At 72.7% G+C, this 55186-nt stretch carries 54 protein-coding genes, 1 tRNA gene and 3 pseudogenes (1 of these 58 cut by a window edge); 25 read left to right on the top strand and 33 right to left on the bottom strand.

Annotated elements, in window-relative coordinates; translation table 11 throughout:
* Positions 1–966, bottom strand: partial view of a substrate-binding domain-containing protein gene (locus ACFVHB_RS08060; RefSeq protein WP_380316859.1) — the 5' portion only. 354 nt of this gene lie to the left of the window's left edge; 966 of the gene's 1320 nt are visible here — the first part of the coding sequence; its start codon is at positions 964–966; its stop codon lies off the left edge, out of view.
* 374 nt (positions 967–1340) lie between these two features.
* On the opposite strand from ACFVHB_RS08060, the gene ACFVHB_RS08055 reads away from it, so the two are divergent.
* The 4 genes from ACFVHB_RS08055 to ACFVHB_RS08040 all read left to right on the top strand — a co-directional run bounded on the left by ACFVHB_RS08055 (position 1341) and on the right by ACFVHB_RS08040 (position 7643).
* Entirely contained in the window at positions 1341–2102 is a 762-nt protein-coding gene (locus ACFVHB_RS08055) for a CoA transferase subunit A (RefSeq protein ID WP_380316856.1), read from the top strand.
* 140 nt (positions 2103–2242) lie between these two features.
* Positions 2243–2881 (top strand): 3-oxoacid CoA-transferase subunit B, encoded by a 639-nt coding sequence (locus tag ACFVHB_RS08050; protein ID WP_380316924.1) that lies wholly within the window; start codon positions 2243–2245, stop codon positions 2879–2881.
* A gap of 599 nt (positions 2882–3480) precedes the next feature.
* A complete protein-coding gene (locus tag ACFVHB_RS08045) occupies positions 3481–5658 on the top strand; it encodes a glycosyltransferase family 2 protein (RefSeq protein ID WP_380316853.1) in 2178 nt (725 codons plus the stop codon).
* Positions 5659–5711: 53 nt separating this feature from the next.
* Complete coding sequence (locus ACFVHB_RS08040) at positions 5712–7643, top strand: galactose oxidase-like domain-containing protein (protein WP_380316850.1); 1932 nt, start codon at positions 5712–5714, stop codon at positions 7641–7643.
* Between the two features lie 201 nt (positions 7644–7844).
* On the opposite strand, the gene ACFVHB_RS08035 is transcribed toward ACFVHB_RS08040, so the two are convergent.
* From ACFVHB_RS08035 to ACFVHB_RS08020, 4 genes are all read right to left on the bottom strand, one after another.
* Positions 7845–8702: a glycoside hydrolase family 6 protein gene (locus ACFVHB_RS08035; RefSeq protein WP_380316847.1), complete on the bottom strand. Its 858-nt coding sequence runs from the start codon at positions 8700–8702 to the stop codon at positions 7845–7847.
* A gap of 382 nt (positions 8703–9084) precedes the next feature.
* Entirely contained in the window at positions 9085–9762 is a 678-nt protein-coding gene (locus ACFVHB_RS08030; protein WP_380316921.1) for a uracil-DNA glycosylase, read from the bottom strand.
* 216 nt (positions 9763–9978) lie between these two features.
* Positions 9979–11331: a low temperature requirement protein A gene (locus ACFVHB_RS08025; protein WP_380316844.1), complete on the bottom strand. Its 1353-nt coding sequence runs from the start codon at positions 11329–11331 to the stop codon at positions 9979–9981.
* Positions 11332–11419: 88 nt separating this feature from the next.
* Entirely contained in the window at positions 11420–12199 is a 780-nt protein-coding gene (locus ACFVHB_RS08020) for an HAD-IIA family hydrolase (RefSeq protein ID WP_380316841.1), read from the bottom strand.
* A gap of 513 nt (positions 12200–12712) precedes the next feature.
* Between ACFVHB_RS08020 and ACFVHB_RS08015 the strand changes: the two genes are divergently transcribed.
* From ACFVHB_RS08015 to ACFVHB_RS08005, 3 genes are all read left to right on the top strand, one after another.
* Positions 12713–13813: a lytic polysaccharide monooxygenase gene (locus tag ACFVHB_RS08015; RefSeq protein ID WP_380316838.1), complete on the top strand. Its 1101-nt coding sequence runs from the start codon at positions 12713–12715 to the stop codon at positions 13811–13813.
* Positions 13814–13970: 157 nt separating this feature from the next.
* Complete coding sequence (locus ACFVHB_RS08010; RefSeq protein WP_380316835.1) at positions 13971–15077, top strand: Gfo/Idh/MocA family oxidoreductase; 1107 nt, start codon at positions 13971–13973, stop codon at positions 15075–15077.
* A gap of 72 nt (positions 15078–15149) precedes the next feature.
* On the top strand, positions 15150–15773 hold the full coding sequence (locus ACFVHB_RS08005; protein WP_380316832.1) for a hypothetical protein: 624 nt from the start codon (positions 15150–15152) through the stop codon (positions 15771–15773).
* Here ACFVHB_RS08005 and ACFVHB_RS08000 read toward each other — a convergent pair.
* Both ACFVHB_RS08000 and ACFVHB_RS07995 read right to left on the bottom strand, forming a co-directional pair.
* A complete protein-coding gene (locus ACFVHB_RS08000) occupies positions 15760–16188 on the bottom strand; it encodes a type II toxin-antitoxin system VapC family toxin (RefSeq protein ID WP_380316829.1) in 429 nt (142 codons plus the stop codon). The genes ACFVHB_RS08005 and ACFVHB_RS08000 overlap by 14 nt on opposite strands.
* Entirely contained in the window at positions 16181–16465 is a 285-nt protein-coding gene (locus ACFVHB_RS07995) for a type II toxin-antitoxin system Phd/YefM family antitoxin (RefSeq protein WP_380316826.1), read from the bottom strand. The genes ACFVHB_RS08000 and ACFVHB_RS07995 overlap by 8 nt, the downstream gene beginning before the upstream one ends.
* Before the next feature lie 216 nt (positions 16466–16681).
* Here ACFVHB_RS07995 and ACFVHB_RS07990 point away from each other — a divergent pair, with 216 nt between their 5' ends.
* Together ACFVHB_RS07990 and ACFVHB_RS07985 are read left to right on the top strand one after the other, a co-directional pair.
* Positions 16682–16975, top strand: a complete 294-nt coding sequence (locus ACFVHB_RS07990; protein WP_380316823.1) for a DUF6412 domain-containing protein — start codon at positions 16682–16684, stop codon at positions 16973–16975.
* A gap of 92 nt (positions 16976–17067) precedes the next feature.
* The gene (locus ACFVHB_RS07985) at positions 17068–17760 is read left to right on the top strand and encodes a YidC/Oxa1 family membrane protein insertase (protein ID WP_380316820.1); all 693 of its coding nucleotides are present in this window, start codon (positions 17068–17070) and stop codon (positions 17758–17760) included.
* Positions 17761–17836: 76 nt separating this feature from the next.
* Here ACFVHB_RS07985 and ACFVHB_RS07980 read toward each other — a convergent pair whose 3' ends face one another.
* On the bottom strand, positions 17837–18268 hold the full coding sequence (locus tag ACFVHB_RS07980) for a GNAT family N-acetyltransferase (protein WP_380316817.1): 432 nt from the start codon (positions 18266–18268) through the stop codon (positions 17837–17839).
* 96 nt (positions 18269–18364) lie between these two features.
* On the opposite strand from ACFVHB_RS07980, the gene ACFVHB_RS07975 reads away from it, so the two are divergent.
* Positions 18365–19132, top strand: a complete 768-nt coding sequence (locus ACFVHB_RS07975; RefSeq protein WP_380316813.1) for a CDP-alcohol phosphatidyltransferase family protein — start codon at positions 18365–18367, stop codon at positions 19130–19132.
* Positions 19133–19202: 70 nt separating this feature from the next.
* On the opposite strand, the gene ACFVHB_RS07970 is transcribed toward ACFVHB_RS07975, so the two are convergent.
* A complete protein-coding gene (locus tag ACFVHB_RS07970; protein WP_380316810.1) occupies positions 19203–19760 on the bottom strand; it encodes a hypothetical protein in 558 nt (185 codons plus the stop codon).
* Positions 19761–19944: 184 nt separating this feature from the next.
* Between ACFVHB_RS07970 and ACFVHB_RS07965 the strand changes: the two are divergent.
* Positions 19945–20724: pseudogene (locus ACFVHB_RS07965) on the top strand (serine/threonine-protein kinase); the annotation flags it as partial.
* 117 nt (positions 20725–20841) lie between these two features.
* Positions 20842–20940, top strand: a pseudogene (locus ACFVHB_RS07960) (cellulose-binding protein); the annotation flags it as partial.
* 594 nt (positions 20941–21534) lie between these two features.
* Here the strand turns inward: ACFVHB_RS07960 and ACFVHB_RS07955 are convergent.
* Together ACFVHB_RS07955 and ACFVHB_RS07950 are read right to left on the bottom strand one after the other, a co-directional pair.
* Positions 21535–21657, bottom strand: coding sequence for a hypothetical protein (locus ACFVHB_RS07955; protein WP_380316807.1), 123 nt, complete (start codon positions 21655–21657; stop codon positions 21535–21537).
* Positions 21654–22022: an ATP-binding protein gene (locus ACFVHB_RS07950; protein ID WP_380316805.1), complete on the bottom strand. Its 369-nt coding sequence runs from the start codon at positions 22020–22022 to the stop codon at positions 21654–21656. Before ACFVHB_RS07950 ends, ACFVHB_RS07955 begins: the two co-directional genes overlap by 4 nt.
* Positions 22023–22263: 241 nt before the next feature.
* Between ACFVHB_RS07950 and ACFVHB_RS07945 the strand changes: the two genes are divergently transcribed.
* From ACFVHB_RS07945 to ACFVHB_RS07935, 3 genes are all read left to right on the top strand, one after another.
* Entirely contained in the window at positions 22264–23121 is an 858-nt protein-coding gene (locus ACFVHB_RS07945) for a helix-turn-helix domain-containing protein (protein ID WP_380316802.1), read from the top strand.
* Positions 23122–23132: 11 nt separating this feature from the next.
* On the top strand, positions 23133–23318 hold the full coding sequence (locus ACFVHB_RS07940) for a DUF397 domain-containing protein (RefSeq protein ID WP_380316799.1): 186 nt from the start codon (positions 23133–23135) through the stop codon (positions 23316–23318).
* Between the two features lie 76 nt (positions 23319–23394).
* The gene (locus ACFVHB_RS07935) at positions 23395–23580 is read left to right on the top strand and encodes a DUF397 domain-containing protein (RefSeq protein WP_380316796.1); all 186 of its coding nucleotides are present in this window, start codon (positions 23395–23397) and stop codon (positions 23578–23580) included.
* A 67-nt stretch (positions 23581–23647) separates the two neighbouring features.
* Here ACFVHB_RS07935 and ACFVHB_RS07930 read toward each other — a convergent pair whose 3' ends face one another.
* Positions 23648–25144 carry an MFS transporter gene (locus ACFVHB_RS07930; protein WP_380316793.1) on the bottom strand — a complete coding sequence of 499 codons (1497 nt, stop codon included), beginning with the start codon at positions 25142–25144 and terminating at the stop codon, positions 23648–23650.
* 163 nt (positions 25145–25307) lie between these two features.
* Here ACFVHB_RS07930 and ACFVHB_RS07925 point away from each other — a divergent pair, with 163 nt between their 5' ends.
* Positions 25308–26039 (top strand): TetR/AcrR family transcriptional regulator, encoded by a 732-nt coding sequence (locus ACFVHB_RS07925; RefSeq protein WP_380316790.1) that lies wholly within the window; start codon positions 25308–25310, stop codon positions 26037–26039.
* A 362-nt stretch (positions 26040–26401) separates the two neighbouring features.
* Here the strand turns inward: ACFVHB_RS07925 and ACFVHB_RS07920 are convergent.
* The 7 genes and pseudogenes from ACFVHB_RS07920 to ACFVHB_RS07890 form a co-directional block, all read right to left on the bottom strand.
* Positions 26402–26890 (bottom strand): annotated as a pseudogene (locus tag ACFVHB_RS07920) (hypothetical protein); the annotation flags it as partial.
* Between the two features lie 150 nt (positions 26891–27040).
* The gene (locus ACFVHB_RS07915) at positions 27041–28060 is read right to left on the bottom strand and encodes an adenosine deaminase (RefSeq protein WP_380316918.1); all 1020 of its coding nucleotides are present in this window, start codon (positions 28058–28060) and stop codon (positions 27041–27043) included.
* 187 nt (positions 28061–28247) lie between these two features.
* Entirely contained in the window at positions 28248–29543 is a 1296-nt protein-coding gene (locus ACFVHB_RS07910) for a DUF445 domain-containing protein (protein WP_380316788.1), read from the bottom strand.
* Between the two features lie 79 nt (positions 29544–29622).
* Entirely contained in the window at positions 29623–30834 is a 1212-nt protein-coding gene (locus ACFVHB_RS07905; protein ID WP_380316785.1) for a glycosyltransferase family 2 protein, read from the bottom strand.
* 194 nt (positions 30835–31028) lie between these two features.
* Positions 31029–31988: an ATP-binding cassette domain-containing protein gene (locus tag ACFVHB_RS07900; RefSeq protein ID WP_380316782.1), complete on the bottom strand. Its 960-nt coding sequence runs from the start codon at positions 31986–31988 to the stop codon at positions 31029–31031.
* A gap of 30 nt (positions 31989–32018) precedes the next feature.
* Positions 32019–32783 carry an ABC transporter permease gene (locus ACFVHB_RS07895; RefSeq protein WP_380316915.1) on the bottom strand — a complete coding sequence of 255 codons (765 nt, stop codon included), beginning with the start codon at positions 32781–32783 and terminating at the stop codon, positions 32019–32021.
* Positions 32784–32853: 70 nt separating this feature from the next.
* Positions 32854–33738, bottom strand: a complete 885-nt coding sequence (locus tag ACFVHB_RS07890) for an ABC transporter permease (RefSeq protein ID WP_380316779.1) — start codon at positions 33736–33738, stop codon at positions 32854–32856.
* 227 nt (positions 33739–33965) lie between these two features.
* Here ACFVHB_RS07890 and ACFVHB_RS07885 point away from each other — a divergent pair, with 227 nt between their 5' ends.
* Positions 33966–36308 (top strand): transglycosylase domain-containing protein, encoded by a 2343-nt coding sequence (locus tag ACFVHB_RS07885; RefSeq protein ID WP_380316776.1) that lies wholly within the window; start codon positions 33966–33968, stop codon positions 36306–36308.
* Positions 36309–36335: 27 nt separating this feature from the next.
* Here the strand turns inward: ACFVHB_RS07885 and ACFVHB_RS07880 are convergent, their stop codons facing one another.
* The 3 genes from ACFVHB_RS07880 to ACFVHB_RS07870 all read right to left on the bottom strand — a co-directional run bounded on the left by ACFVHB_RS07880 (position 36336) and on the right by ACFVHB_RS07870 (position 38558).
* Positions 36336–37511, bottom strand: coding sequence for a winged helix DNA-binding domain-containing protein (locus ACFVHB_RS07880; protein ID WP_380316773.1), 1176 nt, complete (start codon positions 37509–37511; stop codon positions 36336–36338).
* Between the two features lie 136 nt (positions 37512–37647).
* Positions 37648–37950, bottom strand: a complete 303-nt coding sequence (locus ACFVHB_RS07875) for a GroES family chaperonin (protein ID WP_375934398.1) — start codon at positions 37948–37950, stop codon at positions 37648–37650.
* A gap of 266 nt (positions 37951–38216) precedes the next feature.
* Positions 38217–38558 carry a DUF3618 domain-containing protein gene (locus ACFVHB_RS07870; protein WP_380316770.1) on the bottom strand — a complete coding sequence of 114 codons (342 nt, stop codon included), beginning with the start codon at positions 38556–38558 and terminating at the stop codon, positions 38217–38219.
* Between the two features lie 145 nt (positions 38559–38703).
* Here ACFVHB_RS07870 and bcp point away from each other — a divergent pair, with 145 nt between their 5' ends.
* Positions 38704–39180, top strand: a complete 477-nt coding sequence (bcp, locus tag ACFVHB_RS07865) for a thioredoxin-dependent thiol peroxidase (RefSeq protein ID WP_380316767.1) — start codon at positions 38704–38706, stop codon at positions 39178–39180.
* Between the two features lie 184 nt (positions 39181–39364).
* Positions 39365–40075: a hypothetical protein gene (locus tag ACFVHB_RS07860; protein WP_380316764.1), complete on the top strand. Its 711-nt coding sequence runs from the start codon at positions 39365–39367 to the stop codon at positions 40073–40075.
* Between the two features lie 85 nt (positions 40076–40160).
* Here ACFVHB_RS07860 and ACFVHB_RS07855 read toward each other — a convergent pair whose 3' ends face one another.
* Positions 40161–42635: a chitinase C-terminal domain-containing protein gene (locus ACFVHB_RS07855; protein ID WP_380316761.1), complete on the bottom strand. Its 2475-nt coding sequence runs from the start codon at positions 42633–42635 to the stop codon at positions 40161–40163.
* 240 nt (positions 42636–42875) lie between these two features.
* Here ACFVHB_RS07855 and ACFVHB_RS07850 point away from each other — a divergent pair, with 240 nt between their 5' ends.
* Complete coding sequence (locus tag ACFVHB_RS07850) at positions 42876–43598, top strand: HNH endonuclease signature motif containing protein (RefSeq protein ID WP_380316758.1); 723 nt, start codon at positions 42876–42878, stop codon at positions 43596–43598.
* 7 nt (positions 43599–43605) lie between these two features.
* Positions 43606–43692, top strand: a tRNA-Leu gene (locus ACFVHB_RS07845).
* Between the two features lie 66 nt (positions 43693–43758).
* On the opposite strand, the gene rdgB is transcribed toward ACFVHB_RS07845, so the two are convergent.
* The 4 genes from rdgB to ACFVHB_RS07825 form a co-directional block, all read right to left on the bottom strand.
* Complete coding sequence (rdgB, locus tag ACFVHB_RS07840; RefSeq protein WP_380316755.1) at positions 43759–44364, bottom strand: RdgB/HAM1 family non-canonical purine NTP pyrophosphatase; 606 nt, start codon at positions 44362–44364, stop codon at positions 43759–43761.
* A gap of 20 nt (positions 44365–44384) precedes the next feature.
* Complete coding sequence (locus ACFVHB_RS07835) at positions 44385–44789, bottom strand: hypothetical protein (protein WP_380316752.1); 405 nt, start codon at positions 44787–44789, stop codon at positions 44385–44387.
* Positions 44790–44936: 147 nt separating this feature from the next.
* The gene (gene rph / locus ACFVHB_RS07830) at positions 44937–45662 is read right to left on the bottom strand and encodes a ribonuclease PH (protein WP_360182800.1); all 726 of its coding nucleotides are present in this window, start codon (positions 45660–45662) and stop codon (positions 44937–44939) included.
* A gap of 104 nt (positions 45663–45766) precedes the next feature.
* On the bottom strand, positions 45767–46150 hold the full coding sequence (locus ACFVHB_RS07825; RefSeq protein WP_380316748.1) for a glucose PTS transporter subunit EIIB: 384 nt from the start codon (positions 46148–46150) through the stop codon (positions 45767–45769).
* A 254-nt stretch (positions 46151–46404) separates the two neighbouring features.
* Here ACFVHB_RS07825 and ACFVHB_RS07820 point away from each other — a divergent pair, with 254 nt between their 5' ends.
* Together ACFVHB_RS07820 and ACFVHB_RS07815 are read left to right on the top strand one after the other, a co-directional pair.
* On the top strand, positions 46405–47694 hold the full coding sequence (locus ACFVHB_RS07820) for a PTS transporter subunit EIIC (protein WP_380316745.1): 1290 nt from the start codon (positions 46405–46407) through the stop codon (positions 47692–47694).
* Positions 47695–48197: 503 nt separating this feature from the next.
* Positions 48198–49475: a PTS transporter subunit EIIC gene (locus ACFVHB_RS07815; protein ID WP_380316742.1), complete on the top strand. Its 1278-nt coding sequence runs from the start codon at positions 48198–48200 to the stop codon at positions 49473–49475.
* Positions 49476–49613: 138 nt separating this feature from the next.
* Here the strand turns inward: ACFVHB_RS07815 and ACFVHB_RS07810 are convergent, their stop codons facing one another.
* Positions 49614–50609, bottom strand: a complete 996-nt coding sequence (locus tag ACFVHB_RS07810; RefSeq protein WP_380316739.1) for a LuxR C-terminal-related transcriptional regulator — start codon at positions 50607–50609, stop codon at positions 49614–49616.
* A gap of 141 nt (positions 50610–50750) precedes the next feature.
* Between ACFVHB_RS07810 and ACFVHB_RS07805 the strand changes: the two genes are divergently transcribed.
* A complete protein-coding gene (locus tag ACFVHB_RS07805) occupies positions 50751–51665 on the top strand; it encodes a branched-chain amino acid transaminase (protein ID WP_380316736.1) in 915 nt (304 codons plus the stop codon).
* A 5-nt stretch (positions 51666–51670) separates the two neighbouring features.
* Here ACFVHB_RS07805 and ACFVHB_RS07800 read toward each other — a convergent pair whose 3' ends face one another.
* Together ACFVHB_RS07800 and ACFVHB_RS07795 are read right to left on the bottom strand one after the other, a co-directional pair.
* Entirely contained in the window at positions 51671–52417 is a 747-nt protein-coding gene (locus tag ACFVHB_RS07800) for an MBL fold metallo-hydrolase (RefSeq protein WP_380316733.1), read from the bottom strand.
* A 186-nt stretch (positions 52418–52603) separates the two neighbouring features.
* Positions 52604–52795 (bottom strand): MerR family transcriptional regulator, encoded by a 192-nt coding sequence (locus ACFVHB_RS07795; protein ID WP_380316730.1) that lies wholly within the window; start codon positions 52793–52795, stop codon positions 52604–52606.
* Positions 52796–52977: 182 nt separating this feature from the next.
* Here ACFVHB_RS07795 and ACFVHB_RS07790 point away from each other — a divergent pair, with 182 nt between their 5' ends.
* Complete coding sequence (locus ACFVHB_RS07790; protein WP_380316728.1) at positions 52978–53433, top strand: type II toxin-antitoxin system PemK/MazF family toxin; 456 nt, start codon at positions 52978–52980, stop codon at positions 53431–53433.
* A 14-nt stretch (positions 53434–53447) separates the two neighbouring features.
* Here the strand turns inward: ACFVHB_RS07790 and ACFVHB_RS07785 are convergent, their stop codons facing one another.
* From ACFVHB_RS07785 to ACFVHB_RS07775, 3 genes are all read right to left on the bottom strand, one after another.
* Complete coding sequence (locus ACFVHB_RS07785; RefSeq protein ID WP_380316725.1) at positions 53448–54416, bottom strand: PLP-dependent cysteine synthase family protein; 969 nt, start codon at positions 54414–54416, stop codon at positions 53448–53450.
* A gap of 88 nt (positions 54417–54504) precedes the next feature.
* Positions 54505–54783 carry a MoaD/ThiS family protein gene (locus tag ACFVHB_RS07780; protein WP_360182781.1) on the bottom strand — a complete coding sequence of 93 codons (279 nt, stop codon included), beginning with the start codon at positions 54781–54783 and terminating at the stop codon, positions 54505–54507.
* A 101-nt stretch (positions 54784–54884) separates the two neighbouring features.
* Positions 54885–55004 (bottom strand): putative leader peptide, encoded by a 120-nt coding sequence (locus tag ACFVHB_RS07775; protein ID WP_326846449.1) that lies wholly within the window; start codon positions 55002–55004, stop codon positions 54885–54887.
* Between the last annotated feature and the right edge of the window lie 182 nt (positions 55005–55186).

Genomic DNA, 55186 nt, shown 5'->3' with positions numbered 1-55186 from the left:
GAAGTAGTGGTTCAGGAAGGAGATCTTCTCGCCCGCCGGGCCGAAGAGCGGGTAGGAGGCGGCGAGGTCGAGGCCGGTGACGACCTTGGTCTCGGCGAACACGTCCTGCTGGTTCAGCGCCGTCCACAGGGCCGACGAGGTGTCGCCGGCCCAGGCGACGAACAGCAGGTCGGGCTTGGCGGTCCTGGCCTGGGTGGCGAACGGGGTCAGGTCGGTGGCGCTCGGCGGGGCGAGCACCGCGTCCACCGTCGCGCCCTGGGCCCCGAGTACGGCCTTGACGGCGGCCACGTTGGCCTGCCCGAAGGCGTTGTCCTGAGCGAGCACGGTGACCTTCTTGCCCTTGGCGTCACCGATGAACGAGGCCGCCGTCCTGATGTCCTGGTAGGACTGGCGGCCGGAACGGAAGGTGTACTTGTTCAACCCGGTGACCTTGTCGGCGGCGGCCGGGCCGCTGATGAAGAGCACCTTGTTCTGGGCGGCGATCGGTCCGACCTGGAGGGCGACGCCCGAAGCGGTGGAGCCGGCCAGGATCTTGTGCCCCTTGCCGACCAGATCCTTGGCGGCCGACACCGCCTTGGCCGGGTCACCCGCGTCGTCCTGCTCCTCGAACTCGATCTTGTGCCCGTCGACCGCGCCGGTGCCCTTGGTCGCGTAGTTCAGGCCGGCCTTGAAGCCCTCCAGGTACTGCTTGCCGTAGGCGGCCAGCGGCCCCGTTTTGGAGTACACCAGGCCGACCTTGACCGGGCTCTTGGAGCCGCCACCGTCCGCGGCGGTGGTGCCCGCGGTCCCCGCCTTGGCACAGCCGGCCGCGAGCAGGGCGCAGGCCGCGATGGCGGCGAGCCTGCGGGCCGGACCGGCAGCCGACGTGCGGGCCGCAGCGACGGCGCCTGCGGCTGCGGCGGCGGCCGTGCCTGCGCCGGCGGGTGCTCCGGAGGCGGTCCTGGTGAGGGCTGTCGAGCTGCGCATGGTGACCGACTCCTGGGGGTGCTGCGGGGGTGGATGCCGGAACCGTAGGTGTGCCGTGAGGGCGGCGACATGTGCCCGGGGAACGCATCAGCCCGCCCTGATGTGGTTGTGGCCGCCATACCGCCGGGCCCACCGCCCCTCACCGGTCGCCCGGTGTGGCAGGTCGCCATGCGTCCGTGCCCCTGCGTGGCGGCGGCCGCTATGGCACGGGGGCCCGCACGCGATGACGGTGGTGGGGCGCGAGCGTCCGGCCCCACAACTCACCCGCGTCCCCGCGCCCACTCCCGTCCCACCCGTTCCCGCCCCACCCGTTCCCGTCCCATCCCCGTTTCCGCCCACCGACTCCCGCCCACTCCCCCTCACGAGGTGACCCCTTGGACAAGGTCCTGGACTCCGCCGCCGAAGCGGTCGGGGACATTCCCGACGGAGCGGTGCTGGCCGTCGGCGGCTTCGGCCTCTGCGGCATTCCGAGCACCCTGATCGGCGCACTGGCCGCGACGGACACCGGCGGCCTGCGCGTGGTGTCCAACAACTGCGGGGTGGACGACTGGGGGCTCGGCCTCCTCCTGCGGGCCGGGCGGATCGCCCGGATGACGTCGTCCTACGTCGGCGAGAACAAGGAGTTCGCCCGGCAGTACCTCTCCGGCGAGCTGGAGGTGGAGCTGACGCCACAGGGCACGCTCGCCGAGCGGCTGCGGGCCGGGGGTGCAGGCATCCCGGCGTTCTTCACCCCCGCCGGGGTCGGCACCCAGGTCGAGGAGGGCGGGCTGCCGTGGCGGTACGGGGCGGACGGTTCGGTGGCGGTGGCCTCGCCGCCGAAGGAGGTCCGGGAGTTCGGCGGCCGCCGCTACCTGCTGGAGGAGGCCATCACGGCCGACTTCGCGCTGGTTCGCGCCGAGGTGGCGGACCGGCACGGCAACTGCGTGTTCCACGCCGCCGCCCGCAACTTCAACCCGCTCTGCGCGGCGGCGGGCCGGATCACCCTGGTCGAGGCGGACCGGATCGTCGAGCCCGGCGAGCTCGGCCCGGACGCCGTCCACCTCCCCGGCGTCTACGTCGACCGGGTGGTCGCCGCCGATCCCGCCGACCGCCGCATCGAGCGCCGGACCGTTCGCACCGCACCCCAGGAGGCCTGACCGCCATGCCCGCCGAGACGTCCGCGACAGCGCCCACCCGGAAGCCCCAGGAGACGCCCGCCTCGCGCACCGCCCCCGCACCCCGTACCGCCCCCGCAGCCACACCCCCTACCGCCCCCGCACCCGCTCCCGCGCCCCACATCCCGCTCGACCCCCGGAACGCGCTCGCCGCGCGGGCGGCCCGCGAGCTGCGGGACGGGCAGTACGTCAACCTGGGCATCGGTCTGCCGACCCTGATCCCCGATCACCTCCCGTCCGGCGTCCACGTGGTGCTGCACTCGGAGAACGGCGTCCTGGGCATCGGCCCGTACCCGGTAGAGGGAAGCGAGCACCCCGATCTGATCAACGCGGGCAAGGAGACCGTGACGGTCACCGCCGGGGCCGCGTACTTCGACTCCGCGTACTCCTTCGGCATGATCCGGGCCGGCCGGATCGACGTCTCGGTGCTGGGCGCCATGCAGGTCTCGGCCGCCGGGGACCTCGCCAACTGGATGATCCCGGGCAAGATGGTCAAGGGCATGGGCGGGGCCATGGACCTGGTGCACGGCGCGCGGCGGCTGATCGTCGTGATGGAGCACACGGCGAAGGACGGTTCACCGAAGATCGTCGACGAGCTCTCGCTGCCCGCGACCGGCCGGCGGGTGGTTGACCGCATCGTCACCGAGCTGGCGGTCATCGACGTCACGCCAGACGGGCTGCGCCTGGTGGAGACGGCGCCCGGGGTGGGGTTCGACGACGTCCAGGCGGCGACCGGGCCGGCCCTCCTGCGAACGGACTGACACCGCCAAGCGGGGAACCAAGAGCCGGGGAGCCGGGGAACCTGGGAACCTGGAAACCGGACCCTCCTACGGGCGGACCGAGCGCCGAGGACAGGAGCGACGACGCGAAGGCCGGATCACCGCGGGGCGGTCCGGCCTTCGCGCGTTTATTCGATCCATCCCGGAATGCCCGCCGCGCGAATCCCCCTCAATAGCATCAGCGGCGACCCGAATGGCCGGGAACCGTCATATCTTCATGCTTGCGCAATGATCATTTCCCAGATCGGTTGCGATCACGCCAAGGCTCCGGGAGAGTTGAGGACGCCAAGGATCCCGCACCCCCGGAGGGGAGTCCGGAGAACGAGTCGGGATCCCGCATTCGAGGTAGCCGCGCAGCCACACAACACAATCGATCGTATACGTTTTAATGATTGACAGCCCGGAAACTGCCTGGAAACGGCGCAGTTCACCGGGCGGTGTTCTGCTTCGAAAGCAAGGCTCTGGGGGGAGCGGCCGGTCCCTGCGCGCAGCGCGCGGCGCGGGACTTCGGATCGCACACCCCCGGTCGGAGCACGCACGAACGGGTAGGCCCGCAGGCCTGGCCACGGGGGGAGCCACACATGAGCAAGCTGTTCTCGCGCCAAACGGATCCGGAGGGCCGTGCGGATTCGGAGGGCCATGCGGATTCGGAGGGCCGAACGGACCTGGAGGGTCAAACGGGCCCGGAGGGCCGAACGGACCCGGATTGGAAGGCCCGGACAGACCCGGAGTACCGAACGAATCCGGAACCAGCGGACGACCTGCGTTCCATACCGGTCCCCGAAGCCCCTTACGACTACGTCCACTTCAGCCGTCTGGCCGGACCGGCCACCACACCCGAAGCCCCCGGACCCGCCACCGCCCCCTACCGCGTCCAGTTCCGCAGCCTGCTGCGGCGCGAGCCGCACCGGATCCGGGCGGCGCTGCTCCTGCTGGCCGCCCCGCTGGTGGAGGCGGTGCTGCTGGTCTGGCTGCTGCTGCCCGACCACTGGCCGGTCCGGCCGGGCGAGACGCACTCCTGGCTGCTGCTCGGCGACAAGGTGATGATCGGGATCATCGCGGTGGTCGAGGTGTTCCGGCTGGTCAACGTCGTCTCCAACACCCACGCGACCCTGGTCGCGCGTGACCCCGTCCCGGTCACGCCGGAGTCGGGCACCCGGGTCGCGTTCCTCACCACCTGCGTGCCGGGCAAGGAGCCGCCGGGGATGGTGCGCGCCACCCTCACCGCCGCGATGGCCGTCCGGCACGACGGACCGTACGACGTCTGGCTGCTGGACGAGGGAAACGACCCCGCCATGCGCGAGCTCTGCGCCGAGCTGGGCGCACGGCACTTCAGCCGGTGCGGGGTGGAGCAGTGGAACCAGCACAAGGGCCGGTTTCGCGCCAGGACCAAGCACGGCAACTACAACAGCTGGCTGCAGGCCCACGGCGGTGACTACGACTTCTGGGTGTCGGTGGACACCGACCACGTCCCGCTGCCGGAGTTCTGCGAGCGGATGCTCGGCTACTTCCGCGATCCGGACGTGGCGTTCGTGGTCGGACCGCAGGTGTACGGGAACTACCGGAGTTCGGGTTCGTCGGTCACCAAGTTCTCGGAGAGCCAGCAGTTCCTCTTCCACGCGCTGATCCAGCGGGCCGGTAACCGCTACGGCGCACCGATGTTCGTCGGCACCAACAACGCCGTCCGCATCGGCGCGCTGCAGTCGATCGGCGGGCTGTACGACTCGATCACCGAGGACATGGCGACCGGCCTGGAGTTCCACCGCCGCCGCAATCCGGCCACGGGCGCGCGCTGGAAATCCGTCTACACGCCGGACGTGCTGGCGGTGGGTGAGGGCCCGTCGTCCTGGACGGACTTCTTCTCCCAGCAGCTGCGCTGGAGCCGGGGCACCTACGAGACCCTCCTCCGGCAGTACTGGCGGGCGGCCTGGCGGCTGTCGCCGGGGCGGCTGCTGAACTACACGCTGATGGTCTGCTTCTACCCGATGGCGGCGCTGACCTGGCTGCTCGGCGGGGTGTCCAGCGTGCTCTACCTGGGGTTCGGGGCGTCGGGCGTCCACGTGTCGTCCGAGATCTGGATGATGCTGTACAGCGACGCGGCCGCGCTCCAGGTGCTGCTCTACACCTGGAACCGGAAGCACAACGTGAGCCCGCACGAGCCGGCCGGGTCGTCCGGGGTGGCGGGCATGGTGATGTCGGCGCTCTGCGGGCCGATCTACGCAGCATCGTTTCTGCAAGCGGTGCTTCGCCGTCGCAGCCGCTTCGTGGTGACGCCGAAGGGTGACTCGGCCAGCCCTGACCGGCTCGCGACCTTTCGGATCCACCTGTTCTGGGCGCTGCTGTTCGGCGGGGCGGTGACGGCCTCCTTCTTCACCGGCCACGACCACGTCGCCATGCGCACCTGGGCCTGCCTGGCACTCCTCCTCAGTCTGCTGCCGGTGTTCGTGCTGGCGGCCGATGCCGTCCGGCGGCGCAGGGCCCGGCCGACGTCCACCCTCTCGGTCACCGGCACCACCACGGCCACCCGCGTCCCACCCCAGGGCCGCTCCGGCTCCGTCCCACCCCAGGGCCGCTCCGCCGCCGTCCCGCCACAAGGCCATTCCGCCGCCGCCAGACCCGCCGCGACATCGGCCGCGTGCCCAGCGGCCGCCACGCAACCCGCCGCCACGCAACCCGCCATCACGGCACCTGTCATCACGGCACCTGTCGTCACGGCACCCGTCACCATGGCGCCGGCCGCCGCGCCCACCACGCGCTGAACCGCACCCACCACGCGCTGAACCGCACCCGTCTCACGAGGGGACCAAGCACCGTGAAGATCCGCAACGCCGGCCGCACCAGGCGCTTCGCCCTCGGCAGCACGGTCGCGCTGACCGTGGCCGGGATGAACGCGCCAGCCGTGCTCGGCTTCGCCAACGAGCAGTACCACCAGTACGTGATCAACCGCCCCGAGTACAAGGCCGAGTACGGCCACTGGCAGACCGTCGTCCTGCCCGCCGAGTTCCGGATCAACGCCATCCACGCCAGCCTGCTCCGCACCGGCAAGATCCTGATCATCGCCGGCTCCGGCAACAACCAGCGCAACTTCGACGCGGGCACCTTCAAGAGCCTGCTCTGGGACCCGGCCAAGAACACCTACAAGCTGGTCCCGACCCCGGCGGACATGTTCTGCGGGGGCCACACCGCCCTGCCGGACGGCCGGTTGCTGGTCGCCGGCGGCACCCAGCGCTACGAGGCGCTGGACGGTGCCGTGAAGAAGGCGGCGGGCAGCATGCGGGTGCGCAACGAGAACCCCGACGCGGCCCGGACCTTCCCCAAGGGGACCGTGTTCACGGCGCCGAACGGCCGCGAGTACGCGTCCACGGCCGACGTGACCGTCCCGGCCGCGGTGAAGACCGGCGCCGGGGACCGGACCGTGGTCAAGGCCAGCGAGCAGCACGTGTTCGTCGAGGCGGTGGCCCAGGGCGCCGAGTACGTCAACAACTCCCCCACCCAGTACGCGATCAAGGGCCTGAGCGGTGCCGAGGCCCGGAACCTCTACGGGATGGCCGACCGCCTGACCCTGGAGAAGCAGGACTTCCAGGGGATCCGCGCCGCCTTCGAGTTCAACCCGGACACCGAGATGTACGAGCAGGTCACCGACATGGCGTACGCCCGCTGGTACCCCACGCTGACCGGGCTGGGGGACGGGCGGGTGGTCACCGTCTCCGGTCTGGACGACACCGGGCAGATCCTCACCGGCAACGACAACGAGATCTACGACCCGGCGAGCAAGACCTGGTCCAAGGCGCCGGACCGCTACTTCCCCACCTACCCGTCGATCTTCCTGACCGCCTCCGGCAAGCTCTTCTACTCCGGTTCCAACGCCGGCTACGGCCCTGCCGACAAGGGCCGCGAGCCGGGGATCTGGGACCTCGGGGACAACAGCTTCCAACCCGTCCCGGGCCTGCGCGATCCCGCCCTCACCGAGACCTCGTCCTCCGTGCTGCTGCCGCCCGCGCAGACCCAGAAGGTGATGATCCTGGGCGGCGGGGGCGTCGGCGAGTCGCCGCTCTCCACCGCCCGCACCGACATCGCCGACCTCTCGGCCGCGAAGCCCGCCTTCACACCGGGGCCGGACCTGCCGGCCGGTGGCACCCGCTACCTCAACGGCGTGATCCTGCCGGACGACACCGTGTTCACCACCGGCGGCTCCAGCAACTACCGGGGCAAGCACCGGAGCGACCTGCTGAAGGCGCAGTTCTACCACCCGGACACCAACACCTTCAGCACGGCGGCCGAGCCGACCGTCGGCCGGAACTACCACTCCGAGGCGTTACTGCTGCCCGACGGCCGGGTGGTGGTGCTCGGCTCCGACCCGCTCTTCGCCGACAAGGCCGACACCGTACCCGGCACGTTCGAGCAGCGGATCGAGATCTACACGCCGCCGTACCTGTTCCACGGCGAGCGCCCGCAGCTGACCGACGCACCCACCGCTGCCCGGCTCGGCGCGACCATCACGGTGAACTCGCCCGAACCGAAGGGTGTCGTCACCGCCAAGCTGGTCCGGCCGAGTTCGGTCACCCACGCGACCGACGTCGAGCAGCGCTCGGTGGCCCTGGACGTCGGCGCGCGTTCGGACGGCGGCGTGGCGCTCACCCTGCCGGGCAACCCCAACCTGCTGCCGCCGGGCTGGTACATGCTGTTCGTGACGGACGGCGCCGGCACCCCCTCCGTCGCGCGCTGGATCAAGGTCACCCCCTGACCGGCCCGACGACGTACCCGCCCGACGACCTGACCGGCCACACCGGCCGACCCACCGGCCCCTCTCACCAGCCCGGCCGGCCCACCGACCCGCCGACCCACCGGCCCGCCGGCCCGGCCGACCCACCGACCCGACCCGGCCCACCGGCCCGACCCACTCGCCGAGCCGCCGAGCCGCCGAGCCGCCGACCCCACGCGTCCCCTACGCGCCGCCGCGCGCGAGCCCCAGGGCGTACGGCAGCCAGAACTCGCCCGCCCGGGGCTCGCCGCGGCCGCACTCGCCGTCGGACTCGCCGGGGTTCTTGATCCAGAGGTAGGCGTCGACGCCGGGCCGGCCGGTCTCGGCGGTGGGCGGCTCGCCCAGTGCGCGGCCGGCCGGGTTGCACCAGGCGTCGCCGCCGAGCGGGCCGTTGCCGTTGCGGCTGGTGTCGATCACGAAGTGCTTCCCGCCCAGCGCGGCGGAGAGCTCCGCGCCGTACGCCGCGTTCCGGTCGGTGCCGTAGAAGTTGGAGACGTTGACCGCGAAGCCGTCCGCCACGGCGATGCCGGACTTGCGCAGGGCGTCGGCCAGCGCCGAAGGGTCCTGCGCCCAGCCGGGGTTGCCCGCGTCCAGGTAGACGCGCACCTGCGGGCGCTTCTTCAACTCCTGGACGGCGAAGGCCAGCAGGCCGTACCGCTCGGCGGCGGCCGCGCCCTTCACGCCGCAGCCGTCCAGGGTGTGCGCGACGGCGTCCGGCTCCAGCACCACCCACGCCTTGCGGTCACCCAGCGCCTCCGCCAGGCCGGTGATCCAGGAGCGGTAGGCCGCGGCGTCCTGCGCGCCGCCGGCCGAGTACAGGCCGCAGTCGCGGTGCGGGATGTTGTACGCGACGAAGACCGGCGTGCGGTCCACGGCCGAGGCCCGGCGGCTCACCTGGTCGACGATGCCCTTGGCCGCCTGGTCGCCGAGCCACTGCGAGGAGGGCTGGGCGGCGATCTTCAGCAGGGTGTCGGCCTCGGCGGTGCGGCCCTGTGCGCGCAGGGTGACGAGCTGCCGGGCGGCGGCGGTCTGGTCGGACACGTAGAAGGTCTGCCCGGGCAGCTGGGCGAGCCCGCCCCCGGCAGCACCCCCCGCCGCGCCCGCGGACGCCCCCGAACCGCCCGTACCTCCCGAACCGCCCACGTCGGCACTCACCCCCGCCGTGCCGCCGCCGCCCGAACTGCCGGACGTGCTCCCCCCGTCGCACCCCGCCATGACTGCCGTCAGCCCCAGCACCGCCGCCCCCACGGCCAGCCGGAAACCCGCTCCTCGTGCCACCCGGCGCACCTGCCGCCCCTCCCCAGACCCGGTCCGGCGACCCGGTCGGCCCCCAGCTTCGCACACCGGGTACCGGCCGGCAGCCGAGGCCGGTGAACAGCGGGCGGCGGCGAGCGGACGGGGCGTCAGCTCGCCGCCGGGCCGGTCAGCCCTGCTTGAGGTCCGGCACCCGCCAGTCGATCGGGTCGACGCCGAAGCCGTCCAGCGCCGCGTTGATCTGCGAGAACGGGCGGCTGCCGAAGAACAGCTTGGCGGAGAGCGGCGACGGGTGGGCCCCCTGGACCACCACGTGCTTGGTGGTGTCGATCAGCGGCAGCTTCTTCTTCGCGTAGTTGCCCCAGAGCACGAAGACCACCGGCTCCTCGCGCGCGCTGACCGCCTTGATCACCGCGTCGGTGAACTTCTCCCAGCCCTTGGCCTTGTGCGAGTTCGCCTCGTGCGCCCGGACCGTGAGCACCGCGTTGAGCAGCAGCACGCCCTGCTCGGCCCAGTGCATCAGGTAGCCGTTGTCCGGGGCCGGGATGCCGAGGTCGGCGTCCAGCTCCTTGAAGATGTTGCGCAGCGACGGCGGCGTCTTGGTGCCCGGCAGCACGGAGAAGCTCATGCCGTGGGCCTGGCCGTCGTCGTGGTACGGGTCCTGGCCGAGGACGAGCACCCGGACCTTCTCGTACGGGGTGGCCTCCAGCGCGGAGAACTCCTGCCCGCTCGGCGGGAAGACCTGGTGCTGCGCGCGCTCGGCCGCGACGAAGGCCGACAGCTCGGCGAAGTACGGCTTCTCCGTCTCCGCGCCCAGCACCGCGCGCCAGGACTCCGGCAGCTCCAGCCCGGCGCCCGCGCCGACCTCGCCCGCGCCGGCCTCGTCCGCGCCCGTCTCGCCCGCGCCGGCCTCGTCCACGCCCGCCTCGACCGTGTCCGTCACGACATCAACCTCCCACCGGACGGCCGCTCCCGCCGCACCGCCCCGACCCACGGGCGTACCGCGACCCTTGCGCCGCACGCCCTCTTTCCACCCCGAACGCTACACAGGCCCACCGACACTTCACTCCGCCGAGGACCCGGAAGCCGCCGGAGCACTCTCCGGAACGCCCGCCCGGTCCGTCGCGACCGCCCGACCCGTCGCGGCGGCCCCGTCCGCCGTAGCCCCGGCAACGGCCCCGTCCGCGGCAACGACCCCGTCCGCGGCAACCGCCCCACCCGCGGCGGCCCCGGCAGCCCCGACAGCCCCGGCAGCCCCGGAGGCCCCGACGCGGGCCGCGGCCGCGGCCGCGGCCCGCCCCACCCGCACGTGCTCGACCGCGTTCAACGCCACCAGCAGCACCGCCAGCACCCCCAGCACCACGATCGCCGGCAGCGCCACCATCGCCGGGGCGAGCCCCAGCACCACCACCGCCGCCGCGATCCGGGTCGTCGAGACCGCGCGGAACATCATCCACCGGGTGTAGCCGAAGGTCAGCAGGTACAGCCCGCAGCCCCCGTACAGCAGCGCCACCGAGCCCGCGCCGAGCGCCTGCCGCGGATCGGCCACCGTCTCGCCGAAGCCGACCGCCACCGCGATCACCCCGGCCACCAGCGCCAGGTGCCCGTACTGGAAGACCCGGCGGATCACGTCCCGGCGCGAGTCCGCGACGGTCACGGCGTGCCGCATGGCGTCCGCCGCGTGGACGAAGTACTGCCACCAGAGACCGCAGGAGATGGTGAACGCCGCCGCCACGGCGGCCAGTTCCGCCGCGTCGAGCCGGGCCCCGGCGGCCGTGGCCCCGATCCCGACGATCGACTCGCCGAGCGCCACCAGCAGGAACAGCGCGAACCGCTCCGGCATGTGCGCCGGGTGGTACGCGACCCTGGCCAGCCGGTTGCGGAACAGCACCGGCCCGGACAGGTCGCAGAGCGCCGCGAGCGCCCAGCACACCAGCCGCGGCCCGTCCGGCAGCAGCCCGCCCACCACCAGCAGCGGTCCGCTGACCAGCACACCCACGCCGTACGGGCCGCGCCACACGCCCGGGATGCGGATCAGCAGCACCAGCAGCACCACCCGCGCCAACCAGTACCCGGCGCCGAGCAGCACGCCGCGGCCCTCGTACGCGCCGGGCACGGCCAGCGCCATGAAGAGGCCGGCCAGGCCGACGGCGAGGATGCCGAGCCGGTCCCGCGGGGTGTCCACGTCCCGGATGTTGGCCTGCACCGTGGTGCCCACCCAGCACCAGTAGACCGGCACGAACACCACCAGGGCCCGGGCGACGCCCGCCCAGTCGTGGTGGTGGTGCAGCAGGCCGGAGACCTGCGTGATGGCGAAGACGAAGACCAGGTCGAAGTAGAGCTCCGCCCAGGTGACCCGCTTCTCCTCCACGCCCTCGTCCGCGGCTCCGCTCATGTCGTCCACAGGACCGCTCATCCCGTCCGCCCCCTTCTGCGATGAGCACGAAGAAGGGCCCTGCCCCGGCCGTCGACCGGGGACAGGGCCCGCAACAGCAGGGCCGAGGCTAGACCAGCTCGACGAGGTCCGCGACGGACTTGACCACCCGGCCCGGCCGGTAGGGGAAACGCTCCACGTCGGCGGCGGCGGTGAGGCCGGTGAGCACCAGGATGGTCTCCATGCCGGCCTCCATGCCCGCCACGATGTCGGTGTCCATCCGGTCGCCGATCATGACGGCGGTCTCCGAATGGGCGCCCGCCGTGTTCAGCGCCTCCCGCATCATCAGCGGGTTCGGCTTGCCGACGAAGTAGGGGTCGACGCCGGTCGCCTTGGTGATCAGCGCCGCGACCGAACCGGTGGCCGGCAGCACGCCCTCGGTGGACGGACCGGTCTCGTCCGGGTTGGTGCAGATGAACCGGGCACCCTGGTTGATCAGGCGGATCGCCTTGGTGAGCGCCTCGAAGCTGTACGTCCGGGTCTCACCGAGGACGACGTAGTCCGGGTTGTTGTCGGTCAGCACGTAGCCGGCCTGGTACAGCGCGGTGGTGAGGCCCGCCTCGCCGATCACGTACGCGGTGCCGTTCGGGCGCTGGCCCTTGAGGAACTTGGCGGTGGCCAGGGCCGAGGTCCAGATGCACTCCTCCGGCACCTCCAGCCCCATGCCGGCCAGCCGGGCGCTGAGGTCGCGCGGGGTGTAGATGGAGTTGTTGGTCAGCACCAGGAACGGCTTGCCGGACTCCCGCAGCCGGCGCAGGAACTCCTCCGCGCCGGGGATCGGCGTGCCCTCGTGGATGAGGACGCCGTCCATGTCGGTCAGCCAGGACTCGAAGGACTTGCGGTCTGCCACGTGCGTGTCTCCCGAAGTGTTGCCACGTGCCGCCCGGGCAGTGCCCTGCCCGCGCAGCGTCGTGCGATGGTCGTACGAAATCTGCGGCGCACCGCCGTCACCGCTGCGCCTCCCACCGGCCGGCCCCCCTTCGGGACACCGGACCGCCGGGGGTACCACTGGCTGCCCCAACGGCTCACAGCCTAGTCCGCGCACCGGGCCCGGCGACAGCGATGTCCCGCCCTGCGGGACGCGGCCCCCGGCCGCCGTCCGACCCCGCGCCCCACCGCCGTCCGACCGCTGCCCTGCCGCTGCCCGGCGGCGGTCCGTCCGCCGTCCGACCGTGCCCGGCCACCACCCGACCGCCGCCCGGCCGTCACCGGCCACCGTCCGGCCCCTCACCCGGCCGCCTCCGCCTCAACGGCTCCTTAAGCCGCCCCTAACCGCACTGATGACCCCTCAGCACCGCCGCCCCGGCGGTCTAGCGTGAGCGGCACACCACCCTCACCACGCTCCTCGGAGGAGTCCCCCACCATGCCCGTGCGCCGCCGACGTCTCCCCGCCGCCGCCCTCACCCTCACCCTCGCCACCCTCGCCGTCGGACTCGCCGCCACCCCGGCCGCCGCGCACGGTTCGATGCAGAACCCGCTCAGCCGGGTCGAGGGCTGCTACCTGGAGGGCGCCGAGCACCCGAAGTCGGCGGCCTGCCAGGCGGCCGTGGCGGCCGGCGGCACCGCGGCGCTGTACGACTGGATGAGCCTGCGGATCGGCGACGCCGCCGGCCGCCACCGCGAGCTGATCCCGGACGGGAAGCTCTGCAGCGCGGGCTCCGACACCTACCGGGGCCTGGACCTGCCGCGCGCCGACTGGCCCGCCACCAACCTCACCGCGGGCGCCGACTTCACCTTCCGCTACCGCGCCACCGCCCCGCACAAGGGCACCTTCCAGCTCTTCATCACCAACCCGAGCTACTCCCCCACCAGGCCGCTGACCTGGGCGAACCTGGAACCACAGCCCTTCCTGACGGTCACCGACCCGCAGCTGTCGGACGGCTCGTACGTGCTGCCGGGCAAGGTGCCGGCCGGGAAGACCGGGCGCCAGCTGATCTATGCCATCTGGCAGCGCTCGGACAGCCCGGAGGCGTTCTACTCCTGCTCGGACGTGGTCTTCGACGGCACCGGCAACGCGCCGACCTCCGCGCCCGCCGTCCCCTCCCCGAGCCGGTCGGCGACACCGGGCGCACCGGCGCCCGTACCCACGCCGCCCGCGCCGACCGGGCAGACCTCGCCGACCGGGCAGACCGGTCACCCCGGCGGCCACGACCACACCGACGCGGCCACCGCGCCCCCGACCGCCACCGCTCCGACGGCAGCGGCACCCGCGACAGCCGCTCCCGCAGCCCCCATCGCCGTCACCACCCCCACCACCCCCGCCGAGGCCGGCCCCCCGGCGGCCACCGCCCCCGCCCCCGCCACGACGTCGCCGGCCACCGCCCCCGACCGGCTCGCCCAGACCGGCTCCGACCGCTCCCTCGGCATCCTCGCCTCGGTCGGCTCCGCCTTCCTGCTCGCCGGCGCGACCATCGCCGTGCTCCACCGCCAACGCCGCCGCACCGGCGGCACCCACGCCCGCTGACGTCCCCCGCCCCGGGGAACCCGGGCCCGCCACCGACCACCGGCCACCGGCCACCGGCGGTCCGGCGGTCCGGCCGTCCGGCCGTCCGGCGGTCCGGCGGTCCGGGCCGCCCTCCGAAACCGGGGCCAACCGGGCACCGCGTGATTGAGTAGGGCGCATGAGCCCCTCCTCGCGCCCCCTCGCCCAGCACGGCGGCCCCTTCCGCGTCGGCCTGATCGGCTACGGCCTGGCCGGCTCCGCCTTCCACGCCCCGCTGATCGCCACCACCCCCGGACTCCGGCTGGACGCGGTGGTCACCGCCAACCCCGACCGCCGCGCCCAGCTGCACCGGGAACACCCCGGCGCCCGCGCCGTCGAGACCCCCGAGCAGCTGCTCGCCGATCCCGACGCGCTCGACCTGGTCGTCATCGCCTCCCCCAACCGCACCCACGTCCCGCTCGCCCGGGCCGCGTTGGACACCGGGCTGGCCACCGTGGTCGACAAGCCGCTGGCCGCCACGGCCGCCGACGCGCTGGAGCTCTGCCGGCTGGCCGAGGCCCGGGGCGTCCTGCTCTCCGTCTTCCAGAACCGCCGCTGGGACGGCGACTTCCTCACCGCCGCCCGCCTGGTCCGCGAGGGCGCGCTCGGCCGGGTGCACCGCTTCGAGTCCCGGTTCGAGCGGTTCCGGCCCAAGCCCAAGGCCGGCTGGCGCGAACTGGCGGACCCGGCCGAGGTCGGCGGGACGCTGTACGACCTCGGCAGCCACCTGGTCGACCAGGCCCTCGCCCTGTTCGGGCCGGTCGAGACGGTGTACGCGGAGATCGACGTCCGCCGGGACGGCGCGGTGGTCGACGACGACGCCTTCCTCGCCCTCACCCACGCCTCCGGCACCCGCTCCCACCTGTGGACCAGCGCCATCACCCCGCTGGCCGGCCCCAGGCTGCGGCTGCTCGGCGACACCGCCGGCTACCTGAAGTTCGGCATGGACCCGCAGGAGGCGGACCTCCGGGCCGGCCACCGTCCCGACGGCACCGGCCGTGACGACTCCCTCCCGTGGGGCGCCGAGCTGCCCGACCTGTACGGCACCCTGGGCACCGACGAGTCCGCCACCACGATCCCCACCGACCCGGGCGACTACCCCGCCTACTACGCGGGCATCGCCGCCGCCCTGGCCACCCCTGGCACCCCGCCCCCGGTCGACCCGCACGACGCCGTCGCCACCCTCACCGTCCTGGAGGCCGCCCGCACCTCCGCCGCCACGGGGACGACCGTCCGGCTCGGCTGAACCGTCCGGCTCGGCTGAACCGCCCGCCCGCAACGCCTGCCGCTCCCTCAAGTCAGCTCTCACGATGCCCAGATGGACACATCGCGGGGGAAGCGGATCACGGCCGACGAGCGGCGTGAGCGCGAGCAGGCGTGGTCGGCCGAGCAGAAGAAGCGCGAGAAGGCATGGACGGCCGAGCAGAAGAAGCGCGAGAAGGCATGGACGGCGGAGTTCGAGAAGCGCCGGCAGGCCCGGGAGACCGAGGACCGCGAGCGTGAACTCCGCACGTCCATCGCCGCGGAGCGGGAGACCTGGGCGAGCGGCAGCCGGGCCGGGCGGACCGGCTTCATCGACGTCGCCGGGCCCGACGGGACCGTACGGATCGCCGTGGTGTGGCTCGGCAGGTTCGGGGCCACCGCCAGGCCCCTGAACGACTACTCCCCCCTGCGGCACGTCGTTCCGGACGGCGAGGGGATCCTCCTGCTCATCCCCGTCGCCCTGCTCGTGGGCCTGAACTTCGGGCTCCGCTGGCTGGCCCTCGCCCTGCTCGGCCGCCCGCGCTGGGCCGTCGCCGCGAAGGCGGGGCCCGACCGGGGCGGACGCGGGGGCAACACCGTCCTGCTGCGCACCCGGGACCGCTCCGAGGCCCTGAAGTACGCCGCTGCCCTGGCCGACCGGGTGGAGCAGGACGGCACGGCCGCCCTCAGATCCCGATGACCTCCACCGCCGAGCCCAGCCCGCGGAAGTCCGCGACGTTGCGCGTGTACAGCGGCAGGCCGTGCGCGGAGGCGACCGCGGCGATCATGAGGTCGATCCGGCGCGGTCGCGGCAGGCGCCCGGCGGCGATGGTGAGCGTCACCAGCGTCCCGTACCTCGCCGCCGCGGCCGCGTCGAACGGCAGCGGGTCGAAGTCGGCCATCGCCGCCCCCAGCACCTCCAGCCGCGCCGCCCGGCTGACCGGGTCCCGCGCCATCGAGACGCCCTGCTGCAGCTCGGCGAAGGTGATCGCGGTCAGCTCGGGCACCGCCGGCAGGTCGGCCGGGTCGAGCAGCGCCAGGTCGATGTAGACGCACGTGTCCAGCACCCCGGACGGCCGCCGCCGGGGCCGGGCCGCCCTGCGCCGCTCAGCCACGCCGCCGCTCGAACGGGTCGTCGTCGGCGTCCCCCACCAGCTCCTCGGGGCCGAAGTACTCCTCGGCCTCCTTGCGCATCTGCTGGTGGTCGACCCGCGGCAGCTTCACGTGCCGGGCCACCAGCTCCTCCGCCGTGAGCCGCCGCCGCGCCGCCACCGGCCGCAGCTCCGCGACCTCGACCCCGTTCCTGGTGATGTGGAAGGTCTCCCCCGCCTCCACCGCGTCCATCACCGCGGCGGAGTTGTTCCGGAACTCCCGCTGGGTAATCGTCTTCATGCCTTCCACGGTAGCCCCGCGTAGCACCCTTGGCTACGCCCCGGACCAGGCCGCTTCCCCAAGGCCCGGAAGGATCGTGCGTCGGCGGTCGATCACCGGATCCGGCCGGCGGCGCACGTCACCCGGCACACCCGCCGCACCGGAACCCCGGAGGCCGTACGATCGTCGTCAACGTCTGAGAACCGGTGGCCGGAGCGAGCGGGAGAGGAGCACGCCGTGGGAATCGTCGCGATGCTGCTCGGGCTGCTCCGGGTGCTGACCGGGGAGGTGCTCGCCGAGGGCGGGACGCTGACCTCGGTGGCGGCCGCCGCGGCCGTGGTGCTGCTGGCCGGAGCGGTGGCGGGGACGCTGGTCGTCGCCCGACTGCTCGGGGCCAGGGCACCGGCGACCGTGCGGAACGGGATGCTGCGCCGCCGCGCGTTCCGGACCGCCTTCCTTCCGCAGCGTGATCCCGACGCCAGGGGCAGGCGACGCCCCCGGGCTCCGGGCGCGGCCCCGACGGCCGCCTAGCCCCACCCCCCTTCACAGGGCCGTGCACGCGGCCGTCCTCCGTAGCTCACTCATGTCCTGAGACACCGAGACCCCGGAGGGCTCGCTCCACCATGTCCGTCTTCGCACTCCTCGACCCGGCCGTCGGCCTGGCCCACGACGTCGTCGCCGCTCTCGCCCAGGTGCTGCCCACGGCGCTGGCGATCGTCCTGTTCACCGTCTGCGTCCGGCTCGCCCTGCACCCGCTGGCCCGGGCCGCGGCGCGCGGGGAGAAGGCGCGGGCCCGGCTCGCGCCGAAGGTCGCCGAACTGAACCGCAAGCACAAGGGCCGGCCGGAGAAGCTGCAGGCCGCGCTCGCGGAGCTGTACCGGGAGGAGAAGGCCTCGCCGTTCGCCGGCTGCCTGCCGATGCTGGTGCAGATCCCGTTCTTCTCGGTGATGTACCGGCTGTTCACCACGCCGAACGACCTGCTCGGCCACACCCTGTTCGGCGTCCCGCTCGGCCTGCACGTGGGCAGCGCGCAGGGCGCGGCGCAGTGGGTGGTGTTCGGAGTGCTGTACGCGGGGCTGGCCGCGGTGGCGTACGTCGGCTTCCGGCGGGCCCGCCGGGCACAGGCCGCCTCCCCGCAGGCGGCGCAGCCGGGACTGTCGTTCCTGCCGTACCTGTCGTTCGGCACGGTGCTGTTCGCCGCGCTGGTCCCGCTGGCCGCCGGGATCTACCTGCTCACCACGACCGCCTGGTCCGCCGCCGAGCGCGCCTGGCTGCACCGCGGCGGCGCGCCGGTGCCGGGGTTGGCCCTGGTCTGAGCCGGTGCGGCACGGAGGCGGAGCGGCAGGCCGGGCGGCTCGGCGTCCACGGGCGGTCCGGCCCAGCGCGGTCAGGCTACCGGCGGTCCGGCCCAGCGCGGTCGAAGTCCCACGCGTACACGGCCTGGGCGGGCTCCGGGTCGCCTCCCGCACTGCGGTAGGTGGCCCGCGCGGCCGTGTTCTCCTCCTCGGTGACCGTCCACAGGGCGTGGCAGCCGCGCTCGCGGGCCAGGTCCGCGAGCGCGGTCGTCAGCGCCCGGCCGAGGCCACGGCCGCGGAACGGCTCGGCCACGCCCAGCTCGTACAGGAACAGCTCGGTCCCCTTGTCCGGGTGCGTCATCTCGACGCCGGTGACCATCCCCGCCGGCACGCCGTCGACGTAGCCGATCAGCAGGTGGTGCCGGTCGTCGGCCAGGAAACGGGCGGTGGCGTCCGGCCGGGGCGGGCTGTCGAAGAGGTCCCCGGCGGCCATGACCTCCGCAGCCCGGGTGACGCGGCGAATCTCCATGCCCGAATCCAAGACCCGGCCCGGAGGGTGGTCAAGGCAGGTCGTAGCCTGTGCTGATCGTTTCGGAGTCCGGCAGGACGGGTGGAGGGATTCGTGATGGTCGCTGCTCCGGCGTTGGCCGAGTTGCGGGAGGTCTGCCAGCCGCAGGCCAAGCTGCGGAGCCGCAACGGCGAGCACTGGGCGGGCCGCTTGTACATGCGCCGGATCTCGCTGCGGACGACCCGGCAGCTGGTCCGCACGTCCGTCGCGCCGAACACCCTGACCTGGGTGATGGTGGTGTGCGGCGTGGGCGCCGGGGCGGCACTGCTGATCCCGGGGCTGACGGGCGCCGCGCTCGCCGCCGTCCTGTTCCAGGGCTTCCTGCTGTTCGACTGCGTCGACGGCGAGGTGGCCCGGTGGAAGCGGCAGTTCAGCACGGCCGGCGTCTACGTGGACCGGCTCGGCGCGTACCTGGCCGACGCGGCGCTGATGATCGGGGCGGGGGTGCGGGCCGCCCGGGGCGGGTCCGAGCTGTGGGTGTCGCTCGGGCTGGCGACGGCGCTGGGCGTGGTGCTGCTGAAGGCGTCGACCGACCTGGTGGACGTCGCCCGGGCCCGCAGCGGGCTGGCGCCGGCCGACGAGGAGTCGACCCAGCCGCGCTCGCAGGGCATCGCCACAGCGCGCCGGCTGGCTTCGGTGTTCAAGATCCACCGGGTGACCAACGGCATCGAGGCGTCGCTGGTGCTGCTCGCCACGGCGGTGGCGGACGCGGCGGTCGGCACCATCGCCCCGACCCGCTACGCCCTCGCGGCGATCGCGGTGATCACCTGGGGCATGGTCGTCGCGCACCTCGCGTCGATCCTGTCCTCGTCGCGGCTGCGCTGAGCCCGGCCCGTCCGTCGCCCCCTGACCGCTGCCCCCGGAAGCGTGCTTCCGGGGGCAGCGGCGTTCCGGGTCAGACCTTCTTGAAGCACATCGTGTAGTCGACGCCCTTGCTGCGCGAGACCTTGATCCCGTAGTCGTACGCGGAGCCGCAGCTCTTGTCCGGGCCGTACAGCCGGTCGGCCATCTTGTACTGGGCCTCGGCGGACTTGCAGTCGACGATGGTCGGCACCGGCGAGCCCTGCGGGTCCTGGATCTTCACGCAGTCGCCGATGTTCGGCTCGTGCGTCAGCCTCTCCCTGGCCTCCGCGGCCTGCGAGGCGTTGGCCTTGGCCTTGCCGCCGTTGGGGTCGGTGTTGTACTTCCACACGTACCAGCCGACGCCGCCGAACACCGCCAGGACGACGACGATCGAGATGACCGACTGCAGCGGGCTCCTGCGCCGCGCCGGCCGCTGGGGCGACTGCGGCGACTGAGGCGCCGACGGCTGCTGGCCGTACGGGGGTTGGGCGGTGTACTGCGGATGCGGCTGCGCGTACGGCGGCTGCTGGCCGTACGGCGGCGGGGGCGGCGGCGCGTAGCCGTACGGCTGCTGCGGCGGGTGGTTCTGGTAGGGCGGCGGTGCGGACATGGTGCTGGCTGGTCCCCGTGGTCGAGTGCTTGAACGGTTGTCAACGGGCCGTTGACCGGTGCAGGTTACCCGCCCGGCAGCCGCCGGTCCCGCCACCCCTGCTCGCAGCGAGACCGCCTCCCCCCTCACCCGCGGGCGGTAAGTTGTGCACGGCGAGGCGCCGTTGGCGGGCGAGGGGGCGGGAATGCGGGCGGGCGATGTCCTGGACGACCGGTACGAGCTGATCGAGACGATCGGCGAAGGTGCGTTCGGGGTGGTCTGGAAGGCCCGCGACGCCCGGATCAAGCGCCACGTGGCCGTGAAGGTCATGCAGCAGGGCGGGAACACGGCCAAGGACGTCGCCCGCTTCGTCCGGGAGGTCGCCACGGCCGGGGCGCTCAACCATGCGCACATCGTCACCGTGCACGACTTCGGCGAGCACCGGAGCGCCGGCCGTCCGGTCTTCTACCTGGTCATGGAGCTGCTCGACGGCGTCCAGCTGAACGCGCGCCTGGCCGACGGGGTCCCGCCGCTGGCCCGTTCGCTCACCTGGGCCGCGCAGATCGCCGACGCGCTCGCCGTGGCGCACGGCGCCGGCGTCGTCCACCGGGACATCAAGCCCGCCAACGTGATGGTCCTGGCCTCCGGCTCGGTGAAGGTGGTGGACTTCGGCATCGCCCGGACCGAGACCGCCGACGACGGCGTGACCAGCACCCACGCCATCATCGGCACCCCGGCCTACATGGCGCCGGAGCGGTTCGAGGGCAAGGGGCTCGACGCCCGCTCGGACCTCTACGCGTTCGGCTGCCTGCTCTACGAGCTGTGCACGGGCCAACCCCCTTTCCGCGGTGGCGTCTTCGAGTTGATGCGACTGCACGGCACGGTCGATCCGGTGCCGCCGAGCACGCTCCGGTCCGGGATCCCGGCCGAGGTCGACCGGCTCGTCCTGGATCTGCTGGCGAAGGATCCGGCGCAGCGGCCGTCCGGGGCCGACCAGGTCGCGGGTCGGCTGCGCGCCGCCACCTGGTCACTGGAGAACCCGCCGCCCGCGTACACCCCGACGGTGCGCGACACGTCCGTCAGTGACGACGCGTACGTGCGGAGCCGGCGGGAGGAGGCGGACGCGCTGTTCGAGGAGACCCGCGCCAAGGCGGCGCAGGCGGCGGCCGAGTTCGAGCTGAACCTCGCCAAGCGGCGCGAGCAGACCGAGCGCGAGATCGCCGCCCTGCGGCTGCGGGCGGAGGAGGACGTGCGGACGGCCCTGCGGGAGGCAGAGGAGGCCAAGGCCCAGGCCGACCGGGACGCCCAGAGCAAGCGCGACGAAGCGGACGCCCTGTTCGAGGAGACCCGCGCCATGGCGGCCCAGGCGGCTGCGGAGTTCGAGAGCATGCTCACCCTGCGGCGTGAGCAGTCCGAGCGTGACCTGGCGGCCCGGCGAGCCAAGGCCGAGAAGCGGCTGGCCGAGATCGAGAGCCGGTCCGAGCAGCTGCGTCTGGAGGCCGAGAAGCTGCGCACGGACGCCGAGCGCCGGGCCCGGGTGACCGTCGAGACGGCCTGGCGGCAGGCCGAGGACATCGTGGCCGACGCCAACGCCAAGGCCGACCGGGTCCGCAGCGAATCCGAACGCGAACTCGCGGCGCTGACCAATCGCCGTGACAGCCTGACCGCCCAGCTGACCAACGTCCGCGAGATGCTGGCGACGCTGACCGGCGGGACCATCGCCGATACCTCGGGGATCCCGCCGCAGCAGCAGCGGTAGGGAGAGGCCGCCGGGAGACGGTCAGGAGACCTTCGGCTACTCGCCGGCTTCCTGGTCGGGTAGTTGGAGGGACTCGGTCCGGGCCTGGCAGACGCCGCCGACGACGGCGGACAGCAGGATGAGGATCAGGAGGCCGAGCACGGCGCGGGAGGCGTTCACGCGGCGGCGTCCAGCTCGAACCAGACGGTCTTGCCGCGCTTCTGCGGTTCGGCGCCCCAGCGGTGGGTGAGGCCGGCGATCAGCTGGAGGCCGCGCCCGGACTCGGCGAGCGCACAGGGGTCGCGCTGCTCGGGGAAGTCGGAGCTGTCGTCGCAGACGGAGACGCGGAGCGTGCCGTCGAGGATGAGGAAGAGGACGACGGGGGAGGTCGTCCGGCCGTGCCGCCAGGCGTTGACGATCAGTTCGGCGAGCGCGAGTTCGGCGTCCGCGATGGCCTCGGGGTGCCAGCCGCTGCGGGCCATGGCGTCCCGGAGGGCCTCGCGGGCGATGGTGAGGGAGGGGGAGTTGAGGTTGCGGTTACACACGGGGATTCTCCCTGCGGTGTAGGTGGGGTGCGCCGGAGCGGATGTCGCCGTGAGCAAGTCCTGGTGGGGGCTCTTCGGCGCCCGGGCAGGCGGTACCAACTGCCCGTTGGTAAAGCATTACTGACATGCCGTCCGGTGAGCGTTGCATCACCGACTGTAGGGCATGCGGCGGTACACGTGCCAGCCCGTTGAGAACATGTTCTGCTTGAAGGTCGCTGGACTCGCGATACCGTCGCGTTAGATGCTTTGGTGCATGCCACCTACCCCAAGCGCACGAAGGCAGCGGGTCGGCATCGAGCTACGAAAGATGCGCGATGCCGCAGGTAAGACCACCATCGAGGCTGCTGCCGTCCTCGGGCTTGACCGCACGAAGATCACGCTCATCGAGCAGGGCCTGTATGCGGTAACGCCCGAGAGAGTGGTCGCGCTCGCCTCCGAATACGAGGAAGGCGACTCCGCGTACGTCGACGCCCTGGCGACTATGGCGGGAGACAGAACCAAGGGGTGGTGGGAGGAGCACCGGGGCCTCGTATCCGCCGGGCTACTCGACATCTCCGAGGTCGAGCACTACTCGCACGGCATTTCGACGTACCAGATCTGCCATGCTCCCGGCCTGATGCAGACCGAGGATACGGCTCGGGAGATATTCCGCGAGGTCTATCCACCGCTCAGGCCTCTGAACATCGAAGCTCGGGTAGAGAACCGCATGCGGCGAGCGCAACTCCTCACCCGGAGCGAACCGATCGAGTATGAGGCGATCGTGCACGAGGCCGCACTGCGAATGATGTTCGGTGGGCCGACCGTGGTTCGGGCACAGCTCCAGCACCTGCTCATGTTGTCCGACCTGCCCAATGTGACACTCCGCGTCCTGGAGTTCCGGGCTGGGGGATTCAAAGGGGCAGGGCAAGCGGTTATGTATGCCCGAGGTCCCGTCACACGCCTGGACACCGTACAGCTCGACTCCGTCGGGACGCCCACCTTCCTGACCGAGGCGAACCAGCTCGAGAACTACCGAAACATCATCGGGGCTATGAGGGACCGGGCCCTCGGCCCAAGCGAGTCGCGCGATCTCGTCTCCGCCATCATGAAGACCCTTTGAGAGGAACAGCAATGGAAGAACTCAACTGGCGCAGGCCCGACGCTTGCGGAGACGGGAACAATTGCCCCGAGGTGGCCATCACCGCCGACGCCGTCTACATCCGGAGCAGCCTCCAGCCTGCGGCCGTCGCCGAGTTGACCACTACCGAATGGCGCGACCTCCTCGCCGGGATCCGCAACGGCGAGTTCGACGCCTGAGACCAGCGAACCCTGGGTAGCCCCACATCATCGAGCCGAGCAACCTCATCAGGTTCGCCAGAAAGGTGATCCGCACATGGAAGCGCTTGAGTGGGAACGCCCGAAGGCCTGCGCGGACGGCGCGAGCTGCCCCGAGGTGGCCGTCTCCGCCGACACCGTCTATCTCCGCAGCAGCCTCCAGCCCGACGCCGTCGCCCAGTTGACCACTGCCGAGTGGCGCGACCTCCTCTCCGCCATCCGCAACGGCGAGTTCGACGTCTGACCGCGCCACCACGCCCGAAGGCCGGCGCCCCTTCCCGGGGGGTGCCGGCCTTCATCGTCGGTCTTCCTCATGCGGCGAGCTGGGGCTCCTCCTCCACTACCTCCGCCGCCTTCTTCTTGTCCCGCATCACCACGGCCGCCAGCAGGGCCGCCGCCACGACACCCACCGCGCTCACCGTGACGGTCGTCCCCATCGCCGAGGTGAACGCCTCCCGGGCCGCGTGGACCAGGCCCTCATCACCCTTCGCCTCCGCCAGCGCACCGACGATCGACTGCTTGGCCTGCTCGGACGCCCCCGCCGGCATCTCGTCCGCGTACCCGCTCGCCAGCAGCGAGCCGAGGATCGCGATGCCCAGCGCCGTACCCGCCTGCTGGATGGTGTCGTTGAGCGCCGAGCCGACGCCCGCCTTCTCCGCCGGGATCTCCCCCATCAGCGCGCCGACCGCGGCCGGCATCGCGAAGCCCGCCCCCAGGCCCAGCAGGCCGAGCGCCACCGCCGGGACGGCGAACCCGGTCTCCGCGTCCACCGTGCTGAGCAGCGCGAACGCCCCCGCCATCAGCGCCATCCCGACCAGCACCAGCGGCCGGTTGCCGATCTTCGCGGTCAGCCCGGCGCCGGCGCCGTTGCCGATCAGCGCGGCCACCGCCAGCGGCACGAAGGCCAGGCCCGCCTTGATCGGCGAGTAGTCGAGCACGAACTGCAGGTACTGGGTCAGGACCAGCAGCAGGCCGCCGTTGCCGATCTGGACCAGGGTCAGCGAGAGCGAGCCGCCGCTGAAGTTGCGCTTCTTGAACAGGGCCAGCGGGACCATCGGCTCGTCCGTCACGTTCTCCCAGATCACGAACCCGCCGAGGGCCACCACCGCGACCGCGAGGCTGATCAGCGAGCCGCCCTCGAAGGCGCCGTGCTTCGGAATCTCGATGATCCACCAGATCAGCGAGGTCATTCCGACCACCGACAGCACCGCGCCCAGCGGGTCCGGCTTCTGCCACTGGCCCTTGGACTCCGGCATCAGGACGAGCGCGGCGACGATCGCCAGCACCGCGACCGGCACGTTGAGGTAGAAGATCGAGTGCCAGGAGAAGTGGTCGATCAGGACACCGCCGAGCACCGGGCTGCCGACCAGGCCGAGCATCGACACCGAGCCCCAGGCCGCCATCGCCTTTCCGCGCTCGTCCTCGTCGAAGACGACGATCAGGATCGACAGCGTGGAGGGCATGATCAGCGCGCCGCCGATGCCCATCGCGACCCGGGAGGCGACGACCTCGCCGGGGTTGGTGCAGTAGGTCGCGGCCAGTGACGCCGCCCCGAAGAGCAACAAGCCGATGATCATGATCTTCCGGCGGCCGAACCGGTCACCCAGACTGCCCGAGGTCAGCAGCAGCCCGGCGAACACCAGGATGTAGGAGTCGAGGATCCACTGCGTGTCCTGGGCGGTCGCCTTGAGATCCGCCGTCATCGACGGAACCGCCACGGTCAACGCCATGCTGTCGATCACCAGGACCATCGAGCTGAGGCACAGCACGATCAGGATCCACCAGCGACGTGGGTTGCGGGCTTCCATGAGTCTTTCCCCTCCGAGTTTCGGCGTGCGAACGATGCTCCGTCGATGCGAACACTGTACGCATCGCGGAACGCCGTACGCAAGTCTCGCGTTGTGTACGCTTGATGCGCACGATGTACGCACCCAATTCCAGTGATCTCAGTCAGCGACCGAGGGAGTTCCGATGGCCACCAAGGCGAACCCGATCCCGTCCGTCTGGGCCCGCCGGCAGCGCGAACCCGAGCAGCCCGCGCTCAGCCGCGAGGCGATCGTCCGCGAGGCGATCGCCATGCTCGACGCGGACGGCGTCGAGGCGCTCTCCATGCGCAAGCTCGGCGCCCGCCTCAACGCCGGCGCGACCTCCCTCTACCGGCACGTGGCCACCAAGGACGAGCTGATGGAGCTCGCCGTGGACGAGGTCTTCGGCGAGATCGTCCTGCCGCCCGCCGACAGCACCGACTGGCGTTCCGCCACCACCCGGGCCGCGCAGTCCTTCCGCACCACCACGCTGAACCACCCGTGGCTGGCCTCGGTCCTCGGCACGGCGGGCCTCGCCTACCTCGGCCCCAACCTGATGGCCTTCTCCGAGCGGCTCGCCGTCCTGTTCACCTCCTTCGGCTTCCCCGAGCCGAGCCGGGCGATCGACACCGTGCTGACCTACGCGATCGGCATGAGCACCACCGAGGCGGCGTGGCTCACCACGGTCGCCCGCTCCGGGGAGACCGAGGCCGCCTTCATCGCCCGCCTGATGCCCGCCGCCCAGGAGGCCGCCGCCGGCCACGCGGTGCTGGCCGACTCCTACGCCGTGGCGGCCGCCACGACCGCGGCCAACGACCCCGTCCAGATCCGCGACGCCAAGTTCTTCTACGGCCTGGAGGTCGTCCTCGACGGCCTCGCGCTGCGGCTGCCCCACTGACAGGCCCGCGAGGAGGCGGAGCCAGCCGGGCCACGTGCCGCTCATCGGGTGGCCCGCCCGAGCGGGCCGGCGCGCGGCTCGTCCGGCCCGGGCACGTGCACGGTCAGCGACTCGGCCCGGACGGCGGCGTTGTCCAGGACGTCCAGCACGGCCTTGACCGTGACGACCTTGTTGTCGCCGGGCACGGAGAGGGCGAGCGCCTCCTCATCGGGCGTGGCGTAGGTGAAGAGACCCGCGGCCGCGGCGAGTTCGGCCGGGCCGGCGAAGTGCAGTCGCAGGTGGGCGCCGGGGACGCCCCCTCCCCCGCCGGGGTGCGGCGGGGGGCGGTCGGGCCGGGTGGACGACTCCTGCCCGGCGGCCGGCCCGGTCGACCCGGTCCGCCCGGCGGGGTGGAAGGACGCGCCCGGCTCCAGGGCGCCGGCCACCGCCCGGACCAGCCAGGCGTTGGCCGAGAGCCCCTCCCGCCCGGCGGCCTCCTCCACCCTGGTCTTGAGGTGGGCGGGGAGGCGGAAGTTGATCCGGGCGGTGCCACCCTCGTCGAGGTCCGACACCACGCCCGGCACCGATGGCGCCACGACTGGCACCATCGGGTCGCGGAGAAGCCCCGACGCCGGCACCGTCACCACGAACTCCGGATCCAGCCCGCGGAGCCGGACGTCCACCGAGGCCGGCGCGAGCTCCCGGGCGACCTCGCCCATGGCGGCCGAGAGCGCGTCGAGCAGGGTGAGCCGGGCGGCCGAATCCAGCGGCCGGGTCAGCCGCTCGGCCAGCGCGCGGGCTTCGTCCCCGCCCGCGCCCGCCGCCACCGCGAGCTCGTGCCGGAGGTTGTCGACATACGGCGTGAGGTCCATGCCGCACAGCATGGCACACACAGTGGTGCCATGTGAAGCCATTTTGGCACCACACCCGCCCAAACGATGGCACCGGGAACGGCACCGCCCCCGCCGGTCGAACCGGCGGGGGCGGTCACCGGCGCTCGGCCGGCGGACGGAGGGCGCAGGTCAGCCGCGGTTCCACGCGGCCAGGTAGGCGTCGATCTCGCCGACGATCCGGGCCTTGCCGGCCGTGTCCAGGAAGGACGCCTCGACGGCGTTGCGCGCCAGCGCGGCGACGCCCGTCTCGTCCAGGTCGAGCAGCCGGGCCGCCACCGCGTACTCGGTGTTGAGGTCGGTGCCGAACATCGGCGGGTCGTCGCTGTTGACGGTGACCAGCAGGCCGGCGTCCACCATCTGCCGGATCGGGTGCTCCTCGATCCGCTCGACCGCCCGGGTGGCGATGTTCGAGGTCGGGCAGACCTCCAGGGCGATCCGGTGCTCGCCGAGGTGGTCCAGCAGGGCCGGGTCCTTCACCGCCTGGGTGCCGTGGCCGATCCGCTCGGCGCCGAGCACCCGCAGGGCGTCCCAGACCGTCTCCGGGCCGGTGGTCTCACCGGCGTGCGGAACGCTGCGCAGGCCGACCGCGCGCGCCCGGTCGAAGTACGGCTTGAACTGCGGGCGCGGCACGCCGATCTCCGGACCGCCGAGGCCGAAGCTGACCAGGCCCTCGGGGGCGAGGTCGACGGCGAGCCGGGCGGTCTCCTCGGCGGCGGCCAGGCCGGCCTCGCCGGGGATGTCGAAGCACCAGCGGAGCACGACGCCGAGCTCCTTCTCGGCCCGCACCCGGGCGTCCTCGATCGCCTCCATGAAGGCGACGTCGGGGATGCCCCGGCTGACCGAGGAGTACGGGGTGACGGTCAGCTCGGCGTAGCGGATGTTCTGCCGGGCCATGTCCTCGGCGACGCCGTAGGTCAGGGCGCGGACGTCCTCGGCGTCGCGGATCAGGTCGACGACGCTGAGGTAGACCTCGATGAAGTGGGCGAAGTCGGTGAAGGTGAAGTACTCGGCGAGGGCCGCCGGGTCGACCGGCACCTTCGACTGGCCGCGGTGGCGGGCGGCCAGTTCGGCGACCACGCGCGGCGAGGCCGATCCGACGTGGTGGACGTGCAGCTCCGCCTTGGGCATCCCGGCGATGAACGCCTCGATGCCGCGGCCGGCGGCCTGGCTGCTGGGGTTTCCGATCCGACTTCCGTCCGGCTGGACCACGGTGGTGCCCTTCTTCGCTGTCTTCGTCTTCGTCTTCGTCCGCGCGTCTACGTCCGCGCGTCTTCGCCGCGGGCGTCGCGTTTCTACGCGCGTATCGAGCGGTTCCCGCCAGGATAAGCACACCCGGCTAGCCTCCGAGCGCGACCGCCACGGTGTGGATCAGCAAGCCGGCCATGGCGCCGACCACGGTGCCGTTGATCCGGATGAACTGGAGGTCGCGGCCCACGTTGGCCTCGATCTTGCGGGAGGCGTCGTCGGCGTCCCAGCCGGCCACCGTCTCGGAGATCAGCGAGGTGATCTCCGTCCGGTAGGTGTCGACCAGGTACTGGGCGGCGTCCTGGAGCCAGCCGTCCACCTTGGCCTGCAGCTTCCGGTCGCTGGCCAGGCGCGATCCGAAGTCGCGCACGCCCTCGCGGATGCGCCGGCGCAGCTCGCTGTCCTCGTCCTCGGCGGCGTTCAGCACCAGGGTGCGGACGGCGGCCCAGGTGGAGGCGATCAGGTCCTGCACCTCGGGCCGGGCGAGCAGGTCGACCTTGGCCCGCTCGACCCGGGCGATGGTCTCGGGGTCGGTCTGCAGCTCGGTGGCGAAGTCGGCGAGGAAGTTGTCGACGGCGCCGCGGGCCGGGTGGTCGGGGTTGTCGCGGATGTCGGTGACGAACCGCATCAGCTCCTTGTAGACCCGCTCGCCGACCTGGTGGTCGATGAACTTGGGCGTCCAGCCGGGGGTCTTCTGGCTGACCTTCTGGACCACCTCCCGGTGGTTCTCGGCCAGCCAGTCGTGCGCCCGGACGGCGACCAGGTCGACCACGCCGTGGTGACCGCCGTCGGCGACCACCTTGCCGAGCATCCGGCCCATCGGTTCGGCCACCGAGGTGGCGGCGGCCCGCCGGGTCACCGCCTCGCCGACGACGGCCTGCACGTCGTCGTCGCGCAGCACGGCGAGCACCCCGCGCAGCGCGGCCGAGGCCTCCTTGGTGACCCGCTCGGCGCTGCCGGGGGCGCTCAGCCACTCGCCGAGCCGGCGGGCGATGCCGAGCGCGGCGAGCCGGCCCCGCACCACGTGGCCGGCGAGGAAGTTCTCGCCGACGAACTCGCCGAGCGACCGGCCGAAGACGTCCTTCTTGGTCGGGATGATCGCGGTGTGCGGGATCGGCAGGCCGAACGGGCGCCGGAACAGCGCGGTCACCGCGAACCAGTCGGCGAGCGCGCCGACCATGCCCGCCTCGGCGGCGGCCGCCACATAGCCCGCCCAGGCGCCGGCGCCGGCCGCCTCCGCCCAGGTGGCCAGGGCGAAGACCAGGGTCGCGAAGGCCAGCAGGCCGGTCGCGATGGTCTTCATCCGGCGGACGCCGCGTCGCTTCTCCTCGTCGGCCGCGGTGAACCGGAATCCGGGGCCGGTCCCGCTGAAGGCTTCGTCGCTCACTCCGCCAGTCTGCCCGCTGCCCGGCGCGAGCGGACGGCGCGCCCCGCAAACACGCGCCGTCGGACCGTCCCGAGCGCGCCTACCGGCGTGCGCCCGCCGCGCGCAGCGCCCCGACCAACGGGGACAGCCGGCGGCGTGCCGGGGCGGGCACCGCGCCGCGCCAGAGCCGGCGGGCGAGCGCGGGCGGCCCGGCCGCCGGGGGCGCGGCAGCCTCGGTGAGCAGGAACAGTCCGTCGGCGAGTCCGAGCCCGGGGTCCCGGAAGGCCGGGTAGCCGGCGTAGCGGCGGCGGCCCTCCACAAGCACCGGCGGGTCGCCGTGCGCGGCCTCGTAGCGGATCAGGTCGCGCAGCGCGTCCGCCCGCCCGGTGGCGGCGAGTTCGAGCCGCAGCCGGTCGGGCACCGGCAGCCGGTCGTACACCTCGCGCGCGCCGAACCGCTCGACCAGGCCGGCCACCCCGGCGCAGAGCTCGTCCTGCCGGCCGGCGGGGTGGCGCGGGAAGTCGCGCCGGAGCAGCGAGGACACCTCCCGGCCGAAGTACCGGGCCCGGATGGCGTCCAGCTCGGCGCCCTCGGCGGCCAGTTCGGCGGCCACCGACAGCGCCGCGGCGGCGCCGCGCAGCCGCTCCCGGACGCCGGCCCGCCGGGTGGCGCCGGCGCCGTCCTCGCGCAGCACCAGGTGGTGGTCGCGGTCGGCGAGGACGGAGATCCGGCGTGCGTGCAGCCAGGCGGCCAGCGTGAACGGCTGGTCCGCGCAGGCCTTCAGTTCCTCGTCCCGCACCAGCCCGTGCCGTCCGATCAGGTCGAGGCGGAACAGTTCGGTGCCGGTGAGCGCCTCGGCCAGCGCGGTGTCCGCGAAGCCGACCGAGGCGGCCGACGCGCCGAGGCCGACCGGCGGCACCGGCCGCCCGTGCACGCCGATCCGCGTGGGGAGGAGGACGTCGGACCCCCAGTCGTCGGCCGCGGTGACCATCCGGGCGAGCGCGTCGGCGCCCAGCCAGTCGCGGGCGCCGGGGAAGAGCACGTACCGGCCGCGGGCGAGGGCCAGGCCCCGGTTGGCCGCGGCGGCCGGGCCGCCGGAGTCGGGCTGGTGCAGGACGGTGAACAGCCCCGGGTGCCGGGCCGCGTAGCCGTCGAGGACGGTGCCCCCGCCGTCGGTCGAGCCGTCGTCGACCGCGATCACCTCCATGCGGGCCGGCCCGATGGTCTGCCGGACGAGCGAGTCCAGGCAGGCGATCAGGTAGGGCATGGCGTTGTGGACCGCGATCACCACGGTCACCTCGGGTGCGGTCATCGGGCGCTGCCCCTCCGGTACGCGGTCCGCCGGGCGTGTGCCGGGCGGGGCGGAGCCCGCCGGGCGACGCAGGGTCAACTCGGCGGGACTCCACGGAGTCACGCCCGCCACCGGCGCGTCCTGCGGACAGGGGCGCGCACAGCCGCCGCGCGCCCGTGCGCGCCCCCCTCCGCGGTGGTCCTGCCCCGGTGCGGTCAGCCGATCGCGACCTCCGCGTACATCCGCGCGATCACGTCCTCGATCGCGGGCTCGCGCACCGAGAGGTCGACCATCGGGTACCGGTCGGCGACGGCGGCGACGATCGGGGCGGCGCTCTGCTGGGCCGGGAAGGCCAGCCACTGCCGCGGGCCCTCGACCTTCACCACCCGCGCGCCGGCCACCTCGATCGGCGGCCGGGCCTCGGCGAGGTCGACCACCAGGGTCCGCTCGCTGTCGCCGGCCGCGTGCAGCCCGTCCAGCCCGCCGTCGTAGACGACCCGGCCGTGGTCGATCACCATGACCCGGTCGCAGAGCTGCTCGATGTCGGTGAGGTCGTGGGTGGTGAGCAGCACGGTGGTGCCCTGCTCGCGGTTGACCTCGCGCAGGAAGTCGCGCACCTTGCCCTTGCTGACCACGTCCAGCCCGATGGTGGGCTCGTCCAGGTAGAGCACCTGCGGGTCGTGCAGCAGGGCCGCCGCGAGGTCCCCGCGCATCCGCTGGCCGAGCGAGAGCTGCCGCACCGGCGTGTCCAGCAGGCCGCCGAGGTCGAGCAGTTCGACGCAGCGTCGGAGGTTGTCCCGATATCGCCGGTCGGGGATGCGGTAGAGCCGGCGGGCGAGTTCGTAGGAGTCGCGCAGCGGGAGGTCCCACCAGAGGGTGGTGCGCTGTCCGAAGACGACGCCGATCCGGCGGGCGAGCGCGACGCGTTCCCGGGCCGGGTCGACGCCGGCGACGCGCAGCCGGCCGCCGGTGGGCACCAGGATGCCGGTGAGCATCTTGATGGTGGTGGACTTGCCCGCGCCGTTCGGGCCGATGTAGCCGACGCATTCGCCGGCGGCGACCGTGAAGGTCAGGCCGTCGACCGCGCGCACCTCGCGCTTCTCGCGCTTGAACCGGCCGGCCTTGGCGCGGACGGTGAAGGTGCGGCGGACGTCGTCGAGTTCGATCAGTGCCATGGGGGTTTCCGTTTCCTGGGTGGTGGGGGGTCAGCTGCCGGTGCCGCGGTAGGCCCGCAGCCCGGCGCGCCAGGCGAGGCCGGCCGCGGCGCAGCAGAGCGCGGCGGCGACGGGCGAGGCGTACTGGAAGGCGGCGGGCAGGCCCAGCGGGTCGGGCCGGCCGAGGATGCGCAGGGCGGGCAGCCAGTTGACGAAGGCCAGCGGGACGCCGAAGACGACGCCGGCCACGAGTTCCTTGGCGAAGACGGTCGGCGGGTACTGCAGCAGGGTGGCGCCGCCGTAGGTGAGCGCGTTCTGCAGCTCACCGGCCTCGCCCCACCAGAACTGCACGGTGGCGCCGCCGATGAAGGCGGCCGAGAAGATGACGACGCCGCAGACCAGCAGGACGGGCACCAGCAGCACCCGGTCGGCGGTCCAGTGCACGTCGACGGCGGTGAGCGACCAGGCCAGGACGGCGGCGCCCTGCACGGGCCGTCCGAGCCGGCGCAGGGTGAAGCGCTCGGCGCAGAGCTGGGCCAGCGCCGGGGCGGGCCGGATCAGCATGGTGTCCAGGCTTCCGGTGCGGATCCGTTCGCCGAGCGCGTCGGCCGTGCCGACCAGCAGGTTGGCGGTGCCCAGCGCGAACGCCGAGGTGCCGTACAGGAAGCCGAGTTCCGGCAGGGTCCAGCCGCCGAGGGCCCGGGTGTGCTGGAACATCAGCAGGATGACGACGAAGTCGAGGAAGGTGATGACGGTGCTGGCCAGGGCCATCATCGCGAAGGAGAGCCGGTAGGACATGGTGGACCGGTTCCACATCGCGGCCACCAGCCACCACGAGCGGACCGCCCACCACGTCCGCGCGGGCGGCGCTGCGGTGCGGAGGGTGTCAGCCACCCTGGACCACCACCTTGCGGGTCGCCAGCAGCTGGACGCCGCGCCCGGCGGCGAGCAGCAGGACGGCCCAGAGCGCCTGGAGGCCGAGGGCGCCGAGCAGCCCCGCGCCGGCGTGCCGCTCCAGCAGCACGTCCGTGGGGATCTGGATCAGCGCGGCCCAGGGCAGCGCCGGGGCGATCTCGCCGAGCCACCCGGGGAAGAGGCCGAGCGGCAGCAGCATCCCGGAGAAGAACATCGACACCACCACCGTGACCGAGCGGATCCCGTCGGCGTCCTGCAGCCAGAAGGCGGTGAGCGAGACCAGGAAGCGCAGCCCGAAGCTGACCACCACGGCGAGCAGGGCGGAGAGCAGGAAGGCCGCCCAGACGGACGGGTCGTGCGGCAGCCGGGTGTCGAAGGCGAGGCTGCCGGCCACGAGCGGCAGCGCGCCGCGGGAGAGCAGCTGGAAGGCGGCCCGGCCGACGTCGGTGGCCAGCCACCAGCCCTGGAAGTCGACCGGCCGGTAGAGGTCGACCGCGATGTCGCCCTTGCGGAACCGCTCCTGGAGGTCGTCCTGGAAGCCGCCGCCGAAGACCGCGACGGCGACCAGCAGGGCCTGGCTGATCCAGATGTAGGTGACGGCCTGCGCGGTGTCGTAGCCGCCGAGGCCGGGCCTGGCCTGCCAGAGGGCGAGGAAGGTGTAGGCGAGGATGAAGCCGAAGACGGTGTTGGTGAAGACGCCGGCCAGGGTGGCGGCCCGGTAGGTGGAGTAGCGGCGGAACGCGCCGCGGGCGACGGCGAGGTAGAGGCGGGCGGTGCCGGCGGGATCCGGCCGGGCGGTGCCGCCGGGATCCGGAGGGGGCCCGAGCCGCGGCTCGGCCGGGACGACGTTCGGCATATTGTCTCCTTGTCGACAAATACGAGCAGACGGGTACGCACAGCGACGCGCGCGCACGCCGGACCGGCTCCGACCGTCCCCACCCCGGGGGTACCGGGCCGGGCGGGCGGAGCTGCTCAACTGAGTGCGCTATATGGTTTGCACCTTCCACCGTACCGCCGACGATCAGCCGCCGCACCCGGTTTCCCCAACACCTGATCGCGGATCAAATAGCACATAATCGCGGCATGACCGTGAGCGCAGACCACCGCACCCGACGCCAGGCCAAGCGGGCCGCCCGTCGCGAAGCGCGCCGCGCCAAGTCGTTCTGGCGCCGGCTCCTGCCCACCTGGCGGGTCACCCTCGGCGCGCTCACCGCCGTCCTGCTCGCGGCCGTCGGCTCCTTCGCCGTGCTCTACCTCATCGTCCCCGTCCCCGACCCCAACGCCCACGCCGTCGCCCAGAACAACATCTACCTCTACGCCGACGGCACCACCGAGATCGCCCGCACCGGCGCCGTCAACCGCACCGACGTCACGATCACCCAGATCCCCCTCGACACCCAGCACGCCGTCGTCTCCGCCGAGGACCGCACCTTCTACCAGAACCGCGGCATCGACCTGAAGGGCATGGTCCGGGCCGGCTGGAACACCCTCCTCGGCAAGGGCATGCAGGGCGGCTCCACCATCACCCAGCAGTACGTCAAGAACTACTACCTCACCCAGGACCAGACCATCGAGCGCAAGGGCCGCGAACTCTTCATCGCCCTCAAGGTCGACCAGCAGCGCAGCAAGGACGAGATCCTCTCCGGCTACCTCAACAGCAGCTACTTCGGCCGCGGCGCCTACGGCATCCAGAGCGCCGCCCACGCCTACTACGGCGTCGACGTCTCCCAGCTCACCCTCCCCCAGGGCGCCTACCTCGCCGCCCTCCTCCAGGCCCCCAGCCTCTACGACGTCAAGACCGCCACCCCCGCCAACCGCGAGAAGGCCGTCGCCCGCTGGAACTACGCCCTCGACGGCATGGTCCAGCTCGGCTTCCTCACCGCCGTCGACCGCGCCGCCACCACCTTCCCCGACCCGATCGACCCCCAGCCCGCCACCGGCCTCGGCGGCCAGGCCGGCTACCTCGTCGGCGTCGCCGACGACTACCTCGTCTCCTCCGGCATCATCGACACCGCCACCCTCAAGGCCGGCGGCTGGCGGATCACCACCACCTTCGACAGGGACAAGCAGGACGCCTTCACCCGCGCCGTCCAGCAGGAACTCACCGAGGAACTCGACCCCGCCAAACGCCCCGCCACCGACACCGACGTCCGCGTCGCCGGCGCCTCCGTCGAACCCGCCACCGGCCGCGTCGTCGCCGTCTACGGCGGCCCCGACTACGCCAAGCAGCCCTACAACGACGCCCTCCGCCAGGACAACCAGATCGGCTCCACCTTCAAGCCCTTCGACCTCGCCGCCGGCCTCAACTCCGGCCGCAGCAGCGGCGACGGCCGCCCCATCACCACCGAGACCCGCTACGACGGCACCAGCGAACGCCCCGTCACCGGCGGCCCCACCCCGTACGCGCCGCCCAACGAGGACGACACCGACTACGGCAACATCACCCTGCGCTACGCCATGACCAAGTCCGTCAACTCGGTGTACGCCCAGGAGGGCGTCGACGCCGGACTCGCCCACGTCCGGGAGACCGCCGTCCGGCTCGGCATCCCCGACAACGTCCGCGGCATGGACCCGGCCAACACCTCGATGACCCTGGGCACCGCCACCCCGAGCGCGCTCAACCTGGCCGGCGCCTACGCCGCCCTCGCCAACCACGGCCAGGCGTTCACCCCGTGGTCCGTCGCCAAGCTCGAACGCGTCCACAGCGGCGGCGCCATCGACGTCCCCAAGATGCCCGACCACGTCCCCACCACCGCGCTCGACCGCGGCACCGCCGACGCCGTCACCGACGTCCTGCGCGACGTCGTCAGCCCCCGCGGCACCGGCGCCGCCGCCCTCGAACTCGGCCGCCCCGCCGCCGGCAAGACCGGCACCACCGACTCCAACCTGTCCGCCTGGTTCGCCGGCTACACCCCCGAACTCACCACCACCGTCGGCCTGTTCCGGGAGAACCCGAAGACCCACGCCAAGGAACCGCTCTCCGGCACCGCCGGCTACACCCGGATCAACGGCGGCGCCTTCCCCACCCAGATCTGGACCGCCTACATGGCCGACGTCCTGGACGGCACCGACGTCCACCACTTCGACCTCCAGCCCAGCCGCGGCAACACCCAGCCGAGCACCCCCACCACCACCGCCCCCGCCTCACCCACCACCACCCCGCCGGCCACCAGCGCCCCCGGCGCCCCCACCACCGCCCCGAGCACCCCCGCCCCCGTCACCCCCGCACCGCAGCAGACCACCCCGAGCAGCCGCCCCACCGAGACCCTGCCGCCCGCCCCCACCCCGCAGGCCCCCCAGCCGACCCCCACCCCCGAACCACCGGCCACCCCGACCAGCCGGCCCACCTCAGCCCGGCCCACCGCACCCGCCAGCGCGACCGCCCCGCCACCCGTCGGCGACCAGGCCACCCCACCCGCCCGCTGAGCGGCCCCGGACAACCGACCGGCCGGCTCAGGCGACCAACCCCCGCTCCAACGGCGTCCGGAACCGCGGCGTCACCCGCACCTCCCCCAGCCAGCCCGACAACCGCGCCGCCTCCACCGCGACCGCCGCCTCCGCCTGCGCACCGACGTCCGCGAACAACCGCCACACCACCTCGCCGTCCGCACGCTGCGCCCAACCGCCCACCACCCGGCCGCACCACCACACCGTCGGCCCGGCGTTGCCCGCCCGGTCGAACAGCGCCGGAACGTCCTCCGGCCGCAGGTACCAGTCCCGCCCGCGCCAGCCCATCACCGTCGGATCCAGCCCCGGCAGCAACGCCGCCCACGGCTCCGGCTCCGCCACCGGCCCCTCGTCCCCCGGCAGCACCAGGCCCGCCACCCCGCCGGCCAGCGCCACCTCCACCGCGCCCACGTCGGCCAGCGCCCTGCGGGTGTCCCCCAGCGTCCAGCCCGTCCACCACTTCACGTCCTCGACCGTCGCCGGCCCGTACGCCGCCAGCCAGCGCCGCACCACCTCCGCCTTGGCCTCGCGCACCGGCACGTCCGGCCACTGCGGCACCGGCGCCCACGGATAGCCGCTGCTCAGCCACGACCCGCGCGGCCGGCACCGGCGGACGTGCCCGTCCGAGGCCAGCAACCGCAACAACCGGCTGCCCACGCTCTGCTTCGCCGCGTACGGCTTGCCCGCCGACATCACCATCGTCTCCCGCAGCGCCGGGACGTCCTCGCCGAGCTCGCTCGTCGTCGCCTCGCCGCGCCGCTCCAACGCCGCCAGCACCGCCCGCTCCGTCTCGGCGAGCCGCGGCTCGTCCCACCCCTCGGCGAGCTCGCGCAGGTGCTTCAGCAGCGTCGCCCGCTCCTTGACCGCGATCGCCCGCGCGGTGGACGCGCTCACGTACGGCGCGAACCCCTCCGTCACGGCGAAGAGCGTCCGCCGCATCGACAGCAGCTTCACCAGCGAGACGTCCTCGTACAGCGCCCGCTCGACCTCCGCCGCCGACGGCACCGCCAGCCGCGCGCACGCCGACAGGTAGACCGTCGCGGGATCGGAGGCGTGCAGCCCGACCACCGCGTCCGCCACCTGCTCGACGCGCTCCACCCGGGCCGACGGCGCCAGCAGGTGCCGCCGGCCGACCCGGGCCCGGCGCTGTTCGTCACTGACCGAAGGCACACGGCTGCTCATGCCGGGACCATAGCCCCCGCCACCGACAATCCCCCGCGGCCGACGATCCACCGCGCCTGGCCGTCGCGCGCTCGGCCGGTCGCGCGCTCGGCCGACCGGCCGGAACCGGCCGACCACCGTCCGCCCCGGCCGGCGGTCAGAGGTACAGCCCGGTCGAGCCCTCCGTGTCGCCGAAGCGCATCGCCGCGACGGCGTGCAGGTCGCGCTCGCGCAGCAGCACGTAGGTGGCGCCGCGGACCTCGACCTCCAGCTTGTCCTCCGGGTCGTACAGCACGCGGTCGCCGGGCTCCACCGAGCGGACGCTCTGGCCCACCGCGACGGCCTCCGCCCAGGCGCAGCGCTTGGACAGCTCGGCGGTCGCCGGGATGAGGATGCCGCCGGTCGAGCGGCGCTCGCCCTCGCCGCCCTCGGTCTTCACCAGCACGCGGTCGTGCAGCATCTTGATCGGCAGCTTCTCGCCCAGCCGGTCGTGGCGCGGCGAGTCGTGCTCGGTCGAGAAGGCCTGCGGGGTCGGTTCGTCGTTCGTACTCACGACCCCGAAGGTACCGCCCCCGGGCCCGCGGCGTGACGCTGGCCCGGCACCCGACCGGCCCGGGGGCGGGCAGCAGGACCGCCCGGGCAGGCGAAAGGGCCGCGCACGCGAAAGGCCGGGCACGCGAAAGGCCGGGCACCCACCGGCGCCCGGCCCCGCCGCGACCCGGCCGCTCAGTCCTTGCGGCGCTTGCGGCTCGACGCGACCAGCAGCACCAGGCCGACGCCGACCAGCGCCACCGGGACGATCCGCTCCTTGCGCGGCTGCCCCTTGTCGTCCACGAACTGCGCCTTGGCCCTCTCCACCAGCCCGCTGGCCGCCACGTACGCCCGGCCGGCCCGCTCCTCCACGGCGGCCACGGCCTTCGCCTTGACCTGGGCGGAGACGGTGCTCGGGTGGACGCGCATGGCGAGCTCGTCCAGGGTCGCCGCCAGCTGGGTGCGGGTCCGGGCGATGTCCGCCTCGATCTGGGCGGTCGTCCGCGCCGACTGGTCCTTCGTCCTCGCCTCGCCCACTCGGGCCACCCCAATTCACAGATGTTGTCCTGTTGCGACTGACCCAGTTTGTCAGTTGCCAGGAGCGGCCGCGCGGCCCCACCCACCATCGGAGGTAAGTTGGCCGTGGTACGACCACCCCGCCCACGCACCAGGAGAGTCCCCCGTGACTGAGCGCCTCCAGCCCGGCGACACCGCGCCCGCCTTCACCCTGTCCGACGCGGACGGCAACCAGGTCTCGCTGGCCGACCACCGCGGCCGAAAGGTGATCGTCTACTTCTACCCCGCCGCGCTCACCCCGGGCTGCACCAAGCAGGCCTGCGACTTCACGGACAACCTGGAGGTCTTCGCCGGCGCCGGCTACGACGTCATCGGCATCTCCCCGGACAAGCCGGAGAAGCTCGGCAAGTTCCGCGAGGCCGAGGACCTCAAGGTCACCCTGCTCTCCGACCCGGACCACGCCGTGCTGGAGGCCTACGCCGCGTACGGCGAGAAGCAGAACTACGGCCGCACGTACCAGGGCGTGATCCGCTCCACCGTGATCGTGGACGAGCAGGGCAAGGTCGAGCGCGCCCTCTACAACGTCAAGGCCACCGGTCACGTCGCCAAGCTGCTGCGCGACCTCAAGGTCGAGACGGCCTGACCCGCGCCTCCGGGGTCCGTCCCCGAAGTCCCGCTCCCGGGGCACGGCGGCGTCACATCGTCACCGCCGTGTCCCGGTGCTGTCCCCGCTCCGCGAACTCCCCGGCGGGAGGCCGTCCCGGCCCCTAGCGTCTCTGCCACCGGGTCCAGCGAGCCCGGTCCTTCCTTCACCGCAGGAGAGAGCCGTGCAGAGCGCCAGACCCGGAACCACCGCCCGCCTCGCCGTCGTCGGGGCGGTCGCCGCCGCCCTCGCGCTGACCGCCTGCGGCCCCGAGAACTCCGACCCCGCCGCGCCGCCGGCCGCCACCCAGCCTGCCGCGCAGCCCACGGCCACGGCCACGGCCACGGCGCAGCCCACCGGCACGGCGCAGCCGAGCGGCGCCGCGCAGCCCACCGCCACCGGGAAGCCCACCTCCGCCGCCCCGGCCGGCAAGCGCCAGGTGACCGAGGCGAAGACCGCCGGCGGGCTCGCCCGGACCACCGGCCAGGACGCCGTCTCCGACGTGCCCGTCGACCCGGGCGAGATGCGCGACACCATGCACCTGGTGGTCGCGAACTACGACCGCCCCGGCCAGACCTCCGGCCGCCGGATCCTGCTGGTCGCCGTCGACAACGTCCCCGAGGACCCGGCCAAGCGCCGCGAGCACCTCTGGCGCGGCCTGATCGACTACGCCCTGCAGCACGGCTCCACCGGCACCCCGACCACCGCCAAGCCGTACGCCGCCGGCCCGCTCGGCGGCTCGCTGGAGTGCCTGCAGCTGCCGGAGGCCCCCACCACCGACGTCGTCTGCGGCTGGTCCGACGCCTCCACCGCGGGCGTGGCGCTCTTCCCGAAGAGCACCCCCGCCGAGGCCGCCGCGCTGTTCGCCGCGATGCGCGCGGACGTCGAGAAGTAGCCCGCGCGGAAGCGCAGCGGTGACGGCGCACCCCCCGACCGGGTGCACCGCCACCGCCGTCCGTCACCTCGGCGGACCGCCGTCGTCAGCAGGTCCCGAGGTCGCTCCAGACGCCCCACGCGCCGCTCGCGGTGGGGTCTTCGCCCTTGGTCCACCACTTGTTCTGGTAGTAGTGGCCCTTCCACGACACCTTGGTGGTGGTCGCGTAGGTGGTGCCCGCGTCCCAGCTCGGCGCGCCCGCGCAGCCGGCCGGGGTGGTCGGCGGAGTCGTGGGCGGCGTGGTCGGCGGGGTGGTCGGCGGAGTCGTGGGGGGCGTGGTCGGCGGGGTGGTCGGCGGGGTGGTCGGCGGAGTCGTGGGCGGGGTGGTCGGCGGGGCCGTGCCGCCGTCCACCGAGCCGCGGCTCAGGTCGCCCTTCAGGCCGTACAGCGTGCCGCCGACGTTGACCGTCCAGTTCGACGGCGTCGACACCGGCAGGTAGTAGACGAAGTCCATGTCGATCGACGCGCCCGGCGCCAGCGACTGCCAGCCCGGCAGCTTCACCGACACCCGGTTGTAGGTGCCCTTGAGGCCGCCCACGTTGCCCGGACCGGGGTTGTCCTGCTTGATGACGGTCAGCCCGAAGCCGGACTGGTCCTTGGCGTTGCCCGGCGCCGAGTTGCTGTAGTCGAACTGGAACTCCGTGCCGCCCGGCAGGGTCACCGTCGAGTTGTTGACGATGTGGATCTTCGGGTTGATCGGGTAGTTCGAGTCGCCCAGCGCGAAGTTGGTGAACGACACGTCGATCGGCAGGGTCTGCTGCGGCAGCGCCGTCGTCGAGCGGACCGCACCGTACGGCGAGGCCGCCTTGAACTTGTCGTACATCAGCGAGGTCAGCGTCGAACCCGGCACGTACTGGCCCTTGCCGCCGTTGGCGGCCGCGTCCCACCTGTAGTCGCCCGCGAGCTCCCAGATCATCGCGCCGCCGGCGCCCTGGTTGACGATGTAGTCCGCCTTGGCGCCCACCGACTGCTCGTCCTCGGTGGAGAGGAAGACCTTCTTGGTGTCGTTCCACAGCCACGGCGCCACCAGGGCGGAGCTGTAGTTGCGGGCGTAGGTGCCCTGCAGCGCGGTGTCGGTCACGCCGTACTTGGCGAGGTAGTCGGGCACGATGCCCTTCTCCAGGTTCTTCGCGTGCCACATCGGGTTCGAACCGGCCGGGGACTCCTTGCCCGCGTCGTCCTTGTCGTTCCAGATGTTGTCGATGCCGACCGCGCCGTCACCGCACGCCGTCAGCCCGGAGCCCACCGGGCAGGTCGTCGCCGACGCGGTGCCCCAGAGGCCGTCGGTGCCGCCGGTCACGTTCTTGAACCCGCGGGTGTAGTACGGCAGGCCGACGTTGATCCGGCCGCCCGGCATCGCCCCGCGGAAGTAGTGGTACGACCAGTCCGCGTTCAGGTAGCCGATCCCGCCGTACTGGCCGGTGCCGTACACGTTGGCCGCCGCCAGCTCGCCGTCCTTGCCGTCGTCGAACAGCGAGGCGTTCGGGCCGACGTACTTGTTCCAGGCGCCGTGCAGGTCGTACGACATGATGTTGACGTAGTCCAGGTACTGCGCCACCTGGAACGTCTCCATGCCGCGCAGCAGGTAGCCGGACGACGGGGCCGCGACCGAGAGCAGGTAGTGCCTGCCGTCGGCGGCGCCGGCCCGGTCCAGCTTCTCGCGCAGCGTCTTCATCAGCGCCGCGTAACCCTTCGCCAGCGAAGCGCGCTTGGAGTTGGCCAGCTGCCAGTCCAGCGGGTTGCCCGCGTCCTTCATCGAGGTCGGGTACTCGTAGTCGATGTCGACGCCGTTGAAGCCGTACTTCTTGACGAAGTCGACCGCCGAGGCGGCGAAGGTGTCGATGCCCGCCTGGTTGACGCTGCCGTCCGGGTTGACGGTCATCGCGTAGAAGCCGCCGGAGTTGACGCGCTTGCCGTCGTCGCCGAAGTACCCGCCGGTCTCGGTCCAACCGCCCACCGAGATCATGGTCTTGACGTTCGGGTACTGCTTCTTGAACTTCGTCAGCAGGTTGAAGTGCCCCTTGTAGGGCAGCGACGGGTCCAGCTCGGCGCCGGGCACGCCCGGGAAGGAGATCCCGGTGGCCTCGTTCTTGTCGCCGTCGGTGCCGACGGAGATCTTGTTGTCGCCGCCGACGTGCCCGAACGCGTAGTTCAGGTGGGTGACCTTGTCCCAGGGGACGTCGCTCACCAGGTACGGCTGGGTGCCGTCCTTGCCGGTGCGCCAGCCGGTGAAGTAGCCGATGATGCGGCGCTGGTGGTCCGCGCCCATCTTCTCGCGGCCCGCGGTGTCGTAGACGCTGCAGTACGGGACGTCCACCCCGGGCGTCTGGTACATCCCGTCCGGGCGACAGGCCGCGTTGTCGACGGCCGCGGACGCCTGCGAGGGCGCCGCGCCCAGCGTCGCCACCAGCAGGCCGGCCAGGCCGGCGGCCGCCAGCGAGGCCAGCCCCGCCCGGGCGGCCGGGCTCTTGGAGTGACGGGCGGCGGTGGGACGCCGCTCCGCCGTGGATCGGATCAACACTCGGTCCTCCGGGAGAGAGTGTCGGCGCGTGCCTGTGGGGAGCACGCACGTGGGGGAAGCAGATTGGCGCCGAAGCTATGTGGTCTGAACCACATAGGTCAATAGGTCTGTACCAATCGGCCATCAATTCCCCACGCCCGACCCGGCCATCACAGTACTCCGCGCACCCGTGACCTATCCGCCCCACGGTCGTTCGCATCCACGGGGGACGGGCGCACACCAGCCCGAAGGGGGACGACCATGACGGTCACCAAGTACACCCGAGAGCTGCTCGCCGACACCGCGGCAGCGGCCACCTCGCTCGACGAGATGCTGACCGCCCTCGGCCGCCAGCCGCACAACCAGAGCCGTAAGTACCTCCGCCGCAAGCTCACCGAGTACGCGATCGATACGGCACACTTCCGACCGACCGGAACGGTCTACACCCGCGAGCTCCTCCAGGAGGCGGTCTCGGCCTCACAGAGCGTGGCCGGCGTGGTCCGCTACCTCAACCAGCGGCAGGCCGGTGGCACTCAGGCCCACATCGGCCGGCGGATCAAGGCCTTCGGGATCGACACTTCGCACTTCACCGGCCAGGCTCACAACCGGGGCAAGCGCTTTCCCAGCAAGATCCCGCCCGAGCAGCTGCTCGTCCAGCGCCCCTGGGACGCCAAGCGGCTACCCGGGTCGCGAATCCGCCGAGCCCTGGCCGAGCTCGGCAGGCCGGAACTGTGCGAGGACTGCGGGACCGGGCCCGAGTGGCGAGGCCGCGCCCTGACCCTGGAAGTCGACCACATCAACGGCGACTGGTCGGACAACCGGCCGGACAACCTCCGGCTGCTCTGTCCGAACTGCCATGCCGTCACCCCGACCTACTGCGGACGCAACAAGAACAAGCGCGTGAAGTCCACCCCGCTTTGCGGCCAGAACGGCAGCACGCGGCGAAATGGCGGTGTCCCCGCCCCGGGCAAACCCCTAGACTAGAGGCCATGCGGCCTTGGCGGAATTGGCAGTCGCCCGGGTTTTAGGTGCCCGTGAGAGAAATCTCGTGAGGGTTCGAGTCCCTCAGGCCGCACCAGCCTTTAAATCGAAGGCCCGCCTGGAGATGATCTCCGGGCGGGCCTTCGTCGTTCCCGACTGCGCGTCAGCCGAGCAGCTCGCGAACGACCGGGGCGAGGGCGCGGAAGGCCTGGCCGCGGTGGCTGATGGCGTTCTTCTCCTCGGCCGTCATCTCGGCGCAGGTGCGGGTCTCGCCGAGGGGCTGGAGGATCGGGTCGTAGCCGAAGCCGCCGTCGCCGGCGGGGGCGGTGCGCAGCGTGCCAAGGAGGCGGCCTTCGACGACGCGCTCGGTGCCGTCGGGGAGGGCGAGGGCGGCGGCGCAGGCGAAGTGGGCGCCGCGGTGGTCCGGGCCGATGTCGGAGAGCTGGGCGAGGAGCAGTTCGAGGTTGGCGCGGTCGTCGCCGTGCTTGCCGGCCCAGCGGGCGGAGAAGATGCCGGGGGCGCCGTTGAGGACGTCGACGCAGAGGCCGGAGTCGTCGGCGACGGCGGGCAGGCCGGTGGCCCGGGCGAGGGCGTGGGCCTTGAGGAGGGCGTTCTCGGCGAAGGTGACGCCGGTCTCGGGGACGTCCGGGATCTCGGGGTAGGCGTCGGCGCCGACCAGTTCGACGTCCAGGCCGGCGTCGCCGAGGATGGCGCGGAGTTCGGCGACCTTGTGCCGGTTGCGGGTGGCGAGGATGAGTCGGGTGGTCATGAACCCACCCTAACCGGACGTCAGCCGGTGCAGACCTTGGCGAGGTTGCCGGCGGCGTCGCCGAGCGGCTTGAGGTCGGGGGCCTGCTTGTTGTTGACCGCCTGCTGGATGTTCTGGACCTGGGTGTTGAGGTCGGTGACGGCCTTGGCGACGTCGGTGTTGGAGGAGTTCTTGCCGAGCTGGTCGAGGTCGTTCTTGAGCTTCTGCAGGGCCTGTCCGGCGGCCTGGGCGTCGTTGCTGGCGTTGTTGAAGGTGGTGACGACGTCGTTGACGTCGTTGGTGATGGTGATGGCGGTGTTGCCGCAGTCGATGGCCTTCTGGACGGCGGAGCAGCTGACGACGCTGAGCGGGAGGACGGCGATGAGGGCGGCCACGGCGAGGGTGGCGGGGCGGGTGATGCCGGCGCGGGTGATGCTGTCGGGCATCAAGTCCTCCTCGTGGGCGCGGTTTCCGTGGGGGGTGACGCGCGTGGTGGTGCCCGCGGTTCCCGCAACGGGGTGCTGCGGGAACCGTACGGGCTGCGGGCCCGGCCTGTAAACGGCACCAGGTGGGGCGTGGCGGCCGAGGGGGTTTCAGCCTTCGAGGGCCTTGCGCTGGATCTCGTCGAGTTCGGCGCAGCCGAGGGTGCCGAGGTCGAGGAGCCGGTCGAGGAGGGCGCGGTCGAAGGGGGCGCCTTCGGCGGTGCCCTGGACCTCGACGAAGCGGCCGTCGGAGGTGCAGACGATGTTCATGTCGGTTTCGGCGCGGACGTCTTCCTCGTACTGGAGGTCGAGCATGGGGGTGCCGTCGATGATGCCGACGCTGACGGCGCTGACGCCGCCGGTGATGGGCTGGCCCTTGGCGCGGAGGATCTTCTTGTCGCGGGCCCAGGAGACGGCGTCGACGAGGGCGACGTAGGCGCCGGTGATGGCGGCGGTGCGGGTGCCGCCGTCGGCCTGGAGGACGTCGCAGTCGAGGACGATGGTGTTCTCGGCGAGGGCGCGGTGGTCGATGACGGCGCGGAGGGAGCGGCCGATGAGGCGGCTGATCTCGTGGGTGCGTCCGCCGATGCGGCCCTTGACGGCTTCGCGGTCGCCGCGGGTGTTGGTGGCGCGGGGGAGCATGGAGTATTCGGCGGTGACCCAGCCTTCGCCGCTGCCCTTGCGCCAGCGCGGGACGCCTTCGGTGACGCTGGCGGTGCACAGCACCTTGGTGTCGCCGTAGGAGATGAGGACGGAGCCTTCGGCGTGCTTGCTCCAGCCCCGTTCGATGGTGATGGGGCGGAGCTGTTCGGGGGTGCGGCCGTCGATGCGTGACATAGGCACCGAGCGTAGTCGTTCCGCGGGGGTGCCCGGTCGAACGCCCCGGCCCGCCGCCCCGGGTGGGTCGGCGGGCCGGTGGTGGTGAGCCCGGTGGGCTCAGCTCACATCATGTCCTCGATGTCGGCGGCGATCGGGTCGGCGTCGGTGCCGATGACGACCTGGATGGCGGTGCCCATCTTGACGACGCCGTGGGCGCCGGCGGCCTTCAGCGCGGCCTCGTCGACGAGGGAGGCGTCCTTGACCTCGGTGCGCAGGCGGGTGATGCAGCCTTCGACCTCTTCGATGTTGTCGATGCCGCCCAGACCGGCGACGATCTTCTCAGCCTTGCTGGCCATCTGTTGTTTCTCCCTCTGTTTCGGCCCGCCGGCTGTTCTGCCGGGCGCCGTCCTGCGCTGTGCATGGGGGTTCCCCGGCCGGGGCCGAGGGGGTGGGTGCCGGTGCTGACGCGGATTCAGCGGCCGTCGTGCTGTGCGGCAGCGCGACAAGCATGACCCGGGCAGGACCGGTTTGCCAGGTTAGTCCACGTTTGGCCCATTCCGGCGCGCACGGTCTGGATCTTCGTCCGAGGATGACGATCAGCGGGGCTTGCGTCCCGGCGCTCGCGGCCTGCGTCCCCAAAGGGTGGTCTACACCAATATATGGGTACTCCGGTGAACGCAGGAAGGGCCCCGGGTGTTCCTGTGCCCCGCCCGACGGCCCTGCGGGGCCACCGGCCGGCGACCGCTCCCGGAGGGCCAGGATGAGTTCGGAAGGCGCCACGGCTCCGCAGACCGCGTGGTGGCACGGCTTCTACGGCGGGCTCCAGAAGATGGGCCGCTCGCTCCAGCTGCCGGTCGCGGTGCTGCCGGCGGCCGGTCTCCTGAACCGGCTCGGCCAGCCCGACGTCTTCGGCGCGGACGGCCTGGGGTGGGACGACGTCGCCAAGGTCTTCGCCGCCGCGGGCGGCGCGCTGCTGGACTCCTCGCTCGGTCTGCCGATGCTGTTCTGCGTCGGCGTCGCCATCGGCATGGCGAAGAAGGCGGACGGTTCGACCGCGCTGGCCGCGGTGGTGGGCTTCCTCGTCTTCTACGCGGTGCTGCACGCCTTCCCGCAGGACTGCAAGCCGCCCACCGTGCTGGTCAACAACCAGTGCGTGGACTTCACCTCGCGGAAGGCGGCCGCCGCCACGTACCAGAATCCCGGGGTGCTGGGCGGGATCCTGATCGGCCTGATGTCGGCCTGGCTCTGGGTCCGCTACCACCGCAAGAAGCTCGTCGACTGGCTGGGCTTCTTCAACGGCCGCCGCCTGGTGCCGATGATCACCGCGCTGGGGGGCCTGGCGCTGGCCTGTCTGGCGGTGTGGGTCTGGCCGCCGATCGGCCGCGCGCTCAACGACTTCAGCCAGGACCTGGCCGACCTCGGCGCGGCCGGCGCGGGCATCTTCGGCGTCGCCAACCGCGCGCTGCTGCTGATCGGCATGCACCAGCTGATCAACACCTTCGTCTGGTTCCAGTTCGGCGAGTACACCAAGCCGGACGGCGGCGTCGTCCACGGTGACATCCCGCGGTTCCTGGCCGGTGACCCGACGGCCGGGCAGTTCACCTCCGGCTTCTTCCCGATCATGATGTTCGCACTGCCCGCGGCGGCGCTCGCGATCGCGCGCTCGGCCAAGCCGCACCGGCGCAAGGAGATCTACGGCCTGATGCTCTCGGTGGCCCTGACCTCCTTCGTGACCGGTGTCACCGAGCCGATCGAGTACTCCTTCGCCTACATCGCACCCGCCCTGTTCGCGGTGCACGCCCTGCTGACCGGGGCGTCCATGGCGATCACCTGGGGGCTCGGGGTGCACGACGGCTTCAGCTTCTCGGCCGGCTTGATCGACTACGGCCTCAACTACAGCCTGGCCACCAAGCCCTGGATGATCATCCCGATCGGGCTCGGCTTCGCCGCGGTGTACTACGCGCTGTTCCGGTTCATCATCGTGAAATTCGATCTGAAAACGCCCGGGCGCGAGGAGGAGAGCGAGGTCGAGGACGTGACCAAGGCATAAACCGAGCGTCACCACGCGCCATTCGGCAAGGCCCCCGGAGCGCCGTTCCGCGGGCCTTCGGCATATCGGGAACGGGCCGATGGTCCCGGTACGGAACTCCCGCCATTCGGGGGCGGGAGGCCGTCCCGCCGCCCCCGGGCGCCCGCCGGACGCCCGGGCGGACGGCCGCCGGACGCCCGCCGGACCTCGACGGACCTCGACGGACCTCGCCGCCGCCCCGCCGGGCCCCGCCGCTCGCCGCTCGCCGCTCGCCGGGCGCCCGGCTTCTTTTGTTGCGCAAATAGCCAAAATCCAAATCCCGACATGTAATCATGATCGTCGTTCGCAACGTAGGTTTCGATTTCATAGCGCTTCCCAGCGGCGCCGCTTTCAGGGGTTCCTCCCCCTCTCCGCCCGTGCTACAAAACTGGTCTACACCACGTGTGGTGTAGACCAGTTCGCGGTTCGGCCCCCTGTGCACCTACCCCCCGACCGACCCGCCCTGCCGTTAGGAACCCACCCCCATGAGTCAGTCTGCGCAGGCACCGGCGCCCGCCGCGGCTCCGGCCACGCCAAGCCCCACCAAGAAGTTCGGCCAGAACCTCCTCCAGGGTCTGCAGAAGATCGGCCGCAGCCTCCAGCTGCCCATCGCCGTTCTCCCCGCCGCCGGTCTGCTGCTGCGCCTCGGCCAGGACGATGTGTTCGGCAAGGACGGCCTCGGCTGGAACAAGGTCGCCGCGGTGTTCGCCACCGCCGGTGACGCCGTCTTCACCAACCTGCCGCTGCTGTTCGCGGTGGGCATCGCGATCGGCTTCGCCAAGAAGGCCGACGGCTCGACCGCCCTCGCCGCCCTGGTCGGCTTCCTGGTGTACAAGAACGTGCTGACCGCGTTCCCGATCACCGAGGCCCAGGTCCTGCCCGGCAAGGACGCCGCCGCCACCTACCAGAACCCGGGTGTGCTCGGCGGCATCGTGATCGGCCTGCTCTCGGCCGTGCTGTGGCAGAAGTACCACCGGACCAAGCTGGTCGACTGGCTCGGCTTCTTCAACGGCCGCCGCCTCGTCCCGATCATCATGGCCTTCGTCGGCACCGCCGTCGGTGTGGTCTTCGCCCTCACCTGGGGCCCGATCGGCGACGCCATCAAGAGCCTGAACGACACCCTGATCGGCGCCGGCGCGTTCGGTGCGGGCGCGTTCGGCCTGGTCAACCGTGGTCTGCTGCCGGTCGGCATGCACCAGTTCGTGAACTCCTACGCCTGGTTCCAGACCGGTGACTTCACCAAGCCCGACGGCACCGTCGTCCACGGTGACCTGACCCGCTTCTTCGCCGGCGACCCGTCCGCCGGACAGTTCATGTCGGGCTTCTTCCCGATCATGATGTTCGCGCTGCCCGCCGCCGCGTTCGCCATCGCCCACACCGCCAAGCCGCACCGCCGCAAGGCCGTCACCGGCATGATGCTGTCGCTGGCCCTGACCTCCTTCGTCACCGGTGTCACCGAGCCGATCGAGTTCGCCTTCGTCTTCATCGCCCCGGCCCTGTACGTCATCCACGCGCTGCTGACCGCCGTCTCGATGGCCGTCACCTGGGCGCTCGGCGTGCACGACGGCTTCACCTTCTCCGGCGGTCTGATCGACTACGCGCTGGCCTGGAACAAGGCCACCGACCCGTGGATGATCATCCCGATCGGTCTCGTGTTCGCGGCGCTGTACTACTTCCTCTTCCGCTTCGCGATCACCAAGTTCAACCTCAAGACCCCCGGTCGCGAGGACGACGACGAGATCGAGGACGTCACCAAGGCCTGACGCCGCGGTACCACCCGAAGCACCCCCGGCCCCGCCCCGCCGCCCGCTCCCCCGGACGGCGGGGCGGGGCCGTCGCGCGTCCCGGACCGCTGGGTGTCCGCACCGGCCGCACCGGGCGCCGCCGTCGCGCGTCCCGTCTCAGATCCGGCCGAGGCGGGCCGCGTACACCCCGGCCTGGAAGCGGCTCTCCGCGCCCAGGTCGGCGGTCAGCTCGGCGACCAGCCGGCGGACCGTCCGCTCGGAGACCTCCAGCTTCCGGGCGATCGCCGCATCGGTCAGCCCGGCCGCCAGCAGCCGCAGCACCTCCTGGTGCCGGTCCGTCATCTCCACGGCCCCGGAGAGCAGTTCCGGCGGGGTCCAGGCCGCCGACCAGAAGTACTCGAAGAGCTCGGCGACCAGCGCGACCAGGGCCGGCTCCCGGACGACCACCGCCGCCCCGGCGCCCGGGGCGCCCCCGTCCCGGCCGCCGCCCGGCGCGGGCAGGATCGCCAGCCGGGCGTCGACCACGATCAGCCGGAGCGGCAGCGAGTGCGCGGCCCGGATCCGGGCGCCGGCCGCGGTCAGCTCGCGGACGTGTGCGAGCACCGCCGGCCGGCGCAGCACGGCGGCCGGGTAGACGGTGCGCAGGGTGGCGCCGTGGGCGAGGGCGAGCCGTTCGCGGGCGAGCTTGCCGGCGAGGGCGGGGCCGGAGAGGTCCTGGCCGGGGCGGAGCGAGAGGGCCTCGGTGCGGGCGCCGCGGGCGGCGTCCTCCAGCAGGGCGGCGATCCGGTCGGTGCCGCGGACGAGTTCGAGGGCGGTGCCGGTGTGCGGGCGGTGCTGGAGCGGCAGGTAGTCGGTGTGCAGGCGGTCGACGGCGTCGCGGGCCCGGCCGAGCGCGCCGACCAGCGCGGTGACCAGCGCGGTGACCTGGGTGTCGGCGTCGAGGAGGAGTTGCCGGAGGGCGGTGTCGACGGAGACCGCGGCGTGGCCGCCGGTTTCGTCGGCGGTGGGCTGGAGCAGTCCGAGGCCGAGCAGTTCGCCGGTGGCGGCGGCGAGGCGGGGTTCGTCCCAGTCGGAGGCGGTGGGCGGGCGGCCGGGTTCGGCGAGCAGGCGGGCGTAGAGCTGGGCGGCGTCGTGGTCGGCGGGGCTCTCCATCGGCGCAGCGTAGTGAGTGCGCGTCGTCCGGGCGGGGTTTTCCGAGGGGTGGGACGGTGTCGCTTCCGCTCCCGGTCATGTCCGGTTCCGGTAGCGCCGGGGTGGCTGACCTGCGGCGGGGCGGTGGTCAGGATGGGGCGCATGGATCTTCCCGAGGCTTCGACGATCTGGTTGGACGGCGCGCTGGTGCCCTGGCAGGAGGCGCGGATCCACGTCCTGACGCACGGTCTGCACTACGGCACGGGGGTGTTGGAGGGCACCCGGGTGTTCGAGACGGCGGACGGCCCGGCGGTGTTCCGGCTGCCCGAGCACCTGGGCCGGCTGGACCGCAGTGCGCGCATGCTGCGCATGGAACTCCCCTACGGTGTGGATGAGTTGGCCAAGGCGACGGTGGACTTGGTGCGGGCCAACGGTCATCGTTCGTGCTATCTGCGGCACTTCGCGTTCCTGGGGTACGGCGCGATGGGTCTGGACATGCGGTTCTCGCCGACCACGACGGCGATCGCGAGCTGGGAGTGGCGGTCGCAGCTGCCGGAGGGGGGCGGTGGGATCAGGGTCAGGACGAGCAGCTGGCGGCGGAACGATCCGAACGCGGTGCCGCCGGCGGCGAAGGCGACCGGTCCGTACCTGAACTCGGTGCTGGCCCGGCGGGAGGCGACCGACGCGGGGTACGACGAGGCGCTGCTGCTGGGTGCGGACGGTTCGGTGAGCGAGTGCACCGGCGAGAACGTGTTCGCGGTGCGCGGTGGCGTGCTGCGGACGCCGCCGGCGAGCGCGGGCGCGTTGGAGGGCATCACCCAGGACACGGTGCTGGCGCTGGCGGAGGGGCTGGGGGTGCCGGTGCGGGTGGAGGCCTTGCTGCGGTCGGACCTGTACGCGGCGGACGAGGTGTTCGTCTGCGGGACGGCGGCCGGGGTGGTGCCGGTGCGTTCGCTGGACGACCGGGAGCTGCCGGCCGCGCCCGGTCCGCTGACCGCGCGGCTGCGGGAGGCGTACGCGGCGGCGGTGTCGGGTGCCGATCCGCGGTACCGGCACTGGTTGACGCCGGTGGGCTGAGCGCGTCAGATCCGGTAGACCGCGCCGGCCCGGGCGATCTCGACCGGGCCGGCGAAGGCGGCGGCGGCGTCGCGGCGGTTGTGCTCGGCGTCGGTCCACGGCGGGATGTGGGTGAGGACGAGTTTGCGGGCGCGGGCGGCGGTGGCGTGTTCGCCGGCTTCGCGGCCGTTGAGGTGGACGGCGCGGTAGGTGTCGCGGCCGTCGATGTAGGCGGCTTCGCAGAGGAAGAGGTCGGTGTCGCGGGCGAGCTCGACGAGCTCGGCGCTCTCGCCGGTGTCGCCGGAGTAGACGAGGCTGCGGCCGTCGTGTTCGAGCCGGAAGGCGAAGGCGTCGACGGGGTGGTTGACCTGGGCGACCCCGATCCGGAACGGGCCGAGGTCGAAGCTGCCGGGGGTGAGGGTGTGGAAGTCGAAGACCTCCTTCATCCCGGGGTTCTCCGGCATGTCGTAGGCGCGGGCGAGCCGCTCGGCGGTGCCGGCCGGGCCGTAGACGGGCATCGGGTCGGGGCAGCCTTCGGCGCGGTAGTTGCGGGCGACCCAGTAGGCGCAGAGGTCGACGCAGTGGTCGGCGTGCAGGTGGCTGAGCAGGACGGCGTCGACGGCGTAGAGGTCGACGTACTTCTGCAGGGCGCCGAGTGCGCCGTTGCCGAGGTCGAGCACGACGCGGTAGCCGTCGGCCTCCACGAGGTAGCTGGAGCACGGCGAGTCGGCGGACGGGAAGCTCCCTGAGCACCCCACCACGGTCAGTTTCATCCGAGCCCCTCCGCCCCGACACTCCTGGCTGCCGCTGGTCATGACAGTGCGGGCCGGGTGTACCGGCCGGTGGCGCTGCCCTCGCGTGTGTCGAGGGTAAGGGCGGAGGGGCACTTTGCCCCCGTCTCCGTGCCGCGCTGTGGCTGGAATCACCAGAACGCCGGGGGCGGGTCCGGGGGCGCCGGTTCAGCGGTGGCCGGGGCGTCGGCGGGCCCAGGCCCTGATGGTGTCGGGGTACCAGCGGGGGTGGCCGTTGCCGTCGATGAGGTCGGGGTCGGGGAGCAGGCCGTGCCGGCGGTAGTTGCGGACGGTCTCGGGCTGGACGTGGATGTGGCGGGCGATCTCGGCGTAGGACCACAGGTCGGTGCTGCGGCTCACGGGGTCACCTCCGGGGCGTGGGGGACGTTCGGGAGCAGCTTTCCGAGGCCCGGGGGCGGCTTCGTCGCGGAACGGACGTTGTGGTCGTTCCGTGACGAACCGGGAGCAGGGTGCGGATATATGCCCGGCTGTGACCTGTTGACGGTGGTGGCGGCGGGTGGGGGCCCGGTACGGTTCGCCGCATGACCAACTACTGGTGGCTCGCGCTCTGGACGGTCGCCGCGGCGGTGGGCGCCCTGGTGGGGGTCCGGGTCCGGGCTCGCCGGCGGGTGCGCCGGGCTCCCGCGCCGACGGCGCCGCCGCGGCCGCGGCGGGGGCGGGCGGACGGTCCGGCGCCGCAGGAGATCTGGTGGGCGGAGGTGCCGTTCGAGGACGGCCCGGGGGCGAAGGACCGTCCGTGCCTGGTGCTGCGGGTGAACGGCCGTACCGCCACCGTCGCGAAGATCACCAGCAAGTACCACGCGGACCGCCCGGGTGTACTGCCGCTGCCCCCGGGCTCGGTGGGTGACCGGCGGGGCCGGACCAGTTGGCTGGAGACCGACGAGCTGCGCGAGGTGCCGCTCAGGGACTTCCGCCGCCGGGCGGGCGTGGTGGACCGGCAGATCTGGGCCCGCGCGCGGCGGGCCCTCGCGTCCTGAGGCCCGGGCGTGCCTCAGGCCCAGAGCTGGCCCTGCAGGGCCTCGACCGCGGCCTCGGTCGACTCGGCGGTGTAGATGCCGGTGGAGAGGTACTTCCAGCCGCCGTCGGCGACCACGAAGACGATGTCGGCGCGCTGCCCGGCCGCGGCGGCCTTGCGGCCGACGCCGGTGGCGGCGTGCAGGATGGCGCCGGTGGAGACGCCGGCGAAGATGCCTTCCCGCTGGAGGAGTTCGCGGGTGCGGCGGACGGCGTCGGCGGAGCCGACCGAGAAGCGGGTGGTGAGCACCTCGGCGTCGTACAGCTCGGGGACGAAGCCCTCGTCGAGGTTGCGCAGGCCGTAGACCAGGTCGTCGTAGCGCGGCTCGGCGGCGACGATCTGCACGCCGGGGACCTTCTCGCGCAGGTAGCGGCCGACGCCCATGAGGGTGCCGGTGGTGCCGAGGCCGGCGACGAAGTGGGTGACGGTGGGGAGGTCGGTGAGGATCTCGGGGCCGGTGGTGGCGTAGTGGGCGCCCGCGTTGTCCGGGTTGCCGTACTGGTAGAGCATGACCCAGTCGGGGTGCTCGGCGGCGATCTCCTTGGCGATCCGCACCGCGGTGTTGGAGCCACCGGCGGCCGGGGAGGCGATGATCTCGGCGCCCCACATGCGGAGCAGCTCGCGGCGTTCCTCGCTGGTGTTCTCGGGCATCACGCAGACCATCCGGTAGCCCTTGAGCTTGGCGGCCATGGCGAGCGAGATGCCGGTGTTGCCGCTGGTGGGTTCGAGGATGGTGCAGCCCGGGGTGAGCCGGCCGTCGGCCTCGGCGCGCTCGATCATGTGCAGTGCCGGGCGGTCCTTGATGGAGCCGGTGGGGTTGCGGTCCTCCAGCTTGGCCCAGAGGGTGACCAGGCCGTCGGTGTTGCCGGGGACGGCGGCGGAGAGTCGGGGCAGGCGGACCAGCGGGGTGTTGCCGACGGCTTCGAGCGGGCTGTCGTAACGCAAGGGGTGCCTCCGGCAACGGCGGTGAGGGTGGGGTGGAGCGGCTCTCCCGCCCGGGGCCCGGCGGGCGGCGGGGCGGGAGAGCGGGAGGTCAGCGGGCGCCGCCGGCCACGGCGGGCAGGATGGTGATGCTGTCGCCGTCGGCGACGGCGGTGGAGATGCCCTCCAGGAAGCGGACGTCCTCGTCGTTCAGGTAGACGTTGACGAAGCGGCGCAGCTCGCCGTTCTCCAGCAGGCGGGCGGCGATGCCCGGGTGGCGGGCGTCGAGGTCGTGGAAGAGTTCCCCGAGGTTGCTGCCGGTGCCCTCGACGGCCTTGGCGCCGTCGGTGTAGGTGCGGAGGATGGTCGGGATGCGGACCTCGATGGCCATGGGTGCGCTCCTGTGCGAGTCGTGTGGGTGGGCCGCGGCGGAAGGGCGGCAGGGCGGGGCGGCCCGGGGCGCAGGGCCTGCGGCGGGCCTGGGCGGGCGGCTCAGCGAGAGCGCGCCGGCGTGCCGGGACAGATCGCGCTGGCGAGCCGGCACAGGTCGATGTGCAGGCGCGCCACGAGGCGGGTGCCCGGGGCCTGGGTGCTCACATCGACGGAACGCATGGGGTCATCGTATAGATTCCCGGCGGCGCACCGACATGCCTGTCTCGCGATCCGGATGTTTTCGTTTCTGGTGCTGAGACGACGCCGGCCCGGCGCCCCGTGGCGGCAGGGGGGGGGGGGCCCCCCCGGGGGGGGGGGGTAGGGGTGGGTCGGCACCGCCAGCAGGTACAGATTCAACGTGT

Source organism: Kitasatospora sp. NPDC127111 (assembly GCF_042677465.1).
GTDB lineage: Bacteria > Actinomycetota > Actinomycetes > Streptomycetales > Streptomycetaceae > Kitasatospora.
The sequence above is the reverse complement of the archived record's forward strand: the minus strand, read 5'-3'. Positions and strand labels throughout refer to the sequence as shown.

Bases quoted from the DNA above. Each gene is read 5' to 3' on its own strand.
- ACFVHB_RS08045 (WP_380316853.1), top strand. From the start codon at position 3,481: ATGAGCAAGCTGTTCTCGCGCCAAACGGATCCGGAGGGCCGTGCGGAT.
- ACFVHB_RS08025 (WP_380316844.1), bottom strand. From the start codon at position 11,331: ATGAGCGGTCCTGTGGACGACATGAGCGGAGCCGCGGACGAGGGCGTG.
- ACFVHB_RS08015 (WP_380316838.1), top strand. From the start codon at position 12,713: ATGCCCGTGCGCCGCCGACGTCTCCCCGCCGCCGCCCTCACCCTCACC.
- ACFVHB_RS08010 (WP_380316835.1), top strand. From the start codon at position 13,971: ATGAGCCCCTCCTCGCGCCCCCTCGCCCAGCACGGCGGCCCCTTCCGC.
- ACFVHB_RS08005 (WP_380316832.1), top strand. From the start codon at position 15,150: ATGGACACATCGCGGGGGAAGCGGATCACGGCCGACGAGCGGCGTGAG.
- ACFVHB_RS07995 (WP_380316826.1), bottom strand. From the start codon at position 16,465: ATGAAGACGATTACCCAGCGGGAGTTCCGGAACAACTCCGCCGCGGTG.
- ACFVHB_RS07985 (WP_380316820.1), top strand. From the start codon at position 17,068: ATGTCCGTCTTCGCACTCCTCGACCCGGCCGTCGGCCTGGCCCACGAC.
- ACFVHB_RS07980 (WP_380316817.1), bottom strand. From the start codon at position 18,268: ATGGAGATTCGCCGCGTCACCCGGGCTGCGGAGGTCATGGCCGCCGGG.
- ACFVHB_RS07975 (WP_380316813.1), top strand. From the start codon at position 18,365: ATGGTCGCTGCTCCGGCGTTGGCCGAGTTGCGGGAGGTCTGCCAGCCG.
- ACFVHB_RS07970 (WP_380316810.1), bottom strand. From the start codon at position 19,760: ATGTCCGCACCGCCGCCCTACCAGAACCACCCGCCGCAGCAGCCGTAC.
- ACFVHB_RS07945 (WP_380316802.1), top strand. From the start codon at position 22,264: ATGCTTTGGTGCATGCCACCTACCCCAAGCGCACGAAGGCAGCGGGTC.
- ACFVHB_RS07940 (WP_380316799.1), top strand. From the start codon at position 23,133: ATGGAAGAACTCAACTGGCGCAGGCCCGACGCTTGCGGAGACGGGAAC.
- ACFVHB_RS07935 (WP_380316796.1), top strand. From the start codon at position 23,395: ATGGAAGCGCTTGAGTGGGAACGCCCGAAGGCCTGCGCGGACGGCGCG.
- ACFVHB_RS07930 (WP_380316793.1), bottom strand. From the start codon at position 25,144: ATGGAAGCCCGCAACCCACGTCGCTGGTGGATCCTGATCGTGCTGTGC.
- ACFVHB_RS07925 (WP_380316790.1), top strand. From the start codon at position 25,308: ATGGCCACCAAGGCGAACCCGATCCCGTCCGTCTGGGCCCGCCGGCAG.
- ACFVHB_RS07905 (WP_380316785.1), bottom strand. From the start codon at position 30,834: ATGACCGCACCCGAGGTGACCGTGGTGATCGCGGTCCACAACGCCATG.
- ACFVHB_RS07900 (WP_380316782.1), bottom strand. From the start codon at position 31,988: ATGGCACTGATCGAACTCGACGACGTCCGCCGCACCTTCACCGTCCGC.
- ACFVHB_RS07895 (WP_380316915.1), bottom strand. From the start codon at position 32,783: ATGTGGAACCGGTCCACCATGTCCTACCGGCTCTCCTTCGCGATGATG.
- ACFVHB_RS07890 (WP_380316779.1), bottom strand. From the start codon at position 33,738: ATGCCGAACGTCGTCCCGGCCGAGCCGCGGCTCGGGCCCCCTCCGGAT.
- ACFVHB_RS07885 (WP_380316776.1), top strand. From the start codon at position 33,966: ATGACCGTGAGCGCAGACCACCGCACCCGACGCCAGGCCAAGCGGGCC.
- ACFVHB_RS07880 (WP_380316773.1), bottom strand. From the start codon at position 37,511: ATGAGCAGCCGTGTGCCTTCGGTCAGTGACGAACAGCGCCGGGCCCGG.
- ACFVHB_RS07875 (WP_375934398.1), bottom strand. From the start codon at position 37,950: ATGCTGCACGACCGCGTGCTGGTGAAGACCGAGGGCGGCGAGGGCGAG.
- ACFVHB_RS07850 (WP_380316758.1), top strand. From the start codon at position 42,876: ATGACGGTCACCAAGTACACCCGAGAGCTGCTCGCCGACACCGCGGCA.
- rdgB (WP_380316755.1), bottom strand. From the start codon at position 44,364: ATGACCACCCGACTCATCCTCGCCACCCGCAACCGGCACAAGGTCGCC.
- ACFVHB_RS07835 (WP_380316752.1), bottom strand. From the start codon at position 44,789: ATGCCCGACAGCATCACCCGCGCCGGCATCACCCGCCCCGCCACCCTC.
- rph (WP_360182800.1), bottom strand. From the start codon at position 45,662: ATGTCACGCATCGACGGCCGCACCCCCGAACAGCTCCGCCCCATCACC.
- ACFVHB_RS07820 (WP_380316745.1), top strand. From the start codon at position 46,405: ATGAGTTCGGAAGGCGCCACGGCTCCGCAGACCGCGTGGTGGCACGGC.
- ACFVHB_RS07815 (WP_380316742.1), top strand. From the start codon at position 48,198: ATGAGTCAGTCTGCGCAGGCACCGGCGCCCGCCGCGGCTCCGGCCACG.
- ACFVHB_RS07810 (WP_380316739.1), bottom strand. From the start codon at position 50,609: ATGGAGAGCCCCGCCGACCACGACGCCGCCCAGCTCTACGCCCGCCTG.
- ACFVHB_RS07805 (WP_380316736.1), top strand. From the start codon at position 50,751: ATGGATCTTCCCGAGGCTTCGACGATCTGGTTGGACGGCGCGCTGGTG.
- ACFVHB_RS07800 (WP_380316733.1), bottom strand. From the start codon at position 52,417: ATGAAACTGACCGTGGTGGGGTGCTCAGGGAGCTTCCCGTCCGCCGAC.
- ACFVHB_RS07790 (WP_380316728.1), top strand. From the start codon at position 52,978: ATGACCAACTACTGGTGGCTCGCGCTCTGGACGGTCGCCGCGGCGGTG.
- ACFVHB_RS07780 (WP_360182781.1), bottom strand. From the start codon at position 54,783: ATGGCCATCGAGGTCCGCATCCCGACCATCCTCCGCACCTACACCGAC.
- ACFVHB_RS07775 (WP_326846449.1), bottom strand. From the start codon at position 55,004: ATGCGTTCCGTCGATGTGAGCACCCAGGCCCCGGGCACCCGCCTCGTG.